This window comes from Vibrio sp. Isolate25 (assembly GCF_022398025.1).
Taxonomy (GTDB): Bacteria; Pseudomonadota; Gammaproteobacteria; order Enterobacterales; family Vibrionaceae; genus Vibrio; species Vibrio coralliilyticus_A.
The window spans coordinates 1-55,467 of record NZ_JAKEUT010000012.1; the positions used below are offsets into that span (position 1 = coordinate 1).

Below are 55,467 nucleotides of genomic sequence, written 5' to 3' on the forward strand. Positions count from 1 at the left end.
CCCACAATCAGCCACAACACCATATCGCTCGGTAATCGGCGTCGACGGATAGTCGCTTTATCGGACAGTGAGGCTGCTTTAGCTACCCACGCATCGGGAATGTGTTCAGAAAAGGTGGTGAGYTGGGCAACATCAACAGGGTTTTCTTCRAGGAAGTCGGCAAAGAAGTTTTGAATAGACATAAAAATCGGAAACCTATAAACAGGTTTCCGATTGTCTCTCATCAGAAGGATCGGTCAACCGATCCTTATCTGATCTACATTGCAGCTTACGCTGACCTCTTCGAATTTTTCCTGAAGAAAAATTATGCTTTAGCTGCTGCTGCCGCTTTCGCGATGGCTGCGAAGCTCTTCGCATCAAGAGATGCACCGCCCACTAGAGCACCGTCGATGTCTGGTTGTGAGAAGTATGCTTCAGCGTTCTCTGGCTTAACAGAACCACCGTATTGAATTATTACTTGCTCAGCCACTGCAGCGTCTTTTTCTGCGATTAGAGCGCGGATAGAAGCGTGGATGCGCTGTGCATCTTCAGCTGTTGCTGCTTTACCAGTACCGATAGCCCAGATTGGCTCGTATGCGATGATCGCGTCGTTTAGCGCTTCAACACCGTATGCGTCGATTACTGCGTTGATTTGACGTGCACAAACTGCTTCAGTTTCGCCCGCTTCGTTTTGAGCTTCAGATTCACCAATACAGAAAACTGGCTTCAGGCCGTTCTCTTTTAGGAAAGTAAATTTCTTCGCGATGAACTCGTCAGATTCGTTGTGGTATTCACGACGCTCAGAGTGGCCGATGATGATGTGAGAAGCACCGAAATCCTTCAGCATTTCTGGAGACATATCGCCAGTGAATGCACCGCTGTTGTTTAGGTCAGTGTTTTGAGCACCTAGGATGATCTTGTTACCGCCTTCAGCGATAACACGTTCAGCTAGATCGATGTAAAGCGCTGGTGGAGCTACTGCTACGTCAACACCTTCCACACCTTCAAGTTCTGCGTTCAGGCCAGTTAGCAACTCTTTTACCATTGCTTTACTGCCGTTAAGTTTCCAGTTACCCATCACTACAGGACGACGCATAGGAATATCTCCCTTTGTATTTAATGTAAGTTCATTAATGTAAAAAATCTTCGTAGGAATATAACAGATTACACCAACCAAATCATGACTAGTATCATGTCTTGTTCGGTTCTGGATGATTGGATGCCGCTGTGACAACTCATAATTGGTATAAGCTTTGCTGTACTGAGTGATCCATAAAGCATTATGCTGGTTTTACGCTCGGAAACAGCAGCGGAAATTGGTAATAGTGTCTGAGTATTTTTAATGATTATTTGAAACTCTCTTACATTTGAGGACAGCTATGCCAAATCTAGTGATGGAATACTCTAACTCTGTTGATGAACGAGTTAACGTACAGGGATTATTGGAAGATCTACATCAGGTCGCCCTTCACAGTGGGTTGTTCGATGCCTCTTCGGTGAAGTCTCGAGCTTTGCGATGTCATCATTGGCTAGTGGGAGAGGCTGGTGATAATGTCGACTTCATACATATCAGCTTTGATTTACTTGGTGGACGAACGGCGGAGCAAAAGCGTGAGCTATCACGTCAGCTGATGGGAGTTCTGCAAGATCAAGCAAGCCATGTGCATAGTTTGACAGTCAATATCCGGGATATGGATAAAGAATGTTTTCAAAAAGTGGTCAATTAATAGTTTTGGCGGTTTAGGTAAGTCATCATGTCAATGAAAGAGTTGCTGCTTTCGTTTCAAGGTCGAGTAGGGCGCAAAACCTACTGGATATGGAATATCATATATTACGTGTTAATTGTTGGCTTTGCTGCCGGAGTGAATGCGTTGTTGCCAAGTATGGCGCATTTGCTGTTGCCGTTATTTTTGATTGTAGTCTTGCTCCCAGATCTCGCTATTACTGCCAAACGCTGGCATGACAGAGGCAAATCCAGTTGGTGGTTATTACTGAATGTGCCATTAATCATTGGCCGCATGACAGTCCCAGCAGGAGACCCGGCTCAGATGACGCAACCAACCACATTACAAGCCGTGAGTTCTTTAGCGGCCTTAGTGTGTGGTGTTTGGATTCTTGTGGAGTGCGGTTTCCTCAAGGGAAACCAAGGCAATAACCAGTATGGTGTAGAGCCTAAATAGAACATGAATAAGAGAAAAGGCTAGAATCAGGGATGATGCCATGACATCAACCCTGATCATCGTCTCGCGACTCTCTATTCTGTAAACAGTGTTTCGTATTTTACAAATGCGGTTTGTGTTTCCCCATAATATAGCGTGCCGTCAGATTGAATCGCCACTCTCAACCAGCTGTCTGTTGATGTGGGTTTAGGTAACGTAATATACCAATTTTGCCCTGCTTGATCGGCTGGCTCCATATTGATTGGTTGCGCATTCTGCTCTTGGCTGTCGACCAAAGAAAGCTTAACGCCTTCGAGAGCATGGGCTGAATGAAGTGACAATTCAAGATTTTCATCGGTGAGCTTTTCTGAGCGGAACTTGACCTTAAAGTCTCCATTTTCCATATCGCACAAACCACTGGTGTAGCGACAGTTTGATTTGCTGACCAGTTTGTAGCTCTGGCCTTCTTTGGCGGCATGGGGTTTTTCGCTGACTGCCATATCAGTGCCGAAATAGGCAATAATGGACAGAATCGGTGCAATCAAAAGAGCGACAATAAAGTGCTTATTTTTGAACATCTTGGCTTCCTTGCGACAACATTTCGAAACTACGGTAACTGAATTAAGAGCAATAAAAAAGCCCCGGACGGGTCGTCCCGTGAGGGGCTTTAGTCATTAAGTGTAGATTAGTGATCTACCGCATCTCCAGCGCCTGCTGGAACACGAACGTGTTCGACCAAATCTTTCACTTCTTGTGGTGTTTCTGCCGTAACCTTCGATACCGCGAACGCCACTAGGAAGTTGAATAGCGCACCGATAGCACCGAAGGCATTCGGTTCGATACCTAGGAACCAGTTGCTGCCCCAGCTTTCTAGGTATTTCCAGTCAGCGATGAACAGGATGCCTTTGTGTTGGAATACGTAGAATAGAGTGATTGTGATACCTGCAATCATGCCGGCAATCGCGCCTTCCTTGTTGATGTTCTTACTGAAAATACCCATCATCAAGGCAGGGAAGATGGACGAGGCAGCCAGACCGAAGGCCAGTGCCACCGTACCTGCGGCAAAGCCAGGCGGATTGAGCCCCAGATAACCGGCGACAGCAATCGCGACTGCCATGGATATCCGGCTGGCCAGTAACTCTTTCTTCTCAGAGATGTTCGGATTTATCACACCTTTGATTAAGTCATGAGATATTGCTGACGATATCGCGAGTAGCAGACCTGCAGCGGTAGACAGAGCGGCGGCTAAACCACCCGCAGCAACCAGTGCAATAACCCAGTTAGGTAGCTTGGCTATTTCTGGATTCGCCAGAACCATGATGTCACGGTCGACTTTCAGTTCATTGGTTTCAGCATTTGAGGTGTATTGGATGTTGCCATCGCCGTTCTTATCATCAAAGCCAAGTAGGCCAGTTTTTTCCCAGTTTTTGAACCAGTCAGGGCGCTCATCATAAGCAAGGTTCTGACCTGGAGCTGGGTTAACTGTATCCATTAGGTTTAGACGTGCCATTGCAGATACCGCAGGTGCAGTGGTGTACAGAATCGCGATAAAGACGAGCGCCCAGCCTGCTGAAGTGCGTGCATCACGTACTTTCGGTACTGTGAAGAAACGGATGATAACGTGCGGTAGACCCGCAGTACCAATCATCAGAGACATGGTGTAAACAAACATGTTCAAGGTATCGCCGCGCACCTGAGTCGTATACTCGCTAAATCCGAGCTCAGTCACCACCTGATCAAGCCGATCGAGCAGATAGACGTCCGTTCCAGCCATGGTACTACCTAGGCCCATTTGTGGAATTGGGTTTCCTGTTAGCTGTAGCGAGATAAAGATAGCAGGAATGGTGTACGCCAGAATAAGTACACAGTACTGAGCAATCTGCGTGTAGGTAATGCCTTTCATGCCGCCCATTACCGCGTACATGAATACAATACACATACCGATCAGTAGACCTGTTGAGTAATCTACTTCAAGGAATCGACCGAAGGCAACACCCACCCCTTTCATCTGACCGATTACGTAAGTCACTGACGCGATAATCAGACACACAACCGCAACAATACGTGCCGCATTGGAGTAGAAACGCTCACCAACGAACTCAGGTACTGTGAACTTGCCAAATTTACGTAGGTAAGGTGCTAAAAGCAGAGCGAGTAGTACATAGCCGCCTGTCCAGCCCATCAGGAATACGGAACCACCGTAACCCATGAAGGCGATAAGGCCTGCCATTGAAATGAAGGAAGCTGCTGACATCCAGTCCGCAGCGGTTGCCATGCCGTTGGCAATCGGGTTAACCCCACCACCCGCGACATAGAACTCTTTGGTTGACCCCGCACGTGCCCAAATAGCGATACCGATATAAAGGACAAAAGTGGCACCGACAACGAGGTAAGTGATTGTTTTCAAATCCATCTGAGCTGCTCCTTACTCGTCCACATTAAATTCGCGATCGATTTGGCGCATTTTCCACGCGTAGTAGAAAATAATGCCTAAAAAGGTATAGATGGAACCTTGTTGTGCAAACCAGAAGCCCAGTTTGTAGCCACCTATCTGAAATTGGTTAAGTACGTCGACAAATAAAATGCCGCAGCCAAAAGAAACGACAAACCAGATCACCATCAAGCTGATCATCAGTTTTACGTTTTTGTCCCAGTAGGCTTTGGCTCGTTCCTGACTTTCAAACGCCATTGCCGCCTCCTTATGATTGGTATTGTTAATAAAATGTTTCACTTTCTACCTTAGCAAGGTGCTGGCAAGAACTCTTTTCAACTTTAGTCGCGTAGGGAAAAACAAAAAGCGCCTATAAATAAGGCGCTTAGTATTTAAGTGATAGATTTTTGTGATGTTAATCTTGTGTTAAATTAGCCAAAGGTCTAATGATTTGTTGATGACTTTATAAAATAATTCAACCTAGGTAGAAATCTTTGATGCCTAGAAGCAGGTTGTTCAAAGCCACTGCGGCAAGGATCAACCCCATGACTCGGCTGATGATCGCAGCGCCGACATTGCCAATCCATTTCTGGATATGTGTCGCGCCAAGTAGCAAGAGTAAGGTGATCAACAGAACACTCACCATCACCGCTGCGGTGATGCCTTGGTCGACCAAAGAATAACGATGATTGTCAGTCAGCATTACGATCGCCATCATTGCTCCTGGAGAGGCAATCGAAGGGATCGCAAGTGGGTAGACGGCTAAGTCAGCTAGATCGGAGTGGCTGACTTCTTCAGAAAGCTTAGTTTCCTGTTCCGGTTTAGATTCACCAAAAATCATTGTTAGAGCGAACAGCAAGAGTACTAAGCCACCTGCTGCTTGAAATGCAGGCAGAGGAATCTGCATGGCTTCCAGTAATAGCTGACCGGCCATAAGGAAGAACAGAAGTACGCCTGTTGAGATACCTACCGCTTTGAGCGCCACTAAACGGCGTTGTTTGGCTGTGAGGTGCTGAGTTTGAGATAAATAGACCGGAACGGAACCAATCGGATCGATGACGGCCCAGAGAACGACAAATTGAGTGATCAATACGCTAAGCAATGATGTGACTCCCAGAGTTAGTGAAACAGAGGGATAAATAAGTCGATCAGATGACCGACTTGACTATCTTAGCAGAGAAATGATCGAGATAGGATGAAAATTAAGCTTCAGATTCTAGCTGCTGAAGTAAAATTACAGCCTGAGTACGGTTTTTAACACCTAACTTTCTAAAGATCGCGGTCATATGGGCTTTTATCGTGGCTTCAGATACATTTAACTCATAAGCAATCTGCTTGTTTAGCAAACCATCAGATAGCATTCCGAGTACTTTGTATTGTTGTGGCGTTAAAGTGGCAATTTTCTCTGCTAAGTCATTGCAAGCCGCGTTGTTAGTGATGGAACCTTCTGGAAAGAAAGGCTCGCCATTCAAGACCTGATTCAATGCGCTGACCAATTCGCGCATGTCACTCGACTTAGGGATAAAACCAAACGCGCCATGGCTTTTGACCTGAGTGACGACGGAAGGCTCTTCACTGGCCGATACGACCACAATCGGCATATCTGGGTACTCTGCCCGTAGCTGAATCAATCCAGACATTCCATTAGCGCCGGGCATTTTTAGATCAAGCAGCAGAAGATCGGGCTCGTCTTCCTTGGCAAGAACGGCCAAAAGGGCTTCAAGGGAATCCGCTTCCAATAAATTGGCACCACTAACCGCCATGTGCACAGACTGAAACAGTGCATTACGAAATAAGGGGTGATCGTCGGCGATGATAATGGTGTAAGTCGAGTCCATGACGTTAACTGCTTTTGAAAGTTTGCTTAATGGAATTATTGTCACCTTTGAGAGTATGGACAATATTCATACCCTAAAAGTCTGAACTGTATCGGGTTTTATCACCAAATTGCATATATATAAACAACAGACAAAAACGCCAGTCTGATGACTGGCGTAAAGTGAAGCTTAAGTTGGCTATAAGCTATTGGCATTGATATGTTGCAAAAATGGCTCTGCCTGCATAAATCCGGTGACTCTGGCATTGGAGACATGTTGGCCGCTGGCATCCCAAAACTCTATGGTTGGCAGGCCAAGTACATTCATCTCTTTCAGCAGCTCGATATCTTGCGGCAGGTTCTTGGTGACATCTGCTTGTAACAGCACAAAATTACGTAGCTTCGCTTCCACATCAGGCTGGTGGAAGGTGTATTTTTCGAACTCTTTACACGCCACACACCAGTCAGCATAGAAGTCGAGCATCACAGGTTTGCCCGCCAGCCTAGCTTGCTCCAACTGGCTGTTGAGATCATCCACGGTGGTAATGCGTGTAAATTGAATACTAGGCTGCGCTTGTTCTGTATGACCACCAAACCAATAGTTGAGTGCGGGTTGCGCTGAGGCAAATAAGCCAAGAACCGCAATGATACCGACCGCACTTTGTTTCCAGCCACCAAATGGCAGTGAGTTTTTAACATGGTATAGCCAGCCAAAAGCGGCTAGACCAAGAGCGGACCACAATCCTGTCGCCCACGTTTCTGGCAGGATACGTTCAAGTAAGAAGATTGGCGCCGCAAGCAGAATAAAGCCAAACAGGGTTTTTACTCTGTCCATCCAGTTACCGGCTTTTGGCAGCAGTTTGTTGCCAAATACCGCAACCAGCATCAGTGGAATGCCCATGCCCAGCGCGAGAGCGTACAGTGCGACGCCGCCTGTGAGCAAGTCACCGCTTTGTGCGACATAGAGTAGCGCACCTGAAAGTGGCGCTGTGGTACAAGGTGAGCAGACTAATCCAGAAATCGCACCCATGGCAAACACGCCCAGTGAGCTGCCGCCTTGTTGTTTGTTGCTCAAATTATTCAGCCATGTCTGTACCGCACTTGGCAGCTGAATGGTGTAGGCACCAAACATCGACAGCGCTAGGGCGACAAACATGACGCTCAAACCAATCAGGACATAAGGGTGTTGCATAGCGGCCTGAAACTGCATACCTGCAGAGGCGACAACCAATCCTAATAAGGTGTAGGTGAGAGCCATCCCTTGAACGTAAATAAACGCTAAGCCTAATGCTCGGCCGTGGCTCAGTTTGCCGCTGCCAAGCACAATACTGGTTAAAATCGGATACATCGGCAGCACGCATGGCGTAAACGCAAGGCCAACACCCAGCGCTAAAAACAGTAATGGTGTCCACCAGCTATCACTTAGACTGGATGCTAGGCTCGACTCCTGAGAAACCGGCTGTGACGGCTTGGCTGGAGTGTCTGTTGGTGCAGAACTTGTGCTGCTTGATGGCGCCGATTGGTCACCAGCGCTGGATTGGAAACTGGTTAAGTCAACCACGCGAGTCTCTGGCGGGTAGCAAAATCCAGCTTTTGCACAGCCCTGATACTGGACAATCAGACGTGCACCATCCTGATAATCGGCCAAAGGCACTTCGACAAACAAAGGCGTGGTATAAATGTTTACCTCACCGAAAAACTCGTCTTTGTAGGGCTGACCGTCTTCCATTTTCAGCTCGCCTACCGTGACATTTTCGCCGCTGACCGATAAACGGTGCTGGTAGAGGTAGTAATCCTGTTTGACTTGCCAGTCGAGGAAAACCTTATCGCCTTGCTGATAGGCGTTAAACGGGAAAGCTTGATCGACAGGGACAAACGTATTGCTCTGATTTCCGAAGCTTGGTGCAGAGTTAGACTGCTCGAAAAGCGCCATAGCAGGGGCAGAAGCTACAGTCAGACATAATAAAATCAGTGAAAAGACGGCACGCATAGAAAAGTCACTTGAGTTAAATTTTCATCATTTTAACTCAATCAGACAGGGGAAAGGGGGAATAAGTTTCATACTCCGACAAATATCGCCAATTCAAAAGCTTAAGTCAGGCCGATACCTGACTTAAGTTGAGGTGATATAGGAAAGACTTAAGCCACGCCGAGTCGAGCACGAACCACTCGTTCGCAGGCATCAATATGCTCAGTATCTTTCGGGATCACCAAGACGGTGTCGTTACCCCCAACGGTACCTAGGATTTCAGTGTGTGGGTCGATATCGACCAATCGTGCGACGAGCTGAGCGCTGCCCGGGTGAGTTTTGACCACTACCATCGCCTGATTATGAGTAATAAATTCTATCTGCGAGGAAATCGATGACTCAACACGCACAGGAGCGGTTTCAACGGTAATGCAATACACCTTTTTACCACAGGCATTCTGGACTTTGACGACCCCAAGCTGAGACAGCAGACGCGAGACCGTTGATTGGCTGATGCCTTCAAAGCCGATAGCAACCAGAGCTTCGCGCAACTCATTCTGAGTAGTAAAGCTCTGTTGTTGAAGCAGGCGTTTACAGGCTGCAGTCAGAGTTTTGTCTTCAGTGTAATCGACTGAAGTTGGATTTAGAGTTTCACTCATGCGAACTCCTTTAAAACATGACGTAGAGATAATTCGTCCTTGCGACCTTCGACACTTCATTCCCTAGTAGCGTCTTCAGATATTGAGCGGTCACTTCTGTGGTGACTTAAAGGTTTGATTCGTAGATATCTTACCACCAAATAAAGTGTGGCTTTTTGAAAGGGATCACCAATTAAAGACTATTAATTTGCGATTTTATTGGTGAATAATTCTGTTGGAAGTGGATATTTATTCCTGAGTGGGAATAAATATCCACGGTTGTTTTATAAGAGTGACAGGCAGAGCTGATTAACGCGCTTCTGCCATGATTTCACGTGAGAATACTTTTTCACAGTAATGGCATTTGAGCTGAACCTGATGCTGTTTCTGTTGCACTTTGAATTGGCTTTCGACCGGTTCACCGTGTGAGATGCAATTGCTGTTCGGGCACTCAAAGACGCTCTGAATATGTTCTGGGAGCGCTAAAGTCAGTTTGTTGACCACCTGATATTCTTCGATCTGGTTCACGGTCGCTTTCGGCGCATACAAAGCCAATTGGTTGGCCTGCTCTTTGGTTAAATAGACATTTTCAATCTTGATGAGGTCTTTTTCACCGAGCGCCGAAGAGGGTAAGTTGAGACCTATGGTGATGCGTTGATTGGTCTTGTGCATTTTAAAAAGTTTGAGCACTTTAATGCCAACGTTCGCAGGAATATGGTCAATCACGCTGCCGTTACGAATGGCTTCTACTTGTAGTTGAGTTTCTTTCACCATGATAATTCTCCTGCAATTAAAGGGTTTCACTAAGAACAAGGGCAAGTAAAGCTTCACGCGCATAGACACCGTTTTCTGCCTGTTCAAAGTAGTAAGCGTGTGGTGTTCTATCGACGTCTGTTGTGATCTCATCGACGCGTGGTAATGGGTGAAGAACCTTCAGATTCTCACGTGCCTCTTTCAGCGTGTCGGCGGTGAGAATGAACGCTGACTTAATGTGAGCGTATTCGGACTCGTCAAAGCGCTCTTTCTGTACGCGTGTCATATACAGGACATCAAGTTCCGGTACGACATCTTCGATGTTGTTGTGCATGCTGAATTTGATGCCTGCTTCTTCGAGTTCTTCACAGATGTAATCAGGCATCGCCAATGCTTCAGGTGCGATAAAGAAGAAACGCACGTTATTGAACTTAGCCAGTGCCTGAGTCAGAGAGTGGACAGTACGACCGTATTTAAGGTCACCCACAAACGCGACATTGAGGTTGTCGAGTGTGCCTTGGGTTTCGTAGATAGAAAACAAGTCCAGCAGAGTCTGGGTTGGATGCTGATTCGCGCCATCACCGCCGTTGACCACAGGTACGCCATTTGAAAATTCGGACGCCAAACGCGCTGCGCCTTCTTGTGGGTGACGCATCACAAAGGCATCCACATAAGAAGATATCACCTGGACAGAGTCGGCCAGTGTCTCACCCTTTTTCGCCAGTGACGTGTTGCCACCATTGTCGAAGCCAATAATTGTGCCGCCAAGACGCTGCACAGCGGTTTCAAATGACAACCTGGTGCGAGTGGAAGGTTCAAAGAAGCAGCTGGCCACCACTTTGTTTTTAAGCAGTGTCGGGTTTGGCTCGGCTTTGAGTCTAGCCGCGGTGTCGACGATAAGCTCTAGCTCGCTGCGGCTGAGCTCAGGAATGGAGATAATGTGCTTGTTAAATAACGAATGCGCCATAGCAGTGTTTCCTCGTCTCAATGGGTGAGTTTGTCCAACTGTTGTGGATTGCTAATCCATGGATTGATGTAAATATCAGACAAAAAAAAGCCTCCTAAATAGGAGGCTTGAAAAGGATCGATAGAAAAAAATGAAACCACGCATGTCCGTGAGTCAGGGCATAAGTTAAGCCAACATTGAGTGGTTGCTGACAGGTTCATTTTGATCCTCCGAAGACAAATTGCGGAGGATTATACGGACAAAAAAAGCCAACGCAAGCGTTTGCGTAAAGTATTCATAAATTGGATTTTTATGCGTATTTCGCCCATTTTAGCCACACGTTTGCAGTGGTTGTGCTGTCTTGCATTGAGAGTGATGATGAGCCATTAAGTGTGAAAAAAAATGCGGGCTTTATTCAGCATGTTTTTGATACTGATGAACGCCGCCCGCATTTCCCTGCAAACAATACTCAGTCTAATTTGAGTATGATTACTTTTAATTGATGATATTAGTCACCTAGTGTAGCTACCATCACCGCTTTGATGGTGTGCATACGGTTTTCAGCTTCGTCGAACACAATAGAGTAGTCAGATTCAACCACCTCATCAGTCACTTCACAGCCGTTTTTAAGCATTGGGTATTCTTCAGCAAGCTGCTTACCTACCGTGGTATCTTCGCCGTGGAAGGCAGGTAGGCAGTGCATGAATTTCACATGAGGATTGCCTGTGGCTTTGATCATTTCCATGTTGACTTGGTAAGGCAGCATGAGGTTGATACGCTCTGCCCATGCTTCTTTTGCTTCGCCCATCGATACCCATACATCAGTGTACAGGTAGTCACAACCTTGAACACCTTCTTGAACATCTTCAGTCAGGGTAATTTTCGCACCGGTTGTTTCAGCGATCTCACGGCATTGCGCGACAAGGGCTTCTTCAGGCCAGAACTGCTTCGGCGCGACGAGACGAATATCCATGCCCATTTTTGCTGCGCCGACCATCAGGGAGTTGCCCATGTTGTTGCGCGCATCGCCTAGGTAGGCAAACTTCATTTCGTGTAGCTGTTTGCCACGGCCATGTTCCATCATAGTCAGGAAGTCAGCGAGAATTTGCGTCGGGTGGAACTCATCAGTCAGGCCATTCCATACCGGTACACCCGCGTAAGCGCCCAGCTCTTCGACAATTTCCTGACCAAATCCGCGGTACTCGATGCCATCGTACATACGGCCTAGAACGCGAGCTGTATCTTTCATCGATTCTTTGTGACCAATCTGAGAGCCTGTTGGGCCTAAGTATGAAACTTGAGCGCCTTGGTCAAAAGCTGCAACTTCAAAGGCACAACGGGTACGAGTTGACGTTTTCTCGAAGATCAGAGCGATGTTTTTGCCTTTCAGACGAGGTTGCTCATAGCCGTTGTATTTCGCTTTTTTCAACTCCGCGGATAGGTCTAACATGTGTTGAATTTCACGCGGAGTAAAGTCTAATAATTTTAGGAAGTTACGGTTGCGTAGGTTGAAAGCCATGATGTTTTCCTTCTTATCGATGTGCACTTTCTCGTTGCAGGGAAAGAGGTAAGAAAGTGCAGTAATGAATTTGAGTGATTGTTTGTTTCATCTCAGCCCTGACTAAAGTCAGGACAGCTGGTAATTAGCCTTTGGTGATATTGGTGCCTGCCGTGCCCTGAAGAATGCGTAAACCATCTTCCAGTGAGCCGATCCCGACCACTTTGCCACCTTGTTTGACGAACTCGCATGATGCTTCAATTTTTGGCCCCATTGAGCCAGCATCAAATTGGTACTGCGCCAATTCAGTTGGGTTAGTGCTGCGCAGCGCATGTTGAGTTGGTTTGCCCCAATCGAGATAAACCGCATCCGCGTCAGTGAGGATGAGCAGGGCGTCTGCATTTAGCTGTTTAGCAAGGAAAGCGGCAGACATGTCCTTATCAATCACGGCTTCAACACCGACCAGCTTGCCGTTTTCGTGTTTGACCGGAATGCCACCACCGCCAGTACAAATCACTAAGTGGCCTTCGTCGATGAGCTTGGTGATCGCTTCGTGCTCGATAATGCCTGTTGGTTGCGGGCTAGGTACAACGCGGCGGAAGTGCTGGCCGTCTGGTTTGATCGTCCAGTGGTACTTCTCAGCCAGTTCCCGAGCCTCGGCTTCTTCATAAATCGGGCCGATGGGTTTAGTTGGGTCTGCGAATGCCGGATCATTGGGGTCCACTGTCATTTGCGTTAACATGCAAGTGGCATTGACGTTTGGCATTTGGTTTTTGAACTCTTGCATCAGCATGTAACCAATCATGCCTTGTGTTTCACTGCCCAGAACATCGAGTGGGTAGGGTGCTACCTTCTTGTACTCCAAGCCTTGTAACGCCAGTAAGCCAACTTGTGGGCCATTACCGTGCACCAGTACGACGTTGTATTCCTGAGCAATTTCCGAAATAGTTTTGACGGCAATTTCGATGTTCTGACGTTGTACTTCGGCTTCCAATGGTTCACCGCGGCGAAGTAGGGCGTTTCCGCCAAGTGCGACAACTACAGTTTGTTTTGTCATTGCTTTAATCTCTCTGCTGAGGGCGAGAGCTAAGTCGCTCTCGCCAACTTATCCGTTACTTAAATACCATCACGTTCGATTGGGCAGCTCATGCAGCGTGCACCGCCGCGGCCACGACCCAGCTCATCGCCCGGAATCGGCAATACTGTGATGCCCGCTTTGTCGTACTTCTCGTTGGTGTAGGTGTTGCCTTCGTATCCGATCACGACACCAGGCTTAACGGTGAGAACGTTGTTAGCATCGTTCCACTGTTCACGTTCCGCGTTGAAGTTGTCGCCGCCAGTGGTGATAAGATTGAGTTGGTCAACGCCGAGTGCTTTCTCGATAGCCGTCACAAAGTAACCTTCTTCTTTGACATTCACTGCACCAGACGCATCGCCAGTCAGGCTCCAGCACTTGACATCTTTGCGCATGACTTCTGGGTAAACAGAGAAGGTGTCTTCACGCATATGAGTCATGACTGTGTCTAAGTGCATGCAAGAGCGATGTTTTGGCAGCTCCATTGCAATCACTTGTTTCGCTTGACCATGTTTGAACAAGCCAGCAGCAAGGTGTTCAACACCTTGAGCGGTTGTGCGCTCTGACATACCAATCAGCACGGCACCTTTACCAATGACTAACACATCGCCGCCTTCAATGGTCGAGTTGTCGTAGAGTTTCTCTTCATCACCGAAGTACTTAATGAAATCCTGACCAGCAAAGCTTGGATGCCAGCGGTAGATTGCACGAACATGGTTGGTTTCACGTTGACGAGCAGGTTTGGCCATTGGGTTGATAGAAACGCCGCCATAGACCCAGCAAGAGGTATCGCGGGTAAATAGGTGGTTAGGTAATGGTTCAATGATGAAATCAGTTGGCGCATGAAGTCCTTGCATCATTGATGAAGACTTCATCGGCATCTCTGCGTAAGAAAGGCCACCAGTAAGGATCTTAGCTAGTTCTATATTTGGTAAGTCACTTAGGTAGCAGCGAACATCATTAGCAAAGGTTTTGCCCAAACGGTAATCCGACACTTGACGGCTGAGCAGCCACTCTTTAGCTTCAGCTACGGCCAGCGTATCTGCAAGCAAGTCAGTAAGCAGTAACACTTCCACACCTTGGTCGCGCAGAGTTTGAGTGAACACATCGTGTTCTTTACCTGCACGCTCAACAGCAAGGACGTCATCGAATAGCAGATCGTGGCAGTTGGAAGGTGTCAGATGAGTCAGTGCTCGTCTTGGACGATGAACTAGAACACGACGTAATTGACCGATTTCAGAACCTACGTATAACTTACTCATGATCGTATCTCTCTTATATTTTTAATTAGTTTAAAATTTGAAAACTAATATTTAATTTGTAGGGAATAGAAGAGCGAATTTATTTATTCACTTATTTTGTTTCTGTAATTCATATTACGCTTGTCTGAGGAGGAATCTTAGAGGTCAGTCACAGTTCATTTTTTATGCCTAAAGCCAGTGTTTTCAAGGGTTTTAACAATATCTATGCAGTTGTTATTTGGATGTGAATGCCCTATTTAATCATTAGAAAGGAAAGTTTATGCATAAAATTATTCTGAGTGGTTGATACATATTGGTGAGAAGGAATAATATTCAAATTAAAATAACTTAAATGTCTTTAACTAGATTGGAATTATGCATTTTAACTTTCTAGATAATTGCTTTTAAGGATTTAGAATATAGATTGATAACAAAAAAATGATAATAAGTTTAACCCAGATCACATATTAAATTTTCTGAAGTATTTAAGAATGGAAATATTGGATAAATAAAAGTTATAGCTAGAAATAACTTTTCTAATTTTTCGGTGAAGAGTGTAAAGAAAAGCCGCACTAAGGCGGCTTTGGGGGCTCACATCCTGTGAGCGAGTGTAAGGAAAAGAGCAGGTTAGATAAGCGCACCAATGCTGATCATCACAACACAGAATAGCGTGAGAATGGCTAACAGTGGTGCCACCCATTTCACCCAGCGCACATAAGGCACACGGGCAATGGCAAGGCCGCCCATAACGACTGCCGAAGTGGGGGTAATAAGGTTGACCAAGCCAGAAGCCGATTGATAAGCCGTGATGACCAGGTCGCGTCCTACACCAGCGAAGTCTGCGAGTGGAGCCATGATCGGCATAGTGAGTACTGCCAGACCAGAGGTGGAAGGCACAAGGAAAGATAGCAATATCTCAAGGAAGAACATGACGTTAATGAATACTACCGACGATAGTCCGGTTACCATCTGTTCTGCTGAGTATAAGATGGTATCAGTGATCATGCCGCGGTCCATAACCACTACAATCCCGCGCGCAATACCAATGATCAGCGCTACGCCGAGTAGGTCACGAGCACCATCAATAAAGCTGTTAGTAAACTCTTCTTCGCTCATACGTGCCACGAGTCCGACTAAAATCGTTGCCGCTAAGAACATCGCTGAGATTTCTGCCATCCACCAGCCAGCGACAGAAACACCGTAGATCATCACGCCGAATGAGCCGCCGAAGATGGTTAAAATGACTTTACGTGTGGTAGTGAACTCAAGAGATTCGCCAGTTTGATTACCAAGGAAATGCGCTTTGTTCTCTTCGTATTTATCGTAAACAATCGATTTGCTCTGGTCTTCACGCACCATACGGGCATAGCGCATCACGTAGGCAACACAAATGACCCAGCCGATCACCAGCATTAAGGCGCGCAGCATGATGCCATCCGTAAACGGAATGCCAGAAGCGTTGGCGGCAATGACGGTGGCAAATGGGTTGATGGTGGATCCCAATACGCCAATACCAGCGCCGAGCAATACGGTCGCTGCGGCAACCAATGGGTCGAAGCGAGCTGCCATCATCACTGGCACTAACAGGGTGTAGAATGGCAAGGATTCTTCGGCCATGCCGTAGACTGTTCCCCCAGCAGCAAACAGCGCCATTAGGATGGGAATCATCATCTCTTCTCGGCCTTGAAGACGCTGCGTTACGCGTTCAATCCCAGCATCGATGGCACCCGTTTTTGTCACTAGCCCTAGGAAGCCACCAATGACAAGGATAAACAGAGAAACATCAATTGCGGCGGCTTCGTAGCTATTGTGGTCATAGAAGCCGTCAATCGGTGCTAGTAGTACGTCAATGACACCTTGAGGGTTGCCTTCAACAGCTTGGTAAGTGCCTGTGACAGGCACTTCTCGCCCTAAATCTTCATTCATTGTTCGTTGATACTGGCCAGCAGGTACGATCCAAGTCAGCATTGCAACCAGTGCAATGAGGATAAACAGAATCGTATAAGCGGAAGGGAATTTAAAGTTGGCAAAGAAGCCGCCTTTTTTTTCTTCGGTAGGTACAGTTTGGGTGGTCATGGTGTTCTCCTTACTTTTACTTGCTGAATAACAAATAAAAGTGAATCCGCGACTAGAGTTATAAAATAAAACTTACAAAGACTAAGTTATTGGAATAGTGATAATTAATTTGAGCTTCTTAATCACAGCTCTTAGTTGTTAGTTTAATTATTGATAGGGCATCTAACTTTGTTGATCTTCACAAAAATATTCAGTGTTATTTAATTGGATTTTAAATGGCGATGAATAGCTAGGGTAATTGTTTAAATAAAACGGATTTCTATTCTTTCGTGATAGGTAAGAGTAAGTTATTTAGACAGTATTTACTTGTGTGGAAATAAAATAAGGAATTTTATGCATTGATACGGATTTTCATTCAGGTATTTTTTTGGCAGATCTTTTGATTAAAGTCAAAAATAATATGCTATAGAAGGTTCATTTCCCTTTGGAGGATAAAGAGATACATGATGAGTGTGTCTGGTATAGCCAAGAGTGTTGGTCATTATGAATCGCAAAAAGGCTGATATTCTCACATCAGCCTTTACATTTTCTCCTGTCGGCTAAGCGCCTGGAGGAATTGCCAAGCTATCAGCAATAAGCTGTATCAGGTGGTCTTCGACTTCAAAACGCACTTCGAGTAGTTCGCCAACCTTTGACATATCCACCTCAAAATCGGGGAGTTCATCATCGGCACTTACGTTGACATATTTATCGTTAAACTCAAGCAAAGGCTCTGTGGTTAACACAATTTTTGCGTAAGTAGCATCGATCTCGTTATTTGATTTAAAGCCAGTGGCCTGCCATTTCTCCATTACCATGTCGTAAATTTTGAAATGACCTTCTGAAATGTAATCAACCACATGGTCACAAAAAGAGCGGATTTGTTTCGGGGAAGGAAGTTCAACAACGTTAGCGTGTCCATTCGCTGGCTGAAGTGAGCCCAATCGACAATATTCGACAATCAGTGCCTGTCGAGTCTCTAACCAATGATCGATGACTTCACTGGAGCCACCCCACTGGTCTTGCGTTCGTTTGAATTTATTTAGCATGACCATGCCCTCATGATCGGATCACAGTTCCGGTGATCATTACGCTTTGCGGTGCAAAGCCATTCTAGAGTTTAACCTCTTGTCCTTACTAGAATTTATAGCCAGAAAATTGTTCCACTACAAACTCTGGTATGAAATTAGATTGCCAGTAAAATGGATGAACTGCAAGCAGAGAGGAAGGGGAATGTTTAAGAACAGTGACACAAACCGTACGAGCAATGCTTACTGGTGCGTTGTATCAGGTAGTGAGGTTTGGCTGGAGGAGCATGCGTTACCTTGTGGTTCAGCCCAGGCATTTGCTCTACCGGAGGAAAATGCGATAAAGATAGGTGATTACAATGGGTTGCCAGTTATGTGGCTCAACGCACATGATGTCGAGCAGACGTTGCCATTGACTTCATTACGAGAATGTTTGGGATTGGCTGAGCCGCTGTTTTTGTTGATCAGCAAGGCGGTGCAATATAGCCACATGACACAGACCCTGCGCTTTTGCCCAATTTGCGGTGGTCGTAACCACCTCAACCACAATCAAGTTGCTATGCAGTGTGGTGATTGTCGTACTTTACATTACCCGAGAATTTTTCCGTGCATCATTGTTGCCGTTCGTCATGGTGAGCAAATTCTATTGGCCCAGCACCCGCGTCATCGTAACGGTATGTACACCGTCATTGCTGGGTTTGTGGAAGTGGGGGAAACGCTTGAGCAGTGTGTAGCTCGTGAGGTCAAAGAAGAGACAGGTATTGATGTGACAAACATTCGTTATTTTGGCAGTCAGCCTTGGGCATTCCCTTCCAGTTTAATGATGGGCTTTTTGGCTGATTATCAAGGCGGGGAGTTAAAACCTGATTATAGCGAACTGAGTGATGCCCAGTGGTTCACTGCGCAGAATATGCCTCCTGTTGCTCCGCAAGGCACGATTGCGAGAGCATTGATCGAACGGACAATCAATGAAATGCAATGAAGCAATATTTTGATTTGATAGATAAAAAAAACCCTCCGAGAGGGAGGGGGTAAGTAAGATGTCGTTATGAGATGCTGAGTCGCGAGTACTCAGGTTATAATTGTTATTTTCGCTAGCACACAAATTTTTAACACTCTTGTAGTTTGGGTGCAAATTAAGCACTGATTTAAAAGTTAATAACTTGATCTAGGTTGCAAAGCACACCGCTTTTGCATGGAAAACAGTGTTAGAATAGCGCCCCTAAATAGAAGCCGAATAGTTGGAAAGACGGAATGACTGAATTAAAAAATGATCGCTATCTACGTGCGCTTTTAAAGCAGCCTGTAGATTACACGCCAGTATGGATGATGCGTCAGGCAGGGCGTTACCTACCTGAGTATAAAGCGACCCGTGCTGAAGCGGGCGACTTCATGTCTTTGTGTAAGAACGCAGAACTCGCGTCAGAGGTCACGCTACAACCACTTCGTCGTTTCCCTCTAGATGCTGCTATTCTGTTTTCGGATATCTTAACTATCCCTGATGCGATGGGACTTGAGCTTCGTTTTGCAGCAGGTGAAGGTCCGGTTTTCGATAAGCCTATCACTTGTAAAGCTGACGTTGAAAAGATTGGTATTCCTGACCCGGAAGGTGAGCTGAAATATGTAATGAATGCCGTGCGCCAGATTCGTAAAGATCTCAATGGTGATGTTCCACTGATTGGTTTCTCTGGTAGCCCGTGGACTCTGGCAACTTACATGGTTGAAGGTAGCAGCTCTAAAGCATTCACTAAGATCAAAAAGATGATGTACGCAGAGCCACAAACACTGCACTTGTTGTTGGATAAGCTTGCAGACAGTGTGATTGAGTACCTAAATGCGCAAATCAAGGCAGGTGCACAATCTGTGATGGTCTTTGATACATGGGGTGGTGTTTTAACGCCACGTGATTACAACCTGTTCTCCTTACAATACATGCACAAAATCGTCGATGGCTTGATTCGTGAGAACGATGGCCGCCGTGTTCCTGTGACTCTGTTTACTAAGAACGGTGGCATGTGGCTAGAGCAAATTGCGGCAACTGGCTGTGATGCTGTTGGTTTGGACTGGACGATCAACATTCAAGATGCCGTTAAGCGTGTAGGTGATAAAGTGGCGCTGCAAGGCAATATGGATCCATCGATGCTTTACGCTTCACCAGAACGTATTCGTGAGGAGGTTGCGACCATCCTGGAAGGTTATGGTGATGCCGGTACAGGTCATGTCTTTAACCTTGGTCATGGTATTCACCTTGATGTGCCGCCTGAAAATGCGGGAGTATTTGTTGAAGCGGTTCATGAGTTATCTAAGCCATACCACAAATAACTAAGAAACCAATGAAAGCGCCTGGTCTAATCAGGCGCTTTTTTGTTATTGGTTAATATACTCAGTTATACTGATGATATTAATGGAAGAGGGTACGGAAAACGAATGAAGACACGCGACAAAATAGTGCTTGCCGCATTGGATCTCTTTAATGAACATGGTGAGCGTAATATCACCACCAACCACATTGCTGCACATATAGACATAAGTCCGGGCAACCTTTACTACCACTTCCGCAACAAACAAGAAATCGTCCGCGAAATCTTTACCCTCTATTCGAATGAGTTATTGGAAAGGTTCTCTCCTATTCATGGTCAGCAAGAGAGCTTGGTATTGCTTAAGCACTACCTTGATTCAATTTTCAACTTGATGTGGAAATACCGCTTTTTCTACGCCAACCTGCCTGAGATTCTTCAACGTGATGAGCAGCTACATGACGATTACATTCAGGTGCAAGAAAAGTTGCAGACTAACTTGATCAACATTATGCGCGCATTTGTTGATTTGGAGCTGGTGTCTGTCGAAGACAGCGAAATGAAGTCACTGGTCACAACACTACATCTTATCGCATGTAGTTGGCTAGGTTACCAAGCGGCGATGTCGCCAAAAACTCAGATCACCGAGCAGGTCATTCATCAAGGTATGCTGCAGATGATAGCGGTCGTCAAGCCGAAAGCGACGGAGCAGGGGCTAGAACAACTGCAGTTATTGGAAGATGGTGTTAAAGCCATTCATGCTTAGCCATAACTAAACGCGATTGTGAAGTTTTCTCTAACCCCTTAAAGTATCTAAAGATATTTTAAGGGGTTTTGTTTATGCACTACGATGTGTTCAACGGTGATGCGGATGGCATCATCTCTCTCCTTCAGCTTCGCTTAGCCGAACCTAAAGAATCGACATTGATTACGGGTGTGAAACGTGACATCGCACTATTAACTTCTCTCCAGTGCCAAGCGGATGACTCGCTGACCGTATTGGACATCTCGATGGAGAAAAATAAAGCGAGCTTAGAAGCGATTCTTGCCACAGGTGCTCAGGTATTTTATGCCGATCACCACAAGTCAGGTGATATTCCACAGCATTCAAACCTTGATGCTCATATTTGTTTAGACGCCAATACATGCACCGCTTTGATTGTGGATGAGCTGCTGCAAGGTCGTTTTCACTTATGGGCTATTACTGCCGCGTACGGTGATAACTTGATTGCAAAAGCGGATGAGTTGGCTGACAGAGCAGGCCTTACCGATGAACAGAAAGAACAGTTGAAAGAGCTGGGGATACTCATTAACTACAATGGCTATGGGGCAGAGTTGGCGGATTTACATTTTGACCCCGCTCTGCTGTTTGAGCACCTTTTGGCCTATAATGATCCTTTTGCAGTTATTGCTGATCCAAACTCGGCTTATCACACTCTTACATCAGCGTATCAAAGTGATCTGGATAAGGCTCTCGCTATTGAAGCTTCTCATCAAAGTGATGTATTGGCAGTGTTTGAGTTGCCTAATCAGGCTTCTTCACGACGTATCAGTGGTGTTTATGGTAACTGGTTGGCGAACCAAGCCCCGAACTGTGCACATGCTGTACTTTCAGAAAATGCGGATGGGAGTTATACCGTCTCACTACGGGCCCCGCTGAATAATAAGCAAGGAGCAGGTGATATCTGTTCACAGTTTGCAACGGGGGGAGGACGCGCTGCCGCCGCTGGAATTAATTCACTCGATAAGGGGCAGGTTGGCGTCTTTATTGCGACAGTGGAAGCATATTACGCTTAAATACTCGTCGGCTAATGAGGTAACGAGATTACCTTGTTAGCCAGCGCTTCGGATTTTGTGTTTTGCTGTTTCTACGGATCTCGAAGTACAGGGAAGCTTGAGGTTGACCACCAGTATCGCCTGCGAGTGCAATGGTTTCACCTGCGGCGACTTTATCCCCTTCTTTTTTCAACAGGCTCTGATTAAAACCGTATAAGGTCATATCGCCTTTACCGTGATCGAGCAGGATTACCAAACCATAGCCTCTTAAATAATCAGAAAAAACAACGGTGCCCGAATACACGGCTTTCACTGATTGGCCGTAATTGGCATCAATGACCATACCTTTCCAGTTGATCTGGCCTGTCTGACGTGAGCCATAATTGTGTAAAACTTTACCTTTCAGTGGCCAAGGTAATCGACCTTTGCGTTTGGCTAAGCCATCCATAGGAACGGCATTGAGCTTGGCGGCTTTGGCTGCCTTGGCTATTTCCGCCTTTAAGCGTGTTTCATTGCGCTGTAGCTCAGTCAGGTAAACCTTATCACTGGAAATGCTTTTCTTAATGCTGGTAACGGTACCTTTACGCTTCGATTGTTCTTTACTCAGTTGTTGACGCTTTTGGTTCTGTTGAGCGAGGAGCTTAGTGATTTGTTGCTGTTCAAGCTTGAGTTGATTTTCACTTTCTGAAAGCTGTTCTACGGTTGTTTCCAGCTTTTCAATCGTGATGGTACGTTGTTTCGCCAAATGCTGGAAATATTGGCTGATCCTGTCCTCTTCCACTCCTTGATTAAGAAGGCTCGCGGATGATTTCGCTCGTTGAGTGACGTAATAGGTTTGCAATAGATCAGCGAGCTTTTCGCTTTGTTGTTGTTTCTGCTGTCGAAGTGAAGTAATGCGCTTTTCTAACGTGGCAATACTGTGGTTGGTTTTATTTAGGGCCTCTTTGGCCTCTTTAATCTCTTTCTCTAAACGGACAATACTCAGTTCTTGCGCCTTGAGTGATTTCTGCAGGGAGTCGAGTTTCTTTTGCTGAGAACTTAATGCCTGCTTTTGACGAGATATCTCACTACTGACCCCTTTTAATTCATTGGGGGAGGAAGACCAACTAGGAAAGGCTAGGGTTGAGGCAACAATCAATACCCATGCTGAGAGCGTAGAGGTGGCGATCAGTCGTCCTTGTTGCTGTGTTGCCATCGAAGAATCAGTCCTAAGTCTTTGAGAGAAAGTCAGTATACCCAAACACATTCCTTCGAAGAAAGAGTAATGTCAAAACTTGTTGATGAGGAAATAAAAAAGCTCAGGTATTCACCTGAGCTTTTCGATGTAAGCGATGTCGCCGTCAAGCGTGCCTATTTGACTAGAACTTCACCTGACATTTCTGCTGGAATTTCTAGGCCAGCCAGAGATAGCATGGTTGGCGCAAGATCGGACAGTTTTCCGCCTTCTTTGAATTCCACTGCTTTTTCACCGACATAAATTAGTGGTACTGGCAGATTGGTGTGTGCCGTGTGAGTTCCGCCTGTTTCTGGGTCTACCATCATTTCGGCGTTACCGTGGTCTGCTGTGATAAGGAGTTGACCACCCACTTCCTTGATGGCTTCCACTACCTTACCAACGCTTTCGTCGAGTGCTTCGATGGCTTTCTCTGCCGCTTCATAGACACCGGTGTGGCCAACCATGTCGGCATTTGGGTAGTTACAGATGATGGCATCGTATTTACCCGACTTGATCGCCGCAACCATTTTCTCTGTCAACTCTGGGGAGCTCATCTCTGGTTGAAGGTCGTATGTGGCCACTTTTGGTGACGCTACAAGTTGACGCTCCTCGCCTTCAAATTCACTTTCAACCCCACCGTTGAAGAAGAAAGTCACGTGCGCGTATTTCTCTGTTTCAGAGATACGTAGCTGAGTTTGACCTTGTTTAGATAGCCACTCACCGTAAGTGTTTTCTAGAGATGCAGGTGGGAAGGCGATAGCGAGAGGGATATCAGCAGCGTATTGAGTCAGCATCACGAAGTTGATGGCTGGGAATGCAGCACGCTCGAAGCCGTCAAATGCAGGAACGAATGCACGAGTGATTTGACGTGCACGGTCAGCACGGTAGTTCATGAAGATAACCGCATCGCCATCTTGCATGATGGCATCTTCTTGGCCTTCTGCTTGGATTGCTGTCGCTTTAACGAACTCGTCGTTTTCTTCACGCGCGTACGCGGCTTCTAGGCCTGCAACTGCCGTTTCTGCTCTGAACTCAGCTTTGGCTTGAGTGAGAAGATCGTAAGCAACTTGAACGCGATCCCAGTTGTTGTCACGATCCATTGCATAATAACGGCCCACTAAAGAGGCGATACGGCCTTGACCTAATGTCGCAAAGAGATCTTGGAAACGTTGCAGTGAGTTTGCTGCGCTGCGTGGTGGTGTGTCACGACCGTCAAGGAAGCAGTGTAGGTAAATCTTTTCTGCGCCACGTGCTGCTGCCATTTCAACGGCGGCATAGATGTGATCTTCGTGAGAGTGGACGCCACCTGGAGACATCAGACCCATTAGGTGAACGGCTTTACCTGCTTTAACCGCCGAGTCGATCGCTTCGACAAGTGCTGGTGTCTCAGTAAACTCACCATCGGCGATGGATTTAGTAATACGAGTCAGATCCTGATAGACCACTCGGCCTGCACCAATGTTCGTGTGGCCGACTTCAGAGTTACCCATCTGGCCGTCAGGAAGACCCACATCTAGGCCTGATGCTGAGATGAGAGTGTGTGGATTGTTGGCAAGCAGGCCGTCGATCACGGGCGTTTTCGCATTTGCGATTGCGTTGCTTGCTGTCTCTTCACGGTGACCGTAACCGTCAAGAATAACCAGAGCCAATGGCTTCTTAGCTGACATAGTGATGTCCTCGTCAAATTCAAAGTAACTTTAGAAACAAAATTAGCGTAATTTTACTACACTTTTTACCCAAAACTGTAGGCTAAGATCAAATATTGTTGGCTAAATATCGTTGTTATATTTCACCTTATATTGAGCGTAACGACTGAATAGGGGGAGATTTCCTGTCTCGTTGACTTCATTTTCACTCATACAGAGGAAAGATAAAGCAGGTATTAACTATTGTTCTAATAGCGGTTAACTGACTAACAGCCCAGTACCTACCACCGCCAAAATCGCGCCTAGCCATGCAAATCGATTGGGGCGTTTTTTGGTATAAATCCAAAGTATAGGCAGCAACATGATCGGCGTGGTAGAAGAAAGTAGGGCAACCATACCGACATTCCCTTCTTGAAGTGCATAGAGGATAAGCGTCATACCAACAGCCATCGCGAGAAAGCCGTTGAGAGCGGTGATGGCGAATAAGCGAAGATTCATGGGTAGTGTTGCTTTCGCGAGCTTAGCACCACTTAAGAAAAACAGGCAGTGTGCAGCAAAGGCTGTCATCATACGTATAGCTGATGCTGCCACGGGGTCGATAGCAGTCTGCATTACGGGTTTAGCGATAATGCCACCAAGTGCCTGACACAGCGCCGCAACCAGTCCTAAGGAGATACCAAACCAGATACTGCCTTTCACCGACTCCAAGTGATTAGTGCTTTGCCCTTTACGGCCAAAAAAGATAGCAGTGAGAACGCCAGAGAAAACCAAAGCTGAACCTATAAGCTCAATGCTTGTCATGGTTTCGCTAAACAGGAAGTAGCCCAGTATGGCGGAAAACACAGCATGGCAAGAAAACAGCAAGCCAGCTTGGCGAGGCCCCATCCGATTTAAGCAAGCGAACAGAGCTGTGTCGCCAACAAAAATGCCGATCAAACCAGATAAGGCCATGGCTGAAATGGCGCTGGTTTCAACCGTTGCCCAGCCGCCTGTAAATAATGCCATTGAGGCGAGAATGACAGAGGTGCATCCCATACGCCAGCGACTGTACGCAAAGGTACCAAGGTGCTGTGCTGGTCCAACAGAGAGTAAACTGGCTACCGCCCAGAGAAAAGCTGCAGCCAGTGCCAGCCATTCGAATCCCATAAGCTGTTCTTCCTGTGAACAAAGAAATCAATAGGCTGACAATATGCATGAAATAGCGTTGGAAACAAAGCTTAAACTTTAAAGCGTTCTACCTCAGTACGTACCGTGTTGGCTGAGTTAAACATGTTAGTCGCACTATCACTACTGCGCATCGCCTGTTCTGACAGAATATCTGACGCATCTTTAATACCTTGAGTATTGCGACTGATGTCTTCGCTGACGGCACGTTGCTCTTCCGCAGCACTGGCTATCTGAAGCGCCATATCGTTAATTTCTGTAATCGCAGAGGTGATGGTATTCAGGCTCTGATATGCTTGTTGAGCGTAATCCACACTAGTCCCTGCTAGTGCTGTGCTGCTTTCCATACTGTTGACGGCGAGCTTGGTATTGTTCTGCAGTGTTTCAATCATATTGCGGATCTCTTCGGTTGAGCCATGTGTGCGTTGGCTCAACACTCTGACTTCGTCCGCTACGACGGCAAAACCACGGCCTTGCTCACCCGCTCGGGCAGCTTCGATCGCAGCATTAAGGGCCAGCAAATTGGTTTGCTCTGCAATTTCGCGAATGGTAGAGAGAATTTGATTGATGCTCTGTGTGTTGCTCTCCAGTTCTGAGATCACCCCAGAGGCTGCGGTCACCTGATCGGCTAACTCAACAATAGCTTGGCGGTTTTTTTCGATCACTTGCTGGCCGTCTTCACACGCGGATGCTGAACCTTGAGAAGCGTTCGCGGTCAACTCAGCGTGACTGGCTACTTCAGCCGCTGTTGCTGACATTTCATGAATCGCAGTCGCTATTTGATTAACATCATTTTGCTGTGCTTCGACTTGCTGGGAAGATTGTTGTGCTAGTAGGTTCGCTTGTTCAGCTTGGATGGCCAGATCTCTACTGTGATGAATGATGCCGCTGAGCATAGATTGCATTTGACTGAGGAACTGATTGACGTGCTGCGCCAGTTCTCCGATTTCATCCATACGGCGAATGTCTATTCGTTGAGTTAAATCCCCTTCACCCTGAGAGAGCTGTGAAAGTGCTGCTGATAAGGTTTGTAGAGGCTGAAGTAAGCGAGTAATTACATAAGTGCTGATTGAAGCAATCACAATGTAGAGGAAAATCGATGCGATCGCGGTGAATTGAATTTGTTCGGCTACCGAGGCGTACGCCATGTCTTTATCTACCACAATGCCTAGTGACCAATCAGTATTGGGTACATTAGTCGCAAAGATCAGCTTATCGCCTTGTTGTGGCCAGCTGATAGTGGAAATGAAAGAGGTATTGACCAACTGATGAACTTTATCGGCTGATAAGACCGGATTGAGCTCAGTCAGAGGTTGCTGGCTCAGCTTCTCATCTTGGTAAGCGACAATGTTGTTATTACCATCAACCAAAAACGAAAACCCTTCGTTGTCTAAGCTGACATTGAGCACTTCTTCGATGATATTCGTCACGGTCAAATCTGCGGCTAAGACGCCATTTTTACTGCCGCTAAATGCTTTAGCAAAGCTGACCACGATACTGCCATCGAAGTCTTGATAGGGCTCGGTGACGATCAGGCCATTGGTTGCCATGGCATCTTTATACCAAGGTCGGGTGCGAGGATCGTAATCTGCAGGCCAATCCTCGCTTTTATCTCCATAAGCGATAGAACCGTCATCAAACCCAGCATAAACTGACAAGAACCCACCGGCTCGTTTAGTGATAAGCATCTCCCTATCGGCATTGTCAGTGTTGAGAATGCTTACTTCATTTGCCAGCATCATATCGCTTCGGATGGAGAGCCAGTCACTGATATAACGAGAGGTGGCATGGCTGACGTTAGCCATTTCACTATTCAGTGCGGAAGTGGTTTCTTGTTTTAATTGACTGACAGAGATCCATGCCTGGACTCCTGAGACAATTGCAATAATGATCGCGATGGCGATCTGAATCTTTAACTTAATTGTGTTTCTCATTGCCCTTCCTTAATACTTAGACAACCTATCGAAAATCAGGGTGTGTGAGTTTGAATTAGTGGTTACACCCTGTTAGTGCGGAAGTTCACGTAGGAACTGCTGAAATAGCTATGAATATTGGTTTAACAGGCTGATGTTATAGAAGTTATTAAAATATAGATTTGATCTATATGGATATTCAGGAAGTGGAATATCGATGAAGAGGGACCTTTTGACTGAATTGTGACTTCTTGCCCATTAATGAAACAAGAAGCCACAACCTAATATCTAGGTTAAAAATAGAGCTGCCATATAGACAATCGCTAAACCAACGAGACCGATAATGACCCCTGTTTTTGCCATGTCTTTACTTTCGATAAGCCCAGTTGAGTAGGCGAGGGAGTTAGGGGGAGTAGAAACGGGCAATATCATGCCAAGTGATGCTGAGAAGGCTACCACGACCAGTAAGCCTTGCAATCCTCCGACTGAAGCTAGGCTGTCCATCGATGCCCCAATCGCTGCAGCGATCGGCATCAATAAGTTGGCCGTTGCGGTGTTGGACATGAAGTTCGCCATTAACCAACACACCATAGACAGGGTGAGCACCACCGCAACTGGGGACAAGGCCTCGTAATCAATCGCGTGTGCCAGCGCAGCGGCCAATCCGGTTTTATCTAGGCCAATTCCTATTGCAATGCCCCCAGCGACTAACCACAACACATCCCAGTTGATCTGTTTGAGCTCTGCTTTGCCCATGATACCTGTCAATGTGAAGACCGCGAGAGGGATAATGGATACCACGTAGGTGTTCATTCCATGCAGCTTTGTCGTCATCCATAACAATATGGTAGCCGCGAAGGTGACATAGACTACCATGGCACGCCAGCTACGCTGAAACTGGCCGTCGAGCTTCAGTGTCATAGTTTGATGTGAAGAAGGGAACAGTTTTTGAAGTAGGAACCAAGCAAAGGTGAGCTGGATTATCACAAAAGGCAAACCCATCATCATCCAGCTGAGAAAGTCGATGCTGTTTTCACCCGTTAAGTATTGTAGAGCGATGGCGTTAGGTGGGGTTCCGATCGGAGTGGCAATCCCCCCTGTATTAGCGGCAATGGGAATACACAAAACCAGTGCTTTTATCCCTAAATCGCCTTTGGGGGCTGAGGCGACAATCGGGCCAAGCAGTGCCAGCATCATCACTGTTGTTGCGGTATTAGACATAAACATTGAGAACACTGCAGTAATCAACATTAAGCCGAGCATAATAAATTTTGGCTGGTGGCCGAAAGGGCGCAGCAAAACTCGAGCAAGGTTGTTATCGAGTTCGTATTTTGATGCAGCGATGGCCAACGCAAACCCACCCATAAATAGAATAATAATGGGTGAGGAGAAGGCGCTGAAGATATCGGTGTATTTCATCAACTCTCCCAGATCATGTCCTGCTGGAGGAGTGCGAAAGAGATGCAGACCTTTGTCTGAAATCATGACCAATTCAAGTGCGATGATCAAAATCGAAGTGGCGAAAACGGGAACAGGCTCCAGTACCCATAATAGGGCGGCGAGCAGAAAGATAGCCAGTAAACGATGTTGAATTAAAGTCAGATCATCAATGGGGATGGCATCAATTGGCATAAACAACACGGCAATTGGCAAACCAAAGCAAATCAGTAACTTAATGACTATGGTTCGATCAATGTTGGGCATAAGGGCTTAACCTCAAAGCGAAACTCTGCGGATAAGAATAAAGAATAACTAAATGAAGGTCTTAGACTAAGATGGAAGTTTTTATATGTAATCAAGAAATGTTAAGCAAGGTTGTTTTTGGTCAAAAAAAACCACCAATGTTGCCATTGGTGGTTTGTTCAATCTTTTATGCCGCGGTAATTAACGAGTACCGTAAACAACAATTGTCTTACCGTGGGCAGAAATTAAGTTCTGCTCTTCTAGCATCTTCAAGATACGACCTACTGTCTCACGAGAACAGCCAACAATCTGACCGATTTCCTGACGAGTGATCTTGATCTGCATACCGTCTGGGTGTGTCATTGCATCTGGCTGTTTCGCCAGATTAAGCAGGGTTTGTGCGATGCGGCCGGTTACGTCTAGGAATGCCAAGTCACCCACTTTCTGACTAGTGACCTGTAGACGGCTTGCCATTTGTGCAGACAGACGCATCAGGATGTCAGGGTTAACTTGGATTAGCTGACGGAATTTCTTAAATGAAATTTCTGCTACTTCACAAGGAGATTTGGCACGAACCCATGCCGTACGCTCTTGGTCTTCTTCGAATAAACCAAGTTCACCGATAAAGTCGCCTTGGTTTAGGTAAGAAAGGATCATTTCCTTACCTTCTTCGTCTTTGATAAGTACTGCAACAGAACCTTTAACAATGTAGTAAAGAGTCTCTGCTTTTTCGCCCGCGTGGATCAGCGTGCTTTTTGACGGGTACTTATGAATATGACAGTGTGAAAGGAACCACTCTAATGTTGGATCGGTTTGAGGTTTACCTAGAACCATAATATCTCACTTCCTCTGCAGGGTACGCTTGCTGCTTTCCATGTTTTAGCTAAGCCTTGAATCAAGACCTACTAGGATAAGAGCACTTTTCAAATGCTGCAAGCCATCTTTGTTTCGGTTTCAAATAGTATCTTTTTTTGAAATCGATTTCTTGATTTTAATCGGGTACACCTTACGATTTTGTACGCAAAAATGTGCACATGATCACGGTATGAAAAGTAATCGTGCTTATCCGGTGGTTGTTAACCGATTTTTCCGGTTTCGATCAGTTGTTGCAAAATAGGGCGCACAATTAGCTCGACCGCGAAACTCATTTTGCCCCCAGGCACCACGAGCGTGTTATGACGTGACATAAATGAGCCGTCAATCATCGCCAGTAGGTAAGGGAAGTCGACGTTTTTGATACCACGAAGACGAATCACGACAAAGCTTTCATCTAAGCTTGGTATACCTTTGGCATTTAATGGGTTAGAAGTATCGACGGTTGGAACACGCTGGAAGTTAATATGAGTGCGCGAGAACTGGGGAGTAATGTAGTTTAGGTAGTCGTCCATTGAACGGACAATAGAGTCCATCACGGCCTCTCGAGAGTGGCCACGATCTCGGGTATCTCGAACGAACTTTTGGATCCATTCCAAGTTAACAATGGGGACCATGCCAATCAGAAAGTCGACGTGCTGAGCGACGTTAACATCGCCATCAACGACGCCACCGTGCAAGCCTTCATAAAACAATACATCAGAGTTCTCAGGCAGTTCTTGCCATGGCGTAAAGGTACCCGGCATCTGATTGTACGGTACGGCTTCATCAAAGGTGTGCAAATAACGGCGTACCTGACCTGTTCCTTCATTTCCGTATTTACGGAAAAACTCAGCGAGTGCTGGGAAGTCGTTCGCCTGTGGGCCAAAGTAGCTGATGTGTCGCCCCTGTTCACGTGCTTTGCGAATTTCGACATCCATCTCTGGGCGCGTAAAGCGGTGAAAACTATCACCTTCGACCCAAGCGGGCTTGACGTTCATCATGTTGAACATTTTGCGGAACGCTTCAGATGTCGTGGTGGTGCCTGCACCAGATGAACCAGTGACGGCAATAATCGGATGTTTTGCTGACATGACAAACCTTGTCTGTAAATAACTGTCCCTTGTTGCATTCCACTATAACACGCTTTAATGGGAAGAGACTGTATGCTGTGTTTTAAAAAGAAAACTTTTGTTTGAGCTGAATGTCGACGGTCTCGTGAAGCTCAGAAAAAACCACAACAGCTTCACCTGCTTCGAGCTGGTTTTTGATTTGATCGACTTTGTCTTGCAGGGAAATTTCTAGTTCGCCGTAGTCTGTGCCTTCGCGCAGGACGAATTCACGAATCAGGTTGTCCAGTGTGTCTGGGTCAATTTGTTGCCATGGAACGATCATAAATACCTCTGTCTTTTATGCTCGAAAAGTTGACGGCTATTATCCAGAAACCACCAGACTTTGGTAGTAGGCTGGTAACGCTTCTTCTAGCCAGAACCTCGGCTTGAGCGCGCTGCCGGTTAAAAAGCCAACATGACCACCTTGTTCGAACAAGCGGTAGTCAATGTTATCTGGCAAAACGAATTTTGGTATCACTGCATCGGTCATGAAAGGGTCGTCTTTGGCATGAATGATTTGTGTCGGTATGCGAATGTCTTTGAGTCGATGAATACCGGAGCACCTCTGATAGTAATCCTGTGCGTCTTTAAAGCCATGTAAAGGAGCGGTAATCAAATCATCAAATTCAAACAGTTTGGTGACTCGCTTTATGCTTTGGTAAGAGACATCGAGATCGCCTTTAATTAGGTGATGTTTACGCAGAGCATTTTTCTTCAAAGATGAGAGCAGGTACGTTTTGTACACTTTGGAAAAGCCTTTCTCGATACGCTCTGAACAGGCTGATAGATCGAGCGGTGCCGAGACGATGGTCGCCGCAGAAAGCAGTGGCTCTTGATTGTACTGCGCCAGATAGTTAGCCAGCATGTTGCCACCAAGAGAAATCCCCACCGCGACTTTGGTTTGATTTGGTAGCTGTTGATTTAGCTGCTCAAGGAACAAGCGTGCATCTTCTACTTCCCCCGAATGATAGGCTCGCGCACGGTGGTTCGGTTTGCCGCTGCAACCGCGAAAATGCATCATCACAGACAGCCAGCCATGTTGAGAAAATGCGTGCATCAGGCCATTGGCATAAGGGCTGTAAAAGCAGCCTTCTAGCCCATGAAACAAGACAAAAACAGGTTTTTTCTTAGCTTGCTCAGTTTGCCAGTCTTCACTCCAAGCGAGATCGAGAAAATCACCATCCGGAGTATTCAGGGTCTGCCAAAGCGGTTCAAACAGTGCTTTCTTACGAATGAAACGTGGTGCCAGAGTTTGCAGATGCGGATTGGCTAATCCTTTGGCAGCAATAAATTGAGTCATAAGAACGCCTATCAGTGGGTAAGGTCATCGATGGAATGGGCAAAAACATCGTGCAAATGTTCTCCGCCAAGCTGACGACAATATCTCAACGTCAGCGGTTCAGCTTGGTTAGTCTGTAATTCTATACTGTTGATGCAATCGACCAGATCAGACTGCTGCTGTTTTTCGAGTTGCAATTCGAATTGCAAGGATTCTCTGTAGAGGGGGTCTGGGACGTGGGATTTGAGTTTACGACGTAGGTCTCGATAGCTGTGTAACAGGGTTTCTGAACGACCTAGACACTCTTCGACTTTGTGCCAGTCTTCATCGAGAAAGGCAGCCTGCTGCTCATCAAGCCATTTCAGCAGCAACAGCAGGTTTACATTGCCTTTGAACTGGTTTTGTAAATTGAGGCACGCATCTTTCACTTCTCGAACACTGTAATATTGCAGGCTGAACTGCCATAAGCGTTCTAGGGTTAGCGAAACTGATACGTGCTTTGAGCTCATTGACCGTTAAACTCCTGTTCCATCTGCTCCAGCTCCTCCTGCAGTGCCATCCATTCCATTTCGACCTCTTCCAGTTCGGCTTTAGCCTGACTCTGAGCAGTTAATACCTGATTAAGTTTAGCTTTATTTTCCGCTTCATACAGTGAGTTATCAGATAATTGCGTTTCTGCTTCCGCTAATTGATGACCTAGGGTCTCCATCTTAGCTTCAAGCTTGGTGAGTGTTTTGCGTACAGGTGCCGTCTGTTTACGGAATTCTGCTTCACGACGTTTCTGCTCTTTTTTGGCGGCAGCACTGTTGGTAGTGCTCTTGTCTGGTTGCGCAGATTGTGCTTCGCGGCGTTCAGCTTTCTGCTGCTCTGTCAGCCACTTGTAGTAATCATTGAGATCGCCATCAAACGGTGCGACCTGACGATCATGCACCAAATAGAGGTCATCAGTGGTCGCTCGCAGCAAATAACGGTCGTGCGAGACAATCACCATTGCGCCTTCGAATGTTTGTAGCGCCAGCGTCAGAGCTTGGCGCATGTCCAAGTCCAAGTGGTTGGTGGGTTCGTCGAGCAGCAGCAAGTTGGGTTTTTGCCACACAATCAACGCCAACACGAGGCGAGCTTTCTCGCCCCCAGAGAAAGGAGCCACTTTTTCTAGCGCTTTGTCACCTTGGAATCCAAAGCTACCCAGATAGTTGCGCAGCTCAAGTTCGTTCTTGTCGGGCGCAATTTGCATCATGTGCTGAAGAGGCGTTTCTTCAGGGTGTAAAGTTTCTAGCTGGTGCTGAGCAAAGTAACCGATTTTAACGCCTTGCGAGTAAGTCAGCTCGCCACCTTGTGGGTTCAACTCACGGGAAAGCAATTTGATCAGAGTTGATTTACCTGCGCCGTTACGTCCGAGTAGGCCTATACGGCTGCCGGGAACCAGATTGAGGCGGATTTTCTCTAAGATCAGGTTGTCTCCATAACCCGCTGAGACCTCATCCATCATAATGATTGGGTTGGGTAACGCATCGGGATCACGAAACTCAAAGCTGAATGGGTTATCAAATTGCGCAGGCAGCACTTTTTCCATGCGATCCAATGCCTTGATGCGGCTTTGTGCTTGACGGGCTTTCGAGGCTTTATAACGGAAACGGTCGATATACTTCTGCATATGCGCCATTTGCTTCTGCTGTTTCTGAAATTGCGCTTGTTGCAGGAGCAGTTTCTGGGCGCGCTGATCTTCAAACGAGGAGTAGTTGCCGGTGTACTCATTCATCTGCTCATTTTCGATATGAATAATACGGCCAACGATAGGATCGAGAAAATCACGGTCGTGCGAGATAAGGACGAGTGTACCTGGGTAGTTTTGCAACCACCTTTCTAACCACATCACGGCATCCAGATCTAAGTGGTTGGTTGGCTCATCGAGTAGCAGTAGGTCTGAGCGGCATAGTAGGGCTTGGGCAAGGTTGAGACGCATACGCCATCCGCCTGAGAACTGTGTCAGGTTCCAATTCATCTGGTCTTGACTAAAGCCTAAACCATCAAGCAATTCAGCCGCACGAGCGCGGATGCTGTATCCGCCAATGGTCTCAATCTTTCCATGCAGTTCAGCAACCAGAGTGCCATTGTCCGCTTGTTCGGCTTGAAGAAGCTGAGCTTCTAACGCTCGGTATTCACGATCACCATCAATGACGTATTCCAGTGCCGGACGCTCTAGTGCAGGTGTTTCCTGCGCAACCCAAGCGAGCTCCCAATGTGAAGGTTTACTGAAGTTACCGGCATCAATTGATAACTCATCTTTAATTAAGGCAAACAGTGTCGACTTGCCACAGCCATTTTTACCGACTAGGCCGACCTTGTCGCCAGGGTGAATCGTCGCTGAGGTTTGATCCAATAATGGTTTGCCACCACGCAGTAACTGGATGTCAGAAAAGGTAATCATAATCTTGTGCTTATTCTTGCTCGTGTCGCGTCGAATAGTAGGGGGAATGAGATAAAATGTCGATCATTGCGTTATGCTTAACAACAACGTATAACAAACTGATAACGATAAAATTGTACCTAAGCCCAGCTTAGGTATTGAAAACAAAAGGATGGCTGCTTACGGAATGGCTGTAAACGATTTAAATATTGAGTCACCTGAAAAACCGAAAGTGCTGGTGATTTATGCTCACCCTGAATCGCAAAGCTCTGTCGCAAACCAAGTGATGATCAAGAAGATAACCGCGCTTGATCACGTTACTGTGCATGATCTCTATGCCTATTACCCCGACTTTTTTATTGATGTGGACGCGGAGCAGCAGCGTTTGCTTGATCACGATGTGATCGTCTTTCAGCACCCTCTATACATGTATTCTTGTCCTGCGTTACTCAAAGAGTGGATGGATCGAGTGTTGGGTAAAGGGTTTGCTTACGGTAAAGGTGAGGAATTAAAAGGGAAATATTGGCGCAGTGTCATCACCACGGGCGGTAATGAAGAGGCGTTTGGTAGTGAAGGCTACAACAAGTACCCGTTGTCAGAGATTCTTCAGCCATTTGAGTTAACAGCAGCCTTGTGTCAAATGGCATGGATTGAACCTCTGGTGCTTTACTGGGCACGCAATGTTTCAGATATGGATCGCTACCAGCACGCAGAGAAGTATCGGCAGTGGTTGCAAAATCCGATCATGACATCAACCTCGGGAGAAATTCATGGCACTTGAAAATGACTTTCTTCAGAGTAGCGTGATCTTTCTTACCGCAGCGGTCGTTGCAGTGCCATTAGCCCAACGCTTAGGTCTCGGCTCAGTGCTGGGTTATCTGCTGGCGGGTATTGCTATCGGTCCTTGGGGGTTGGGTCTGATTAGCGACGTTGAAGCGATTCTGCACTTCGCTGAATTTGGTGTCGTGTTACTACTGTTTTTGATCGGCTTAGAGCTGAACCCCAAAAAGTTGTTGCAGATGAAAGGGCCGATTCTTGGACTCGGCGGCGCCCAAGTTGTGATTACCACGGCGGTGTTGGCGAGCGTGACTAATCTCGCTGGGGTCAGTTGGCAAACCAGTTTAGTGATTGGTATGGGCTTAGCGTTGTCATCGACCGCGATTGCGCTGAAAGTGATAGAAGAGCAGGGCTTGGCAGGCAGTGAAGCTGGTCAGTCTGGGTTTGCTGTGTTGCTGTTTCAGGATATTGCGGTCATCCCCATGTTGGCAATTCTGCCCGTTCTGGCAGGAAACACCGCAGGGGACTGGCTCGATGCCATGTGGATGCTCGGCGGTGTAATCGGCCTTTTGGTCGGCGGCCACTTCTTATTGCGCCCCTTGTTCCGCTATGTGGTGCTCAGCGGGGTTCGCGAGTTGTTTACCGTGGCGGCATTGCTATTGGTCATTGGGATTGCGTTGTTAATGCAGCAACTCGGCCTGTCTATGGCACTGGGTACTTTTCTCGCGGGTGTGTTATTGGCAGAGAGTGAGTATCGCCATGAGCTGGAAATCGCCATCGAGCCGTTCAAAGGGCTACTCCTAGGTTTATTCTTTATTGCGGTCGGGATGGCGGTGAATTTAGGCTTGCTGGCACTGGAGCCATGGAATGTACTGATGGCGGTGTTTGGCTTAGTGGCCGTCAAGGCGGTCATTCTTTACTTCCTTGCCCGCTTGGCAGGGAGTAAGCCCAAAGCCCGAAGTAAAATGGCAGCGATTCTTAGTCAGGGTGGTGAATTTGCCTTTGTTATCTTCACGGCAGCGAGTGCAGAAGGTTTGCTGGCGCAGAATCAAACTGCCTTCCTACTCGTGGTGGTGAGTTTGTCGATGGTCACCACTCCGCTGTTATTGATGGCACAAAGTAAGTGGTATGCTCGTGGTTTGAACTTTGATGAATCAGGCGTGCTCCATACTGACGTTGTTAACCGTGAGCCAAGAGTCATTATTGCAGGATTTGGTCGTTTTGGTCAGATTGTTGGGCGTTTAATGTACGCCAATAAAATTCGAGTCACTGTCCTTGAAAGTGATGCCAGCCAGATCCAGCTATTAAGGAAATACGGCTATAAGGTTTTTTATGGTGATGCGACTCAGCTAGACTTGCTGCGTGCCGCTGGAGCAGATAAAGCGGAAGCTATGGTGATTTGTACCGACTCGCCGGATGAGATCATGAAGATCGTCGATTTGTGTCAGTACCATTTCCCGCATCTTAAATTACTGGCGCGGGCACGAAGTCGGGTTGAAGCCTATCAGCTTCTGAGCCACGGGGTAGATAACTACTCAAGGGAAACTTTCCTTGGAGCGTTGGACCTAGGCCGTCAAGCGTTAACTGAGCTCGGTATGCACCCGTATCAAGCCAAGCGAGCCGAAGCGCACTTTAGAAAATTAGATAATGCGATGCTGAAAGAGCTCTTACCTCAGCATCACGAAGACAAGCAATTGGCCATGAGAGCCAAAGAAGCCCGAAAAGAACTGGAAGAAATCTTTGGTCGCGAGATGGAAAAAGATCAGCAATCAAAGAACTTCTGGGATTAAACCTAATCTTCCCAGATCAGGATGCATATTCTGTTTTGGAAGGTTTACGTTGTGGAATGAAAAATGAAAAAAAGATTTATCGCGGGAGCGAGCTGCCCTAAATGTTCCCAGCAAGATACGCTGCGCTGGTGGATAGAAAATAATATTGAGCTGGTAGAGTGTGTGGAATGTCATTATCAGGATCAGCGCAAACCGCAATCCGTAGAGAAAACTGAACACTCACAGCAAGAGATGATTGGTATTTTTAAGCCGGATTGATTGAGTTTCTGTGTTTGATCCCCATAATACCCTACATAGAAAATAGTTATTCGGAGCAAGCTACTTGCTCCGTTTCTTTATCTCCTTGGAGTCATTATGAAAATTGAAAAGAACGTAGTAGTAAGCCTTGCTTACCAGGTGAAACTGGAAGATGGCGCAGTGGTTGATCAGTCAACAGCAGAAGCACCACTTGACTACTTACACGGCAACAACAACCTGATCACAGGTCTTGAAACGGCACTAGAAGGTAAAGAAGCGGGCGCTAACTTCTCTGTAACTGTTTCTCCAGAAGAAGCTTACGGTGAGCACAACGACGCACTGGTTCAACGTGTGCCGGCAAATGTTTTCCAAGGTGTTGACCAGATTGAAGTGGGTATGCGTTTCCTAGCGGATACTGACCAAGGTCCAATCCCAGTTGAAGTGACTGAGGTTGATGGTGACGAAGTTGTGGTGGACGGCAACCATATGCTTGCTGGTCAGACTCTAACTTTTGACGTTGAAGTTGTAGCGGTACGTGAAGCAACAGCAGAAGAAGTTGAGCACGGCCATGTTCACCAAGCTGGTGCACACGATCACGAAGGCGGTTGTTGTGGCGGCGACCATGACCACGCTGAAGAGAAGAAAGACGGCTGCTGTGGTGGCGGTAGCTGCGGTTCTCACTAACAGAGAAAAGACCACCTGAGTACTGTGCTCAGGTGTCGATTTTAAAGCGCAAGCTAAGTGATTAGCTTGCGCTTTTTGTTTATCTAAGGTGTGATGAGAGCAAAGCACACTCAAAGGAGTAGGACGTGAGTAAACCATTTTCAATCGCGATTCATGGCGGTGCGGGGACAATTTTACGTGAACAGATGAGTGACGATCTAAAAGCGGAGATTCTCAACGATTTAGAAAAGTCCGTTCGTTCTGGTCATGAGATTCTTGCTCGTGGCGGTGATGCTATGGATGCCGTCGTTGCCGCAGTGAAGGTGCTGGAGGATTCGGTCAACTTTAATGCTGGTCGAGGCTCAGTGTTAACGCACAAGGAAATTGTTGAGATGGATGCCTCTGTCATGCACGGTAAAGAAGCAAATGCAGGCGCAGTGGCTGGCGTGCGCCACATTCGTAACCCGATTGAACTGGCTCGTGATGTGATGACAGACAGTAACCATGTACTGTTGATCGGAGATGGGGCCGAAGAGTTTGCCTTTGAGCAGGGGCATCAATACACCGAGCAAGATTACTTCTTCACTGACCGACGCTATGACCAGTTGCAGTCGATGAAAGAGAAAGGCTTATTTGCCTTATCCGAGTCGAAATATCCGGATGATAAGAAATACGGCACAGTCGGCGCAGTAGCTCTAGACAAGCAAGGCAATTTAGCGGCAGCCACCAGTACTGGTGGTGTGACTAACAAAAAGTACGGCCGAGTGGGGGATTCTTCCATCATTGGTGCGGGTACGTTTGCCGAAAATGGTAATGTGGCGGTATCGACTACCGGAATGGGGGAATACTTTATTCGCAAGACTGTCGCGAGTGATGTGGCAGCGCGAATGCGTTATCTCAAGGAAGATGTGCATACGGCCTGCGAGACTGTAATTCAAGGCGAGTTGAAGGACATGGGTGGCGAAGGGGGGCTGATTGCTATCGACGGTGATGGACGTGTTCACTTTGCGATGAACAGCAGCGGCATGTACCGAGCGAGCATGGATGCGGATGGCAGCCTGCTAGTGAAGATTTATGCGGATGAGTAGAGTCAAAACGACCCCTAATAGTAGCACTAACAAAGGGTTAGTGCTTCATTACACTTCTATGATTAAAAAATGACTGCAAGAAGTGTGATTCAGTGCTAGAATCCATTTTTAACTAGCAATCAGACTTGGAAAGATGGGAAATAACGTAGTCGTTCTGGGCACCCAATGGGGTGACGAAGGTAAAGGTAAAATCGTAGACCTTTTAACTGAAGATGCAAAATACGTGGTTCGCTACCAAGGCGGTCACAACGCAGGTCACACTCTAGTCATTGACGGTGAAAAAACCGTTCTTCACTTAATTCCATCAGGTATTCTTCGCGATAACGTAAAATGTGTTATCGGTAATGGCGTAGTACTTTCGCCAGAAGCTCTCCTTAAAGAAATGAAGCCTCTTGAAGAGCGCGGTATTCCAGTACGCGAGCGTCTTTTCGTGTCTGAAGCTTGTCCTCTAATTCTTCCTTACCACATCGCTATCGACAACGCGCGTGAAATCGCTCGTGGCGCGAAAGCTATTGGTACAACAGGTCGCGGTATTGGTCCTGCTTACGAAGACAAAGTCGCTCGTCGTGGTCTACGCGTTGGTGACCTGTTCGATAAAGAGATGTTTGCCGAGAAGCTAAAAGAAGTGATGGCTTTCCATAACTTCCAGCTAGAGCACTTCTACAAAGCGGAAACAGTGAGCTACGAAGAAGTCCTTGAGCAATGCATGAGCTACGCAGATCTTCTTACTTCAATGGTTATCGACGTCACTGACGAACTAGACGCAGCACGTAAGCGCGGCGACAAGATTATGTTCGAAGGCGCTCAAGGTACGCTACTTGATATCGACCACGGTACTTACCCATACGTAACGTCTTCTAACACGACGGCTGGTGGTGTTGCTGCGGGTTCTGGTTTCGGTCCTCGTCACATCGGCTACATCCTTGGTATTACTAAGGCTTACTGTACTCGTGTTGGTTCAGGTCCATTCCCAACTGAGCTTTACGATGGTCAAGACAAGCAAGACCCAGTAGGTAAGCACCTAGGTGACGTCGGTCATGAGTTTGGCGCAACAACGGGTCGTCTACGTCGTACAGGTTGGTTCGATGCAGTGGCAATGCGCCGCGCAATCCAAATCAACTCGCTAACAGGTATGTGTCTAACTAAGCTAGACGTTCTTGATGGTCTGAAAGAGATCAAGATCTGTACTGGTTACAAGATGAAAGATGGCTCTATCCTAGAAGTTTCTCCAATGGCTGCAGAGTCATTCGAAGAAGCAACGCCAATCTACGAAACTATGCCTGGTTGGTCTGAGACAACCTTTGGTGCTAAATCTTTAGAGGCGCTTCCACAAGCAGCTCTGGATTACATCAAGCGTATTGAAGAACTTACGGGTGTTCCGGTAGACATTATCTCTACAGGTCCAGACCGTAACGAGACAATCATCAAGGTTCACCCTTACAAAGCTTAATTCTGGTCGCTTTCTGTGATTTAAAAACCAGCGTGGAAACGCTGGTTTTTTTATGCTCAATATTTATGCATTATCTATACTGACAGTGGCAAGTTTTTGCCAGTCTTCGGCAATTTTGATTAAAGAGTTAGCAGTCATTGCCGATACAGGTATCAAGATTGCCGTTTGTACGGTTAATCCTCAATATACAGGTTGCTAAGAACCCAGCTTGTATTGCCTGTCGTGGTGAGTAGACAGGTGGAGACATTATCGAAGTCAAAGAGTGCAGACAATGAAGCTAAGAAAGTTAGCTGCTTCGATGGTATTTTTGTTTGGGGCCTCCATGGCTAATGCCAATGAACTTACTGAGATTGGTGAGCCGATTCCCATCTATACCGAAGCTGAACTGATAAAACTGATCAACGAAAATAAACATTTAGAACAGGTCAAAGCAGACAGTTGCCAATTGGTTGAAGACATTGTTGCTCGTGCAACGAGGATCAGCCTGCCATCGTACGAATTTTTGTATGGGGATATGTTAGCGTGGGGTGTCTGTGTCGAGCAGGATGTCGAACTGGGCTTGTACTATATGGAGAATGCGGCGCATCAGGGATTGCCAGCAGCACTGGAACAGCTCGGGCGTTATTATTCGCGCGGTACCTTAGTTCAGCAGGACAAAGAGCGTGCGATCCCCTATTTGCGTGAAGCGGCTGCAATGGGTAACCTTAAGGCACGTATTCACTTAGCGGAGCTGTTACTGCGTGACTATGGCAGTCCGCTGGATTACGAAGATGCCTATCGCTGGCTATACAACTCAGTGACAGCTGATCAGCGCACGCACAAACGTATTTCGATTCTGCGCCAAGGCTTAGAGCGGAGAATGCCACAAAATATTATTGCCAGAGCCAAAAAACGCGATACCTTCTGGTAACTCATCGACCTGACTGCACTCAGAGCGTGAATGAAAAGAAAATGCCCAGCACTTGCTGGGCATTGCTGCTTTAAGACAGGGGGATTATTGTACGACTTCCCCTGATTCAATCACGGTCTCTCGTACGACTTCTGTAAACTCAAGCGCTTCTTTACGAATCGCTGCTTCATTTACGGTTAGCATCTTGCGATCTTCCATCAGGATTTTTCCGTCAACAATGGAATGGCGGACGTTGCCAGAATTTGCAGAATAAACCAATGCAGAGTATGGATTGTATACGGGCACCATGTTTGGTGCTTTGGTATCGACCACGATGATATCCGCTAGCTTTCCTTCCTCTAGTGAGCCGATTTTGTCTTCCATATGCAGTGCTTTTGCTGCGCCCATGGTCGCCATATCGATCACTTTAATTGGTGGCATAGCTGCACGGTCTTTGTTAACCAGCTTATGCACTTTAGCGACCTGATTGAATTCATCAATGGTGCTTAGCGTGTTGCCAGACATTGGGCCATCAGTGCCTAAACCAATACGAACGCCTTGATCGTACATCTTAAGCGCTGGTGATACGCCTTTCGCTGACTTAATGTTGGCACTCATGTTATGGGCAACGCCCATATCCGATTGCTTGACCAATTCAATGTCTTTGTCATCGACGAGAATCATATGTGCGCCAACTAAGTTTTTGTTGAGTGCGCCAATGCTATCCATGTACTCAACGGGAGACATTCCTTCAGCACGCTCAGCGATTTTTTCTTCTTCACGATGCGATTCTGCAAGGTGAATCATGACTGGAACATCCTTCTCCAGTGATAGTTTGGCAATTTTCTGCAGAGTTTCTGTTGTATTGGTGTAAGGTGCATGCGGGGCGAATGCGGGTGTAATGCGAGGGTGGTCTTTGTACTCTTCAATAAAGTTGAGCGCGTACTGAATACCTTCTTCTGCATTGGCTGCATCAGCAACTGGGAATTTAATCACTGTTTCGCCAAGAATGGCTCGCATGCCGATTTTATCGACAGTTTTAGCCACTTCGTCTTCAAAGTAGTACATGTCGGCATAAGTCGTCACGCCGCCTTTGACCATTTCAACGTTACCTAGGTTGGCACCAATGCGTACCATATCACGGGAGACGAGCTTAGCTTCAAGCGGGAAGATATAACGGTGTAGTCGGTCAGGAACATCGTCCGCTAGCGAACGAAAGACAGTCATTGATACGTGAGTGTGCGTGTTAATCAGGCCTGGCATCACGATATCACCATCAACATCGAGTGTTTTCTTAGCTTGGTATTGTGATTCAAGCGATTGGTCACCAACGGCCAAAATCTTATTATCTTTGATCACAACAGTGCCTTTTTCATACACCTGCTTGTCATGATTCATGGTTAATACCATCGCATCTGTGATCATCAGATCGACTTTCTCGGCGGCAGAAACGGATAAGGAACATAACCCTGCGACTGCAGCGGAAAGTAAAGTACGCTTAATACTCATAACGAAACCTAAATAAAATATAAACAGTAAAATTTGACTGGATAATAGAGTGAAATTTCACTTTTGCAATCGTTTGCTTTGTCATTTTCATCAAAGTGTGATCTTTGAATTTTGTTGTAAAAGATCGTGATCAAAGATGTTAACAGATGAAAACACAATAGAATTTGGCTTTTTAATCTATCTCTCCTGTAGCTTAGTAAGTGAGTCGGATATACTAGCTTTAATTACCTTCCTTGTTTAATTAGGCGCGCCTATGTCAGAAAGCACACCAAACGATCCATTTGCAGCTCGTGAATCAGAAAATTATGAAAACCCTGTTCCAAGCCGGGAGTTCATTCTTGAGTTTCTCGCACAGGCGGGTGTTCCCTTGAATCGCAATGACTTGTTTGAAGCCCTACATTTAGAGGGCGAAGAGCAGTATGAAGGTTTACGTCGTAGACTGAGAGCGATGGAGCGTGATGGTCAATTGGTGTTTACGCGTCGTCAATGCTACGCCTTGCCGGAAAAGCTCGAAATGGTCAAAGGCTACGTGATTGGCCACAAGGACGGCCACGGTTGGGTTCGTCCAGAAGGCAGTGTTGGTAAAGATAATGACATAGTGCTGCCACATCATCAGATGAAGAACATCATTCATGGTGACTATGTACTGGTGCAACCAACGGACAACTCTAAGCGAGGGCGAAAGGAAGGGCGACTTGTTCGCGTTTTAGAAGAGCGAGCAACGCAGATTGTGGGTCGTTTCTTCCTTGAGTATGGCTACTCATACGTTGTCCCTGATGATTCACGTATCAGCCAAGATATTCTGATTCCAAATGATCAGCGTGCCGGGGCTCGTATGGGGAACGTTGTGGTGATTGAAATCACTGATCGTGGCTCTCGCTCTCGCGGCATGATGGGGAAAGTCATTGAGGTGCTAGGTGAAAATATGGCACCGGGTATGGAAACACAAATCGCAATCCGCACTCACCAAATTCCCCATGAGTGGCCTGAAGCTGTCGACAAGCAAATTGAGGCGCTGGGTGAAGAGGTTCCAGAAGAGGCGAAACAAGGCCGTGTTGATCTTCGTGAGCTACCGCTAGTGACTATCGATGGTGAAGACGCGCGTGATTTCGATGATGCAGTTTTCTGTCAGAAAAAGAAAAGTGGCGGTTGGCGCCTATGGGTGGCGATTGCCGATGTGAGTTATTATGTCCGCCCTGATAGCGCTCTAGATAAAGAAGCGATTAACCGCGGTAACTCGGTTTACTTCCCATCGCAAGTGGTGCCTATGCTTCCGGAAGTATTGTCTAACGGCTTATGTTCTCTTAACCCGCAAGTTGATCGCCTATGTATGGTGTGTGAGATGACCATCTCTGAGACGGGTAAGTTATCTGGCTATAAGCACTACGAAGCAGTGATGAACTCGCATGCTCGTCTGACTTACAACAAGGTGAACGATATCCTTGAAGGAGATGAAGAGCTGCGTCAAAGATATGAGCCATTAGTTCCGCACTTGGAAGAGCTGCATAAGATGTACAAAGTGCTTAAGCACGCTCGAGATAATCGTGGCGCTATCGAGTTTGAAACGGTCGAGACTAAGTTCATCTTTAATGCTGAGCGTAAGATTGACAGTATCGAACCGGTAATCCGTAACGATGCGCATAAGATTATCGAAGAATGTATGATTCTTGCCAATATTGCTTCTGCTTCCTTGGTTGAAAAGGCAAAAGAGCCAGCACTGTATCGCATTCACGAATCTCCGGGTGAGCTGAGATTGCAAGGTTTCCGTGACTTCTTAGGCGAATTAGGTTTACATCTCAATGGTGGTTTAGAGCCTTCACCGACCGACTATGCAGATTTGGTCAAGCAGATTGGTGAACGTGCGGATAAAGAGTTGATTCAAACCATGTTGCTTCGCTCAATGAAGCAGGCGGTGTACAACGCCGATAACTGTGGTCACTTTGGTTTGGCATTAAAACGCTACGCGCACTTTACTTCCCCTATTCGCCGCTATCCGGACCTCTTGCTTCATCGGGCAATCAAATACCTGATTGCAAAAGAGAATGGCACGCTGAAAGATCGTTGGACACCTACAGGTGGCTTCCATTACTCCTTTGATGATATGGACTTCTATGGTGAGCAGTGTTCGATGACAGAGCGTCGTGCTGATGATGCAACGCGTGAAGTGTCTGACTGGCTTAAGTGTGAATATATGCAAGATCATGTCGGAGAAGAGCTGGATGGTGTAATAGCCAATGTCACCGGTTTTGGTTTCTTCGTGCGTCTGACAGAGTTGCATATTGACGGGTTGGTGCATATTTCGACGCTTGCTAATGACTATTATCAATTTGACCCTATTGGCCAAAGACTTATTGGTGAAAGCTTTGGCGCTATTTATCGGCTTGGTGATGCCGTTAAAGTCAAAGTACTTTCCGTCAACCTCGATGATCGACAAATAGACTTTGAATTGATCGAAACAAATCGTAAGCTACGCGGCAAAGGAAAAACCGCTAAGAAGCGTGCTGCTGAGGCGCAGAAAAAAGCCAAAGCGAAAAAGAATGCGGCTGCGACTGGTCGACGTTCAGTTGATAAGGCCAAACCTTTGGTTGAACCAACCAAACGCCCAGACGCAGGGCCCGAAGAAGGTAAAAAAGCCGCGAAGCAGTCAGATAAAGCACGTAAGAAAAAGCCACGTAATAAAGCTAAGAAAGCACGTAGCAAGAAACAGTAATCGGATAAAGTAATGAGTAACGAATTTATTTACGGGATTCACGCAGTAAAAGCGGTATTGGCAAAAGAGCCAGAGCGCTTTGTTGAAGCTTTTGTATTAAAAGGTCGTCAAGATGACCGTTTAATGCCAATCCTAAATGAGCTCCAGATGTGTGGCGTGTCGATTCAACAAATGACACGTAAGACTCTTGATGATAAAGCTCGTGGCGCTAACCACCAGGGCATTATGGCCAAGGTGAAGCCGGCCAAGCAGCTAAATGAAAATGATCTCGATGACATCCTTGCCCAACACTCTGCACCATTATTGCTGGTATTGGATGGGGTCACCGATCCGCATAACCTCGGCGCGTGTTTACGAAATGCCGATGCGGCTGGTGTAGCTGCGGTGATCGTCCCTAAAGATAAATCAGCAAACATTAACGCGACAGTCAGCAAAGTTGCTTGTGGCGCAGCAGAAACGGTGCCTTTGGTTCGCGTAACCAACCTTGCGCGGACTATGCGTGCGTTGCAAGAACAGGGGATCTGGTTTGTCGGCACGGCCGGGGAAGCGACACATGACATCTACCAAGCTAAGTTAACTGGGCCTCTTGCTATCGTCATGGGAGCGGAAGGTGATGGCATGCGTCGCCTGACACGTGAAACCTGTGATGACCTGATTAAAATCCCAATGGCAGGCAGTGTGTCGAGCTTGAACGTTTCTGTTGCTTCTGGAGTGTGTTTATTTGAAGCGGTGCGTCAACGACTCGTTTGACTTTACCCATAGACTACCTTCCTAATAACAAAACGCAGACGGCTAGCACCGTCTGCGTTTTTGCTTCTGAAATCCACCTTCATATCTGTTCTAGTTTATTTTTCAAACAACCCTTGCACATAAAATTGTGATCTGTATAATGCGTCGCACTGGTTAAGCCAGTTGTGAACCAATGAGCAATGAGGAGCGAGCAAATCAGATTGATTTGCAAGGTAATGTAAACTCAGCTTATGTTCGCGGTTAATACAATTAGCTATCTTTTCTTCGGAAAAACTATCCCCAGAGGTGACTTTGGCATGTAGGGGTAGTTAATCGAAAATTAACTGACAATGCGTCCTAATCTTGGATGCTACGGTTTCACATAAATCAATCGACATTCTCTCGCTTTTGCGAGTTTGAGTGGCGATATTGTTTGTGTAATATTTAATTTTGGAGCTCTGTCTCATGCAGAACCAACGTATCCGTATCCGCCTAAAAGCTTTCGATTACAAACTGATCGATGCTTCAACAGCGGAAATCGTTGAAACAGCTAAGCGCACTGGCGCACAGGTTCGTGGTCCAATCCCACTACCTACTCGTAAAGAGCGTTTCACAGTTCTTATCTCTCCACACGTTAACAAAGATGCTCGTGATCAGTACGAAATCCGTACTCACAAACGTCTAATCGACATCGTTGAGCCAACAGACAAAACTGTTGATGCTCTGATGCGTCTAGACCTTGCTGCGGGCGTTGACGTACAAATTAGCCTAGGTTAAGGGAGATTAGAAGAATGATTGGTCTAATCGGTCGTAAAGTGGGCATGACCCGCGTATTTACTGAAGAAGGCGTTTCTATCCCAGTAACAGTTGTTGAGGTTGAAGCTAACCGTGTTTCTCAAGTGCGTACACTTGAAACTGACGGCTACGCAGCAATCCAGGTAACTACTGGTGCTAAGAAAGCTAACCGTGTTTCTAAGCCAGAAGCTGGCCACTTTGCGAAAGCAGGTGTTGAAGCTGGTCGCGGTCTTTGGGAATTCCGTTTGGAAAACGGTGAAGAGTTTGAAGTTGGTGCTGAACTAACTGTTGAACTGTTCAACGAAACTAAGAAAGTAGACGTTACTGGTACATCTAAAGGTAAAGGCTTCCAAGGCGCTGTTAAGCGTTGGAACTTCTCTACTCAAGATATGACTCACGGTAACTCATTGTCTCACCGTGCTCCTGGTTCTATCGGTCAATGTCAGACTCCAGGTCGCGTATTTAAAGGCAAGAAAATGGCAGGTCACATGGGTGCTGAGCGTGTAACGACTCAAAACCTAGAGATCGTACGTGTTGACGCTGAGCGCAACCTGCTTCTTATTAAAGGTGCAGTCCCTGGCGCAACAGGCGGTAACGTGATCGTTAAACCAGCTGTTAAAGCATAACGTCTCAGGAGTAAGTAATGGAACTAATGGTTAAAGGTGCTGATGCACTAACTGTTTCCGAAACTACTTTCGGACGTGAGTTTAACGAAGCTCTTGTACACCAAGTAGTTGTTGCGTATGCAGCAGGTGCTCGTCAAGGTACTCGTGCTCAAAAAACACGTTCAGAAGTTGCAGGCGGTGGCGCTAAGCCATGGCGTCAAAAAGGTACTGGCCGTGCACGTGCTGGTACAATCCGTAGCCCAATTTGGCGTACAGGTGGTGTTACTTTTGCTGCGAAACCACAAGATCACAGCCAAAAAGTAAACAAAAAAATGTACCGTGGTGCTATGAAGAGCATTCTTTCTGAGCTTGTTCGTCAAGAGCGTCTAATCGTTGTTGATAACTTCTCAGTAGAAGCACCTAAAACTAAAGAGCTTGTAGCTAAGCTTAAAGAGCTTGAGCTAACTGACGCGCTTATCGTGACTAGCGAAGTAGATGAGAATCTATTCCTAGCTGCTCGTAACCTATACAAAGTTGACGCACGTGACGTTGCTGGTATCGACCCAGTATCGCTAATTGCGTTTGACAAGGTTGTAATTACTGCTGAAGCAGTTAAGCAAGTAGAGGAGATGCTAGCATGATCACTGAAGAGCGTATCCTAAAAGTTCTACGTGCACCGCACATCTCTGAAAAAGCAACTATGGCAGCTGAGAAAGCGAACACTATCGTTTTCAAAGTAGCTAAAGATGCTACTAAAAAAGAGATCAAAGCAGCTGTAGAAAAGCTATTTGAAGTTGAAGTTAAGTCTGTAAATACTCTTATCAATAAGGGTAAGACCAAACGTCAAGGTCTACGCCAAGGTCGCCGCAGCGACGTTAAGAAAGCGTACGTTACTTTGAAAGAAGGTCAAGATCTTGACTTCGTTGGCGGCGCGGAATAACAGGAGTAGTTGAGAAATGGCTATTGTTAAATGTAAGCCGACTTCCCCTGGTCGTCGTCACGTTGTTAAAGTTGTTAACGCTGACCTACACAAGGGCAAGCCATACGCACCTCTTCTAGAGAAAAACTCTAAGAACGGTGGTCGTAACAACAACGGTCGTATTACAGTACGTCACATCGGCGGTGGTCACAAGCACCACTACCGTGTCATTGACTTCAAACGTACTAAAGACGGTATCCCAGCGAAAGTTGAGCGTCTAGAATACGATCCAAACCGTAGCGCTAACATCGCTCTAGTTCTGTACGCAGACGGTGAGCGTCGTTACATCCTAGCACCTAAAGGTGTTCAAGCTGGTGATGCTATCCAGTCTGGTGCAGATGCACCAATTAAAGCTGGTAACGCACTTCCAATGCGTAACATCCCAGTAGGTTCAACTGTACACAACGTTGAACTTAAGCCTGGTAAAGGTGGTCAGCTAGCTCGTTCGGCTGGTGCATATGCTCAAATCGTTGCTCGCGACGGTGCATACGTAACTATCCGTCTACGTTCTGGCGAAATGCGCAAAGTACTTTCTGAAGGCCGTGCAACAATCGGTGAAGTTGGTAACTCTGAGCACATGCTACGTGAACTTGGTAAAGCTGGTGCTAGCCGCTGGCGTGGTGTTCGTCCAACCGTTCGTGGTGTTGTGATGAACCCAGTAGACCACCCACACGGTGGTGGTGAAGGCCGTACTTCTGGTGGTCGTCACCCAGTTTCACCATGGGGTCAGCCAACTAAAGGCTTCAAGACTCGTAAGAACAAACGCACCGACAAGTACATCGTACGTCGTCGTAACAAGTAATCTATATAAAGAGGAATCGCCATGCCACGTTCTCTCAAGAAAGGTCCATTTATTGACCTACACTTGCTGAAGAAGGTAGAGAAAGCGGTGGAAAGCGGAGACAAAAAGCCTATTAAGACTTGGTCCCGTCGTTCAATGATCATCCCTACGATGATCGGTTTGACCATCGCTGTCCATAATGGTCGTCAGCACGTACCAGTTTTCGTTACCGAAGAAATGATCGGTCACAAACTGGGTGAATTTGCACCAACTCGTACTTACCGCGGCCACGTCGTGGATAAGAAAGCTAAGAAGCGTTAAGGAGTAGATGATGGAAGCACTAGCTAAACATAACTTTGCTCGCATTTCGCCTCAGAAAGCTCGCTTAGTTGCGGATCAAATCCGTGGTAAATCAGTTGACCAAGCTCTAGAAATCCTAACTTTCAGCAACAAAAAAGCTGCTGACCTAGTTAAGAAAGTTCTTGAGTCAGCTATCGCGAACGCGGAGCACAACGAAGGTGCAGATATTGACGATCTAAGTGTCGCAAAGATCTTCGTAGATGAAGGCCCTATCATGAAGCGTATTATGCCTCGTGCTAAAGGTCGTGCGGATCGTATCTTGAAGCGTTCAAGCCACATCACTGTTGTTGTAGCAGATCGCTAAGAGACTAGGAGAGTAAGCAATGGGTCAGAAAGTACATCCAAATGGTATTCGTCTTGGCATCGTTAAGCCTTGGAATGCTACATGGTTTGCTAACACCAAAGATTTCGCTGACAACCTAGACGGCGACTTCAAGGTACGTCAGTTCCTTACAAGTGAACTGAAAAAAGCGTCTCTATCACGCATCGTTATCGAGCGTCCTGCTAAGAGCATCCGTGTGACTATTCACACTGCTCGTCCAGGTGTTGTTATCGGTAAGAAAGGTGAAGACGTTGAGAAGCTACGCGCAGCAGTAGCTAAAATTGCAGGTGTACCAGCGCAAATTAACATCGCTGAAGTACGTAAGCCTGAACTAGATGCGCAACTTGTTGGTGACAGCATCGCGTCTCAGCTAGAGCGTCGTGTGATGTTCCGTCGTGCTATGAAGCGCGCGGTACAAAACGCTATGCGTCTAGGTGCTAAAGGTATCAAAGTAGAAGTAAGTGGTCGTCTAGGCGGCGCTGAAATCGCACGTTCAGAGTGGTACCGTGAAGGTCGTGTACCTCTACACACTCTACGTGCTGACATTGATTACGCAACTTCTTCGGCTCACACTCAATACGGTGTAATCGGCATTAAAGTTTGGATCTTCAAAGGTGAGATCCTAGGCGGTATGCCAGCAGCTAACGCTGTAGAGCCTAAAGGCGACAAGCCTAAGAAGCAGCGCAAAGGCCGTAAGTAAGGAGTCGACAGATGCTACAACCTAAACGTACTAAGTTCCGTAAGGTTCAGACTGGTCGTAACCGTGGTCTAGCTAAAGGTACTGATGTAAGCTTCGGCGAATTCGGTCTTAAAGCAACTGGCCGTGGCCGTCTAACTGCTCGTCAAATCGAAGCGGCACGTCGTGCAATGACACGTCACGTTAAGCGTCAAGGTAAAATCTGGATCCGTGTGTTCCCAGACAAACCTATCACAGAAAAACCACTTGAAGTTCGTCAAGGTAAGGGTAAAGGTAACGTTGAGTACTGGGTAGCCCAAATCCAACCTGGTAAGGTTATGTACGAAATGGGTGGTGTACCTGAAGAATTGGCTCGTGAAGCGTTCCGTCTAGCGGCGCGTAAACTGCCATTCAAAACTACGTTTGTAACTAAGCAGGTGATGTGATGAAAGCACAAGATCTACGCGAAAAAAGCGTTGAAGAGCTTAACGCTGAGCTATTGAATTTGCTACGCGAACAGTTCAACTTGCGCATGCAAGCTGCAACTGGTCAGCTACAGCAAACTCATACTCTGAAAGCTGTACGTCGTGATATCGCACGTGTGAAAACCGTATTGACTGAGAAGGCAGGCGCATAATGAGCGACAAAATTCGTACTTCATTTGGTCGTGTAGTTAGCAACAAGGCTGACAAGTCTATCACTGTTGCTATCGAGCGCATGGTTAAACACCCAATTTACGGCAAGTTCGTAAAGCGCACGACTAAAGTTCACGCACATGACGAGAACAACGAGTGTGGCCTAGGCGATACTGTTGAAATTCGTGAATGTCGTCCACTGTCTAAGACTAAGTCTTGGACTTTGGTTAAAGTTGTAGAAAAGGCGAAGATCTAATCTTCACTATTCTATAAACAAAAAAACGGCTCCAAAATTATTTTGGGGCCGTTTATTTTTTGACTACCCAATCACAGAAAAGGGTGGTACAATTCGCGTCCCTTTTAAAGAGGCAGCCCGACCCGTGATGGGTCTAGTTATTAATATTTAGCGGAGCACTAACAATGATCCAAATGCAAAGTACACTTGACGCAGCTGATAACTCTGGCGCGCGCAAGGTAATGTGTATTAAGGTCCTGGGTGGCTCACACCGCCGTTATGCACATATCGGTGACGTCATCAAAGTTACTGTTAAGGAAGCAATTCCTCGCGGTAAAGTTAAGAAAGGTGACGTTCTGAAGGCGGTAGTAGTGCGCACCCGTAAAGGCGTACGTCGTCCAGACGGTTCTGTCATTCGCTTCGACCGTAATGCTTGCGTATTGTTGAACGACAACACCGAGCAACCAATCGGTACACGTATCTTTGGCCCTGTGACGCGTGAACTTCGTGGCGATAAGTTCATGAAGATCGTTTCACTGGCTCCAGAAGTTCTGTAAGGAGCACGTAGAAATGGCAGCTAAAATCCGTCGTAACGACGAAGTAATCGTTCTTGCTGGTAAAGACAAAGGCAAGAAAGGTAAAGTAACTAAGGTTCTAGCAACTGGTAAAGTTATTGTTGAAGGTATCAACCTTGTTAAGAAGCACCAAAAGCCGGTTCCGGCTCTAGGTCAACAAGGTGGCATCGTTGAGCAAGAAGCAGCTATTGATGCTTCTAACGTTGCAATCTTTAACTCAGCTACTGGTAAAGCTGACCGTATCGGTTTCCGTTTTGAAGATGGTAAGAAAGTACGTTTCTTTAAATCTAACAACGAAATCGTTTCTAACTAATAGAAGTAATTTGGAGTTCTACTATGGCGAAACTGCATGATTACTACAAGTCGTCTGTAGTCGCTGAACTGACCAAAGAGTTCAGCTACACAAGCGTCATGCAAGTCCCTAGAATCGAGAAAATCACCCTAAACATGGGTGTTGGTGAAGCAATCAACGATAAGAAACTGCTAGAAAACGCAGCTGCTGATATGGCAACGATCTCTGGTCAAAAGCCACTTATCACTAAAGCGCGTAAATCTGTTGCAGGTTTCAAAATCCGCGAAGGCTACCCTATCGGTTGTAAAGTAACCTTGCGTGGCGAACGTATGTGGGATTTTCTTGAGCGTTTAATTAACATCGCTCTTCCACGTGTACGTGACTTCCGTGGTGTTAGCGCTAAGTCTTTTGACGGACGCGGTAACTACAGCATGGGCGTTCGCGAGCAAATCATCTTCCCGGAAATCGACTTTGATAAAGTTGATCGAGTACGCGGTCTAGACATCACTATTACGACGTCTGCTGGTACTGATGAGGAAGGCCGTGCTCTGCTGGCTGCCTTTAACTTCCCATTCCGTAAGTAAGGTGAAGGGTTACTGTTATGGCTAAAAATTCAATGAAAGCACGTGAAGCAAAACGTGCGAAGCTAGTAGCTAAGTTCGCTGAAAAGCGCGCTGCGCTTAAAGCTATCATCAGCGATGTAAACGCATCTGAAGAAGATCGTTGGAACGCAGTTCTTAAATTGCAATCTCTTCCACGTGATTCAAGTGCATCACGTCAGCGCAACCGTTGTAACCAAACTGGTCGTCCACACGGTTACCTACGTAAGTTCGGTCTAAGCCGTATCAAAGTTCGTGAAGCTTGCATGAAAGGCGAGATTCCTGGACTTCGTAAGGCTAGCTGGTAATTGCCACTTAATCATTTGGAGTAAATCATATGAGCATGCAAGATCCGATTTCGGATATGCTGACCCGCGTTCGTAACGGTCAGGCAGCAAACAAAGTTGCTGTTAAAATGCCTTCTTCAAAGCTTAAAGTTGCAATTGCTGCACTACTAAAAGCTGAAGGTTACATCACTGATTTCGCTGTAGAAGGCGAAGCTAAACCTGAGCTAGAAGTTACACTTAAGTACTTCCAAGCTAAACCAGTAATCGAGCAACTTAAACGTGTTTCTCGTCCAGGTCTACGTGTTTACAAGAAGAAAGATGAGCTTCCTTCTGTAATGGGTGGTCTTGGTGTTGCTATCGTTTCAACTTCCAAGGGTCTTATGTCAGACCGCGCTGCACGTAAAGCAGGTCTTGGTGGTGAAATCATCTGCTACGTAGCTTAATAGGAGTAGACTATGTCTCGTGTTGCTAAAGCACCTGTCGCTATTCCAGCTGGCGTAGAGGTGAAACTAAACGGCCAAGAAATCACTGTAAAAGGTGCTAAAGGCGAACTATCTCGCGTTCTTAACGCTGCGGTAGTTGTTGCTCAGGAAGAAAACAATCTTACTTTCGGTCCACGCGAAGGTGTTGCTAACGCATGGGCACAAGCAGGTACTGCTCGCGCTCTAGTTAACAACATGGTTGTTGGCGTTACTGAAGGCTTTACTAAGAAGCTAACTCTTAAGGGTGTTGGTTACCGTGCTGCTATCAAAGGCAACGCTGTAGGCCTAACTCTTGGCTTCTCTCACCCAGTTGAGCATGAATTGCCAGCGGGTATTAAAGCTGAGTGTCCAAGCCAAACTGAAATCGTGATCACTGGTTGTGACAAACAACTTGTTGGTCAGGTTGCGGCTGACATTCGTTCTTACCGTGAGCCTGAACCTTATAAAGGTAAAGGTGTTCGTTACGCAGATGAAAATGTGCGTACTAAAGAAGCTAAGAAGAAGTAAGGTAACACTATGGATAAGAAAGCATCTCGCATCCGTCGTGCTACACGCGCACGTCGTAAGATTGCAGAACTGGGTGCAACTCGCCTAGTAGTACACCGTACTCCTCGTCACGTGTACGCTCAGGTTATCGCATCAAACGGCTCTGAGGTTATCGCAGCAGCTTCTACTGTAGAAAAAGCGATCCGTGAGCAAATTAAGAACACTGGTAACATCGATGCAGCTAAAGCAGTAGGTAAAGCTGTTGCAGAACGCGCTCTTGAAAAAGGCGTTGATTCAGTTGCATTTGATCGTTCTGGTTTCCAATACCACGGTCGAGTGGCGGCGCTAGCAGAATCTGCTCGCGAAGCTGGTCTGAAATTCTAAGGTAGGGTTGGAAGATGGCTAAAGAACAACAAGTTCAAGCGAATGATTTGCAAGAAAAGCTAATCGCAGTTAACCGTGTTTCAAAAACGGTTAAAGGTGGTCGAATCATGAGCTTTACTGCACTAACTGTAGTTGGTGACGGTAACGGTCGTGTAGGTTTCGGTTACGGCAAAGCACGTGAAGTACCTGCAGCGATCCA

62 protein-coding genes (1 of these 62 only partly in view) are annotated in these 55,467 nt (G+C 46.5%); 34 read left to right on the forward strand and 28 right to left on the reverse strand.

Features of this window, described 5'->3' with window-relative positions; genetic code table 11:
- On the reverse strand, positions 1-182 hold a 182-nt coding region (locus L1D15_RS17420), incomplete at its 3' end, for a transposase domain-containing protein (RefSeq protein ID WP_239876554.1).
- A gap of 122 nt (positions 183-304) precedes the next feature.
- Complete coding sequence (gene tpiA / locus L1D15_RS17425; RefSeq protein ID WP_239876555.1) at positions 305-1,075, reverse strand: triose-phosphate isomerase; 771 nt, start codon at positions 1,073-1,075, stop codon at positions 305-307.
- Positions 1,076-1,358: 283 nt separating this feature from the next.
- Between tpiA and L1D15_RS17430 the strand changes: the two genes are divergently transcribed.
- Both L1D15_RS17430 and L1D15_RS17435 read left to right on the forward strand, forming a co-directional pair.
- Complete coding sequence (locus L1D15_RS17430; protein WP_239870644.1) at positions 1,359-1,706, forward strand: 5-carboxymethyl-2-hydroxymuconate isomerase; 348 nt, start codon at positions 1,359-1,361, stop codon at positions 1,704-1,706.
- A 27-nt stretch (positions 1,707-1,733) separates the two neighbouring features.
- Entirely contained in the window at positions 1,734-2,159 is a 426-nt protein-coding gene (locus L1D15_RS17435) for a DUF805 domain-containing protein (protein ID WP_239870641.1), read from the forward strand.
- Between the two features lie 74 nt (positions 2,160-2,233).
- Here the strand turns inward: L1D15_RS17435 and L1D15_RS17440 are convergent, their stop codons facing one another.
- The 14 genes from L1D15_RS17440 to rsd form a co-directional block, all read right to left on the reverse strand.
- The gene (locus L1D15_RS17440) at positions 2,234-2,716 is read right to left on the reverse strand and encodes a hypothetical protein (protein WP_239870639.1); all 483 of its coding nucleotides are present in this window, start codon (positions 2,714-2,716) and stop codon (positions 2,234-2,236) included.
- A gap of 107 nt (positions 2,717-2,823) precedes the next feature.
- On the reverse strand, positions 2,824-4,551 hold the full coding sequence (locus L1D15_RS17445; protein ID WP_239870636.1) for a sodium:solute symporter family protein: 1,728 nt from the start codon (positions 4,549-4,551) through the stop codon (positions 2,824-2,826).
- Positions 4,552-4,563: 12 nt separating this feature from the next.
- Positions 4,564-4,827: a DUF4212 domain-containing protein gene (locus L1D15_RS17450; RefSeq protein WP_239870633.1), complete on the reverse strand. Its 264-nt coding sequence runs from the start codon at positions 4,825-4,827 to the stop codon at positions 4,564-4,566.
- 217 nt (positions 4,828-5,044) lie between these two features.
- Positions 5,045-5,671: a MarC family protein gene (locus L1D15_RS17455; RefSeq protein WP_239870629.1), complete on the reverse strand. Its 627-nt coding sequence runs from the start codon at positions 5,669-5,671 to the stop codon at positions 5,045-5,047.
- A gap of 100 nt (positions 5,672-5,771) precedes the next feature.
- The gene (locus tag L1D15_RS17460; protein ID WP_239876556.1) at positions 5,772-6,407 is read right to left on the reverse strand and encodes a response regulator transcription factor; all 636 of its coding nucleotides are present in this window, start codon (positions 6,405-6,407) and stop codon (positions 5,772-5,774) included.
- Positions 6,408-6,584: 177 nt separating this feature from the next.
- Positions 6,585-8,375, reverse strand: coding sequence for a protein-disulfide reductase DsbD (locus tag L1D15_RS17465; protein ID WP_239876557.1), 1,791 nt, complete (start codon positions 8,373-8,375; stop codon positions 6,585-6,587).
- A 149-nt stretch (positions 8,376-8,524) separates the two neighbouring features.
- On the reverse strand, positions 8,525-9,013 hold the full coding sequence (locus L1D15_RS17470; RefSeq protein ID WP_239876558.1) for an arginine repressor: 489 nt from the start codon (positions 9,011-9,013) through the stop codon (positions 8,525-8,527).
- 288 nt (positions 9,014-9,301) lie between these two features.
- Positions 9,302-9,766, reverse strand: coding sequence for an aspartate carbamoyltransferase regulatory subunit (gene pyrI, locus L1D15_RS17475; protein ID WP_239838632.1), 465 nt, complete (start codon positions 9,764-9,766; stop codon positions 9,302-9,304).
- A gap of 16 nt (positions 9,767-9,782) precedes the next feature.
- Positions 9,783-10,712, reverse strand: coding sequence for an aspartate carbamoyltransferase (gene pyrB, locus L1D15_RS17480; RefSeq protein WP_239870615.1), 930 nt, complete (start codon positions 10,710-10,712; stop codon positions 9,783-9,785).
- A gap of 487 nt (positions 10,713-11,199) precedes the next feature.
- On the reverse strand, positions 11,200-12,210 hold the full coding sequence (locus L1D15_RS17485) for an ornithine carbamoyltransferase (RefSeq protein WP_239870612.1): 1,011 nt from the start codon (positions 12,208-12,210) through the stop codon (positions 11,200-11,202).
- A 124-nt stretch (positions 12,211-12,334) separates the two neighbouring features.
- The gene (gene arcC, locus L1D15_RS17490) at positions 12,335-13,246 is read right to left on the reverse strand and encodes a carbamate kinase (RefSeq protein WP_239870609.1); all 912 of its coding nucleotides are present in this window, start codon (positions 13,244-13,246) and stop codon (positions 12,335-12,337) included.
- A 59-nt stretch (positions 13,247-13,305) separates the two neighbouring features.
- Entirely contained in the window at positions 13,306-14,526 is a 1,221-nt protein-coding gene (gene arcA / locus L1D15_RS17495) for an arginine deiminase (protein ID WP_239876559.1), read from the reverse strand.
- A 606-nt stretch (positions 14,527-15,132) separates the two neighbouring features.
- Positions 15,133-16,581, reverse strand: a complete 1,449-nt coding sequence (locus tag L1D15_RS17500) for a YfcC family protein (RefSeq protein WP_239870569.1) — start codon at positions 16,579-16,581, stop codon at positions 15,133-15,135.
- Positions 16,582-17,120: 539 nt separating this feature from the next.
- Positions 17,121-17,615, reverse strand: coding sequence for a sigma D regulator (rsd, locus tag L1D15_RS17505; RefSeq protein WP_239870566.1), 495 nt, complete (start codon positions 17,613-17,615; stop codon positions 17,121-17,123).
- Positions 17,616-17,793: 178 nt separating this feature from the next.
- On the opposite strand from rsd, the gene nudC reads away from it, so the two are divergent.
- The 4 genes from nudC (at position 17,794) to L1D15_RS17525 (ending at position 21,682) form a co-directional block, all read left to right on the forward strand.
- Positions 17,794-18,570 (forward strand): NAD(+) diphosphatase, encoded by a 777-nt coding sequence (gene nudC / locus L1D15_RS17510; protein WP_239838638.1) that lies wholly within the window; start codon positions 17,794-17,796, stop codon positions 18,568-18,570.
- A 272-nt stretch (positions 18,571-18,842) separates the two neighbouring features.
- Entirely contained in the window at positions 18,843-19,910 is a 1,068-nt protein-coding gene (hemE, locus tag L1D15_RS17515) for a uroporphyrinogen decarboxylase (RefSeq protein ID WP_239870544.1), read from the forward strand.
- 105 nt (positions 19,911-20,015) lie between these two features.
- On the forward strand, positions 20,016-20,651 hold the full coding sequence (locus L1D15_RS17520) for a TetR/AcrR family transcriptional regulator (RefSeq protein WP_239838640.1): 636 nt from the start codon (positions 20,016-20,018) through the stop codon (positions 20,649-20,651).
- A 74-nt stretch (positions 20,652-20,725) separates the two neighbouring features.
- Positions 20,726-21,682, forward strand: coding sequence for a DHH family phosphoesterase (locus tag L1D15_RS17525; protein WP_239876560.1), 957 nt, complete (start codon positions 20,726-20,728; stop codon positions 21,680-21,682).
- A gap of 28 nt (positions 21,683-21,710) precedes the next feature.
- Here L1D15_RS17525 and L1D15_RS17530 read toward each other — a convergent pair whose 3' ends face one another.
- From L1D15_RS17530 to L1D15_RS17580, 11 genes are all read right to left on the reverse strand, one after another.
- Positions 21,711-22,856, reverse strand: a complete 1,146-nt coding sequence (locus L1D15_RS17530; RefSeq protein WP_239876561.1) for a peptidoglycan DD-metalloendopeptidase family protein — start codon at positions 22,854-22,856, stop codon at positions 21,711-21,713.
- Between the two features lie 155 nt (positions 22,857-23,011).
- The gene (gpmM, locus tag L1D15_RS17535) at positions 23,012-24,544 is read right to left on the reverse strand and encodes a 2,3-bisphosphoglycerate-independent phosphoglycerate mutase (RefSeq protein WP_239876562.1); all 1,533 of its coding nucleotides are present in this window, start codon (positions 24,542-24,544) and stop codon (positions 23,012-23,014) included.
- A gap of 237 nt (positions 24,545-24,781) precedes the next feature.
- A complete protein-coding gene (locus tag L1D15_RS17540) occupies positions 24,782-25,669 on the reverse strand; it encodes a DMT family transporter (RefSeq protein ID WP_239876563.1) in 888 nt (295 codons plus the stop codon).
- 71 nt (positions 25,670-25,740) lie between these two features.
- Positions 25,741-27,621, reverse strand: coding sequence for a methyl-accepting chemotaxis protein (locus L1D15_RS17545; RefSeq protein ID WP_239876564.1), 1,881 nt, complete (start codon positions 27,619-27,621; stop codon positions 25,741-25,743).
- Positions 27,622-27,888: 267 nt separating this feature from the next.
- A complete protein-coding gene (locus tag L1D15_RS17550) occupies positions 27,889-29,304 on the reverse strand; it encodes an SLC13 family permease (protein WP_239876565.1) in 1,416 nt (471 codons plus the stop codon).
- 180 nt (positions 29,305-29,484) lie between these two features.
- Complete coding sequence (crp, locus tag L1D15_RS17555; protein WP_004410522.1) at positions 29,485-30,117, reverse strand: cAMP-activated global transcriptional regulator CRP; 633 nt, start codon at positions 30,115-30,117, stop codon at positions 29,485-29,487.
- A 242-nt stretch (positions 30,118-30,359) separates the two neighbouring features.
- The gene (locus L1D15_RS17560) at positions 30,360-31,229 is read right to left on the reverse strand and encodes a phosphoribulokinase (RefSeq protein ID WP_019276788.1); all 870 of its coding nucleotides are present in this window, start codon (positions 31,227-31,229) and stop codon (positions 30,360-30,362) included.
- An 82-nt stretch (positions 31,230-31,311) separates the two neighbouring features.
- Positions 31,312-31,530 (reverse strand): YheU family protein, encoded by a 219-nt coding sequence (locus tag L1D15_RS17565; protein WP_239870462.1) that lies wholly within the window; start codon positions 31,528-31,530, stop codon positions 31,312-31,314.
- Positions 31,531-31,569: 39 nt separating this feature from the next.
- The gene (locus L1D15_RS17570) at positions 31,570-32,547 is read right to left on the reverse strand and encodes a hydrolase (protein ID WP_239876566.1); all 978 of its coding nucleotides are present in this window, start codon (positions 32,545-32,547) and stop codon (positions 31,570-31,572) included.
- An 11-nt stretch (positions 32,548-32,558) separates the two neighbouring features.
- Positions 32,559-33,035 carry a TIGR02444 family protein gene (locus L1D15_RS17575; protein WP_239876567.1) on the reverse strand — a complete coding sequence of 159 codons (477 nt, stop codon included), beginning with the start codon at positions 33,033-33,035 and terminating at the stop codon, positions 32,559-32,561.
- Positions 33,032-34,954: an ABC transporter ATP-binding protein gene (locus L1D15_RS17580; RefSeq protein ID WP_239876568.1), complete on the reverse strand. Its 1,923-nt coding sequence runs from the start codon at positions 34,952-34,954 to the stop codon at positions 33,032-33,034. The genes L1D15_RS17575 and L1D15_RS17580 overlap by 4 nt, the downstream gene beginning before the upstream one ends.
- Before the next feature lie 166 nt (positions 34,955-35,120).
- Between L1D15_RS17580 and kefG the strand changes: the two genes are divergently transcribed.
- From kefG to L1D15_RS17615, 7 genes are all read left to right on the forward strand, one after another.
- Positions 35,121-35,714, forward strand: a complete 594-nt coding sequence (gene kefG / locus L1D15_RS17585) for a glutathione-regulated potassium-efflux system ancillary protein KefG (RefSeq protein WP_239838651.1) — start codon at positions 35,121-35,123, stop codon at positions 35,712-35,714.
- Positions 35,704-37,500 carry a glutathione-regulated potassium-efflux system protein KefB gene (gene kefB / locus L1D15_RS17590; protein ID WP_239838652.1) on the forward strand — a complete coding sequence of 599 codons (1,797 nt, stop codon included), beginning with the start codon at positions 35,704-35,706 and terminating at the stop codon, positions 37,498-37,500. The genes kefG and kefB overlap by 11 nt, the downstream gene beginning before the upstream one ends.
- 63 nt (positions 37,501-37,563) lie before the next feature.
- Entirely contained in the window at positions 37,564-37,758 is a 195-nt protein-coding gene (locus tag L1D15_RS17595) for a YheV family putative zinc ribbon protein (protein ID WP_239838653.1), read from the forward strand.
- Between the two features lie 96 nt (positions 37,759-37,854).
- Complete coding sequence (gene slyD / locus L1D15_RS17600; RefSeq protein ID WP_239838654.1) at positions 37,855-38,421, forward strand: peptidylprolyl isomerase; 567 nt, start codon at positions 37,855-37,857, stop codon at positions 38,419-38,421.
- 125 nt (positions 38,422-38,546) lie between these two features.
- Entirely contained in the window at positions 38,547-39,488 is a 942-nt protein-coding gene (locus L1D15_RS17605; protein WP_239876569.1) for an isoaspartyl peptidase/L-asparaginase, read from the forward strand.
- A 133-nt stretch (positions 39,489-39,621) separates the two neighbouring features.
- A complete protein-coding gene (locus L1D15_RS17610; protein ID WP_239870374.1) occupies positions 39,622-40,938 on the forward strand; it encodes an adenylosuccinate synthase in 1,317 nt (438 codons plus the stop codon).
- A gap of 271 nt (positions 40,939-41,209) precedes the next feature.
- Positions 41,210-41,848: a tetratricopeptide repeat protein gene (locus tag L1D15_RS17615; RefSeq protein WP_239838657.1), complete on the forward strand. Its 639-nt coding sequence runs from the start codon at positions 41,210-41,212 to the stop codon at positions 41,846-41,848.
- Positions 41,849-41,932: 84 nt separating this feature from the next.
- Here the strand turns inward: L1D15_RS17615 and L1D15_RS17620 are convergent, their stop codons facing one another.
- Positions 41,933-43,336, reverse strand: a complete 1,404-nt coding sequence (locus L1D15_RS17620) for an amidohydrolase (RefSeq protein ID WP_239838658.1) — start codon at positions 43,334-43,336, stop codon at positions 41,933-41,935.
- Between the two features lie 253 nt (positions 43,337-43,589).
- Here L1D15_RS17620 and rnr point away from each other — a divergent pair, with 253 nt between their 5' ends.
- The 21 genes from rnr to rpsE all read left to right on the forward strand — a co-directional run.
- Positions 43,590-46,046, forward strand: coding sequence for a ribonuclease R (rnr, locus tag L1D15_RS17625; RefSeq protein ID WP_239876570.1), 2,457 nt, complete (start codon positions 43,590-43,592; stop codon positions 46,044-46,046).
- A 12-nt stretch (positions 46,047-46,058) separates the two neighbouring features.
- On the forward strand, positions 46,059-46,796 hold the full coding sequence (rlmB, locus tag L1D15_RS17630; protein ID WP_239838660.1) for a 23S rRNA (guanosine(2251)-2'-O)-methyltransferase RlmB: 738 nt from the start codon (positions 46,059-46,061) through the stop codon (positions 46,794-46,796).
- A gap of 444 nt (positions 46,797-47,240) precedes the next feature.
- Positions 47,241-47,552, forward strand: a complete 312-nt coding sequence (gene rpsJ / locus L1D15_RS17635) for a 30S ribosomal protein S10 (protein WP_001181007.1) — start codon at positions 47,241-47,243, stop codon at positions 47,550-47,552.
- 14 nt (positions 47,553-47,566) lie between these two features.
- A complete protein-coding gene (rplC, locus tag L1D15_RS17640; protein WP_006963219.1) occupies positions 47,567-48,196 on the forward strand; it encodes a 50S ribosomal protein L3 in 630 nt (209 codons plus the stop codon).
- Positions 48,197-48,213: 17 nt separating this feature from the next.
- Entirely contained in the window at positions 48,214-48,816 is a 603-nt protein-coding gene (gene rplD / locus L1D15_RS17645) for a 50S ribosomal protein L4 (protein ID WP_006963218.1), read from the forward strand.
- Positions 48,813-49,115 carry a 50S ribosomal protein L23 gene (rplW, locus tag L1D15_RS17650; RefSeq protein WP_093278415.1) on the forward strand — a complete coding sequence of 101 codons (303 nt, stop codon included), beginning with the start codon at positions 48,813-48,815 and terminating at the stop codon, positions 49,113-49,115. Before rplD ends, rplW begins: the two co-directional genes overlap by 4 nt.
- A gap of 16 nt (positions 49,116-49,131) precedes the next feature.
- Positions 49,132-49,956 (forward strand): 50S ribosomal protein L2, encoded by an 825-nt coding sequence (gene rplB, locus L1D15_RS17655; protein WP_006963217.1) that lies wholly within the window; start codon positions 49,132-49,134, stop codon positions 49,954-49,956.
- 21 nt (positions 49,957-49,977) lie between these two features.
- On the forward strand, positions 49,978-50,256 hold the full coding sequence (rpsS, locus tag L1D15_RS17660; protein WP_004745876.1) for a 30S ribosomal protein S19: 279 nt from the start codon (positions 49,978-49,980) through the stop codon (positions 50,254-50,256).
- 10 nt (positions 50,257-50,266) lie between these two features.
- Positions 50,267-50,599, forward strand: coding sequence for a 50S ribosomal protein L22 (rplV, locus tag L1D15_RS17665; protein WP_006963216.1), 333 nt, complete (start codon positions 50,267-50,269; stop codon positions 50,597-50,599).
- 19 nt (positions 50,600-50,618) lie between these two features.
- On the forward strand, positions 50,619-51,317 hold the full coding sequence (rpsC, locus tag L1D15_RS17670) for a 30S ribosomal protein S3 (RefSeq protein WP_005471060.1): 699 nt from the start codon (positions 50,619-50,621) through the stop codon (positions 51,315-51,317).
- Between the two features lie 11 nt (positions 51,318-51,328).
- Positions 51,329-51,739 carry a 50S ribosomal protein L16 gene (gene rplP / locus L1D15_RS17675; RefSeq protein WP_004410459.1) on the forward strand — a complete coding sequence of 137 codons (411 nt, stop codon included), beginning with the start codon at positions 51,329-51,331 and terminating at the stop codon, positions 51,737-51,739.
- A complete protein-coding gene (gene rpmC / locus L1D15_RS17680; RefSeq protein WP_004410456.1) occupies positions 51,739-51,930 on the forward strand; it encodes a 50S ribosomal protein L29 in 192 nt (63 codons plus the stop codon). The genes rplP and rpmC overlap by 1 nt, the downstream gene beginning before the upstream one ends.
- Positions 51,930-52,184: a 30S ribosomal protein S17 gene (gene rpsQ, locus L1D15_RS17685; RefSeq protein WP_206371606.1), complete on the forward strand. Its 255-nt coding sequence runs from the start codon at positions 51,930-51,932 to the stop codon at positions 52,182-52,184. The genes rpmC and rpsQ overlap by 1 nt, the downstream gene beginning before the upstream one ends.
- A 164-nt stretch (positions 52,185-52,348) precedes the next feature.
- On the forward strand, positions 52,349-52,720 hold the full coding sequence (gene rplN, locus L1D15_RS17690) for a 50S ribosomal protein L14 (RefSeq protein ID WP_004745883.1): 372 nt from the start codon (positions 52,349-52,351) through the stop codon (positions 52,718-52,720).
- Positions 52,721-52,733: 13 nt separating this feature from the next.
- Positions 52,734-53,051, forward strand: a complete 318-nt coding sequence (rplX, locus tag L1D15_RS17695; protein ID WP_045974710.1) for a 50S ribosomal protein L24 — start codon at positions 52,734-52,736, stop codon at positions 53,049-53,051.
- 23 nt (positions 53,052-53,074) lie between these two features.
- Positions 53,075-53,614: a 50S ribosomal protein L5 gene (gene rplE / locus L1D15_RS17700; protein ID WP_008072340.1), complete on the forward strand. Its 540-nt coding sequence runs from the start codon at positions 53,075-53,077 to the stop codon at positions 53,612-53,614.
- Positions 53,615-53,631: 17 nt separating this feature from the next.
- A complete protein-coding gene (rpsN, locus tag L1D15_RS17705; protein ID WP_006963211.1) occupies positions 53,632-53,937 on the forward strand; it encodes a 30S ribosomal protein S14 in 306 nt (101 codons plus the stop codon).
- A gap of 29 nt (positions 53,938-53,966) precedes the next feature.
- A complete protein-coding gene (rpsH, locus tag L1D15_RS17710; protein WP_045974708.1) occupies positions 53,967-54,359 on the forward strand; it encodes a 30S ribosomal protein S8 in 393 nt (130 codons plus the stop codon).
- Positions 54,360-54,371: 12 nt separating this feature from the next.
- Entirely contained in the window at positions 54,372-54,905 is a 534-nt protein-coding gene (rplF, locus tag L1D15_RS17715; RefSeq protein WP_004745892.1) for a 50S ribosomal protein L6, read from the forward strand.
- Between the two features lie 9 nt (positions 54,906-54,914).
- Positions 54,915-55,268, forward strand: coding sequence for a 50S ribosomal protein L18 (rplR, locus tag L1D15_RS17720; protein ID WP_045974706.1), 354 nt, complete (start codon positions 54,915-54,917; stop codon positions 55,266-55,268).
- Between the two features lie 14 nt (positions 55,269-55,282).
- Positions 55,283-55,467: the beginning of a 30S ribosomal protein S5 gene (gene rpsE / locus L1D15_RS17725; RefSeq protein WP_004745894.1), read on the forward strand. 319 nt of this gene lie beyond the right edge of the window; 185 of the gene's 504 nt are visible here — the first part of the coding sequence; the start codon lies at positions 55,283-55,285; its stop codon lies off the right edge, out of view.

What these genes read in the sequence shown, in the direction of transcription:
- tpiA (WP_239876555.1), bottom strand. Translation starts at nt 1,075, where the DNA reads ATGCGTCGTCCTGTAGTGATGGGTAACTGGAAACTTAACGGCAGTAAA.
- rplN (WP_004745883.1), top strand. Translation starts at nt 52,349, where the DNA reads ATGATCCAAATGCAAAGTACACTTGACGCAGCTGATAACTCTGGCGCG.
- rplB (WP_006963217.1), top strand. Translation starts at nt 49,132, where the DNA reads ATGGCTATTGTTAAATGTAAGCCGACTTCCCCTGGTCGTCGTCACGTT.
- arcC (WP_239870609.1), bottom strand. Translation starts at nt 13,246, where the DNA reads ATGACAAAACAAACTGTAGTTGTCGCACTTGGCGGAAACGCCCTACTT.
- L1D15_RS17575 (WP_239876567.1), bottom strand. Translation starts at nt 33,035, where the DNA reads ATGAGCTCAAAGCACGTATCAGTTTCGCTAACCCTAGAACGCTTATGG.
- slyD (WP_239838654.1), top strand. Translation starts at nt 37,855, where the DNA reads ATGAAAATTGAAAAGAACGTAGTAGTAAGCCTTGCTTACCAGGTGAAA.
- rplF (WP_004745892.1), top strand. Translation starts at nt 54,372, where the DNA reads ATGTCTCGTGTTGCTAAAGCACCTGTCGCTATTCCAGCTGGCGTAGAG.
- rplR (WP_045974706.1), top strand. Translation starts at nt 54,915, where the DNA reads ATGGATAAGAAAGCATCTCGCATCCGTCGTGCTACACGCGCACGTCGT.
- rlmB (WP_239838660.1), top strand. Translation starts at nt 46,059, where the DNA reads ATGAGTAACGAATTTATTTACGGGATTCACGCAGTAAAAGCGGTATTG.
- pyrI (WP_239838632.1), bottom strand. Translation starts at nt 9,766, where the DNA reads ATGGTGAAAGAAACTCAACTACAAGTAGAAGCCATTCGTAACGGCAGC.
- L1D15_RS17465 (WP_239876557.1), bottom strand. Translation starts at nt 8,375, where the DNA reads ATGCGTGCCGTCTTTTCACTGATTTTATTATGTCTGACTGTAGCTTCT.
- rnr (WP_239876570.1), top strand. Translation starts at nt 43,590, where the DNA reads ATGTCAGAAAGCACACCAAACGATCCATTTGCAGCTCGTGAATCAGAA.
- L1D15_RS17500 (WP_239870569.1), bottom strand. Translation starts at nt 16,581, where the DNA reads ATGACCACCCAAACTGTACCTACCGAAGAAAAAAAAGGCGGCTTCTTT.
- L1D15_RS17565 (WP_239870462.1), bottom strand. Translation starts at nt 31,530, where the DNA reads ATGATCGTTCCATGGCAACAAATTGACCCAGACACACTGGACAACCTG.
- L1D15_RS17485 (WP_239870612.1), bottom strand. Translation starts at nt 12,210, where the DNA reads ATGGCTTTCAACCTACGCAACCGTAACTTCCTAAAATTATTAGACTTT.
- hemE (WP_239870544.1), top strand. Translation starts at nt 18,843, where the DNA reads ATGACTGAATTAAAAAATGATCGCTATCTACGTGCGCTTTTAAAGCAG.
- L1D15_RS17540 (WP_239876563.1), bottom strand. Translation starts at nt 25,669, where the DNA reads ATGGGATTCGAATGGCTGGCACTGGCTGCAGCTTTTCTCTGGGCGGTA.
- L1D15_RS17615 (WP_239838657.1), top strand. Translation starts at nt 41,210, where the DNA reads ATGAAGCTAAGAAAGTTAGCTGCTTCGATGGTATTTTTGTTTGGGGCC.
- pyrB (WP_239870615.1), bottom strand. Translation starts at nt 10,712, where the DNA reads ATGGCGCATTCGTTATTTAACAAGCACATTATCTCCATTCCTGAGCTC.
- L1D15_RS17440 (WP_239870639.1), bottom strand. Translation starts at nt 2,716, where the DNA reads ATGTTCAAAAATAAGCACTTTATTGTCGCTCTTTTGATTGCACCGATT.
- L1D15_RS17530 (WP_239876561.1), bottom strand. Translation starts at nt 22,856, where the DNA reads ATGGCAACACAGCAACAAGGACGACTGATCGCCACCTCTACGCTCTCA.
- L1D15_RS17580 (WP_239876568.1), bottom strand. Translation starts at nt 34,954, where the DNA reads ATGATTACCTTTTCTGACATCCAGTTACTGCGTGGTGGCAAACCATTA.
- rpsQ (WP_206371606.1), top strand. Translation starts at nt 51,930, where the DNA reads ATGAGCGACAAAATTCGTACTTCATTTGGTCGTGTAGTTAGCAACAAG.
- rpsN (WP_006963211.1), top strand. Translation starts at nt 53,632, where the DNA reads ATGGCTAAAAATTCAATGAAAGCACGTGAAGCAAAACGTGCGAAGCTA.
- rplV (WP_006963216.1), top strand. Translation starts at nt 50,267, where the DNA reads ATGGAAGCACTAGCTAAACATAACTTTGCTCGCATTTCGCCTCAGAAA.
- L1D15_RS17570 (WP_239876566.1), bottom strand. Translation starts at nt 32,547, where the DNA reads ATGACTCAATTTATTGCTGCCAAAGGATTAGCCAATCCGCATCTGCAA.
- rplP (WP_004410459.1), top strand. Translation starts at nt 51,329, where the DNA reads ATGCTACAACCTAAACGTACTAAGTTCCGTAAGGTTCAGACTGGTCGT.
- L1D15_RS17460 (WP_239876556.1), bottom strand. Translation starts at nt 6,407, where the DNA reads ATGGACTCGACTTACACCATTATCATCGCCGACGATCACCCCTTATTT.
- rplE (WP_008072340.1), top strand. Translation starts at nt 53,075, where the DNA reads ATGGCGAAACTGCATGATTACTACAAGTCGTCTGTAGTCGCTGAACTG.
- rplX (WP_045974710.1), top strand. Translation starts at nt 52,734, where the DNA reads ATGGCAGCTAAAATCCGTCGTAACGACGAAGTAATCGTTCTTGCTGGT.
- rpmC (WP_004410456.1), top strand. Translation starts at nt 51,739, where the DNA reads ATGAAAGCACAAGATCTACGCGAAAAAAGCGTTGAAGAGCTTAACGCT.
- kefG (WP_239838651.1), top strand. Translation starts at nt 35,121, where the DNA reads ATGGCTGTAAACGATTTAAATATTGAGTCACCTGAAAAACCGAAAGTG.
- L1D15_RS17560 (WP_019276788.1), bottom strand. Translation starts at nt 31,229, where the DNA reads ATGTCAGCAAAACATCCGATTATTGCCGTCACTGGTTCATCTGGTGCA.
- L1D15_RS17550 (WP_239876565.1), bottom strand. Translation starts at nt 29,304, where the DNA reads ATGCCCAACATTGATCGAACCATAGTCATTAAGTTACTGATTTGCTTT.
- nudC (WP_239838638.1), top strand. Translation starts at nt 17,794, where the DNA reads ATGTTTAAGAACAGTGACACAAACCGTACGAGCAATGCTTACTGGTGC.
- L1D15_RS17470 (WP_239876558.1), bottom strand. Translation starts at nt 9,013, where the DNA reads ATGAGTGAAACTCTAAATCCAACTTCAGTCGATTACACTGAAGACAAA.
- rpsH (WP_045974708.1), top strand. Translation starts at nt 53,967, where the DNA reads ATGAGCATGCAAGATCCGATTTCGGATATGCTGACCCGCGTTCGTAAC.
- arcA (WP_239876559.1), bottom strand. Translation starts at nt 14,526, where the DNA reads ATGAGTAAGTTATACGTAGGTTCTGAAATCGGTCAATTACGTCGTGTT.
- rpsS (WP_004745876.1), top strand. Translation starts at nt 49,978, where the DNA reads ATGCCACGTTCTCTCAAGAAAGGTCCATTTATTGACCTACACTTGCTG.
- L1D15_RS17430 (WP_239870644.1), top strand. Translation starts at nt 1,359, where the DNA reads ATGCCAAATCTAGTGATGGAATACTCTAACTCTGTTGATGAACGAGTT.
- L1D15_RS17520 (WP_239838640.1), top strand. Translation starts at nt 20,016, where the DNA reads ATGAAGACACGCGACAAAATAGTGCTTGCCGCATTGGATCTCTTTAAT.
- kefB (WP_239838652.1), top strand. Translation starts at nt 35,704, where the DNA reads ATGGCACTTGAAAATGACTTTCTTCAGAGTAGCGTGATCTTTCTTACC.
- L1D15_RS17525 (WP_239876560.1), top strand. Translation starts at nt 20,726, where the DNA reads ATGCACTACGATGTGTTCAACGGTGATGCGGATGGCATCATCTCTCTC.
- rsd (WP_239870566.1), bottom strand. Translation starts at nt 17,615, where the DNA reads ATGGTCATGCTAAATAAATTCAAACGAACGCAAGACCAGTGGGGTGGC.
- L1D15_RS17545 (WP_239876564.1), bottom strand. Translation starts at nt 27,621, where the DNA reads ATGAGAAACACAATTAAGTTAAAGATTCAGATCGCCATCGCGATCATT.
- crp (WP_004410522.1), bottom strand. Translation starts at nt 30,117, where the DNA reads ATGGTTCTAGGTAAACCTCAAACCGATCCAACATTAGAGTGGTTCCTT.
- rpsJ (WP_001181007.1), top strand. Translation starts at nt 47,241, where the DNA reads ATGCAGAACCAACGTATCCGTATCCGCCTAAAAGCTTTCGATTACAAA.
- L1D15_RS17450 (WP_239870633.1), bottom strand. Translation starts at nt 4,827, where the DNA reads ATGGCGTTTGAAAGTCAGGAACGAGCCAAAGCCTACTGGGACAAAAAC.
- L1D15_RS17610 (WP_239870374.1), top strand. Translation starts at nt 39,622, where the DNA reads ATGGGAAATAACGTAGTCGTTCTGGGCACCCAATGGGGTGACGAAGGT.
- rplC (WP_006963219.1), top strand. Translation starts at nt 47,567, where the DNA reads ATGATTGGTCTAATCGGTCGTAAAGTGGGCATGACCCGCGTATTTACT.
- L1D15_RS17620 (WP_239838658.1), bottom strand. Translation starts at nt 43,336, where the DNA reads ATGAGTATTAAGCGTACTTTACTTTCCGCTGCAGTCGCAGGGTTATGT.
- L1D15_RS17445 (WP_239870636.1), bottom strand. Translation starts at nt 4,551, where the DNA reads ATGGATTTGAAAACAATCACTTACCTCGTTGTCGGTGCCACTTTTGTC.
- gpmM (WP_239876562.1), bottom strand. Translation starts at nt 24,544, where the DNA reads ATGTCAGCTAAGAAGCCATTGGCTCTGGTTATTCTTGACGGTTACGGT.
- rpsC (WP_005471060.1), top strand. Translation starts at nt 50,619, where the DNA reads ATGGGTCAGAAAGTACATCCAAATGGTATTCGTCTTGGCATCGTTAAG.
- rplW (WP_093278415.1), top strand. Translation starts at nt 48,813, where the DNA reads ATGATCACTGAAGAGCGTATCCTAAAAGTTCTACGTGCACCGCACATC.
- rplD (WP_006963218.1), top strand. Translation starts at nt 48,214, where the DNA reads ATGGAACTAATGGTTAAAGGTGCTGATGCACTAACTGTTTCCGAAACT.
- L1D15_RS17435 (WP_239870641.1), top strand. Translation starts at nt 1,734, where the DNA reads ATGTCAATGAAAGAGTTGCTGCTTTCGTTTCAAGGTCGAGTAGGGCGC.
- L1D15_RS17595 (WP_239838653.1), top strand. Translation starts at nt 37,564, where the DNA reads ATGAAAAAAAGATTTATCGCGGGAGCGAGCTGCCCTAAATGTTCCCAG.